Origin of the sequence: Faecalibacterium sp. BIOML-A4, from assembly GCF_009679665.1 — a bacterium.
Lineage (GTDB): Bacteria > Bacillota > Clostridia > Oscillospirales > Ruminococcaceae > Faecalibacterium > Faecalibacterium taiwanense.
This window is the reverse complement of sequence record NZ_WKZG01000014.1, coordinates 1-57,671: the sequence shown is the minus strand read 5'-3', so window position 1 is coordinate 57,671 and position 57,671 is coordinate 1. Positions and strand designations below refer to the sequence as shown.

Annotated in this window: 44 protein-coding genes, 1 tRNA gene and 1 pseudogene (1 of these 46 running past the window's edge); 32 read left to right on the top strand and 14 right to left on the bottom strand. The window is 57.2% G+C overall.

The window, feature by feature from the left end:
• The 17 genes from cls to GKG34_RS10250 all read left to right on the top strand — a co-directional run.
• Positions 1 to 1,089, top strand: partial view of a cardiolipin synthase gene (cls, locus tag GKG34_RS10330; protein WP_154256142.1) — the 3' portion only. The gene continues 453 nt to the left of window position 1, outside the view; only the last 1,089 of its 1,542 coding nucleotides appear in the window; the start codon falls outside the window, past its left edge; its stop codon occupies positions 1,087 to 1,089.
• A 326-nt stretch (positions 1,090 to 1,415) separates the two neighbouring features.
• Positions 1,416 to 2,450 (top strand): hypothetical protein, encoded by a 1,035-nt coding sequence (locus tag GKG34_RS10325; protein ID WP_154256141.1) that lies wholly within the window; start codon positions 1,416 to 1,418, stop codon positions 2,448 to 2,450.
• A gap of 231 nt (positions 2,451 to 2,681) precedes the next feature.
• Positions 2,682 to 3,503 (top strand): transporter substrate-binding domain-containing protein, encoded by an 822-nt coding sequence (locus tag GKG34_RS10320; protein WP_154256140.1) that lies wholly within the window; start codon positions 2,682 to 2,684, stop codon positions 3,501 to 3,503.
• Positions 3,504 to 3,673: 170 nt separating this feature from the next.
• Entirely contained in the window at positions 3,674 to 4,318 is a 645-nt protein-coding gene (locus GKG34_RS10315; protein WP_005938622.1) for an amino acid ABC transporter permease, read from the top strand.
• A 21-nt stretch (positions 4,319 to 4,339) separates the two neighbouring features.
• Positions 4,340 to 5,122, top strand: a complete 783-nt coding sequence (locus tag GKG34_RS10310; protein ID WP_005938624.1) for an amino acid ABC transporter ATP-binding protein — start codon at positions 4,340 to 4,342, stop codon at positions 5,120 to 5,122.
• Positions 5,123 to 5,314: 192 nt separating this feature from the next.
• Positions 5,315 to 6,688: an MATE family efflux transporter gene (locus tag GKG34_RS10305; RefSeq protein WP_154256139.1), complete on the top strand. Its 1,374-nt coding sequence runs from the start codon at positions 5,315 to 5,317 to the stop codon at positions 6,686 to 6,688.
• 501 nt (positions 6,689 to 7,189) lie between these two features.
• On the top strand, positions 7,190 to 9,412 hold the full coding sequence (locus GKG34_RS10300) for an ATP-dependent RecD-like DNA helicase (RefSeq protein ID WP_154256138.1): 2,223 nt from the start codon (positions 7,190 to 7,192) through the stop codon (positions 9,410 to 9,412).
• A gap of 353 nt (positions 9,413 to 9,765) precedes the next feature.
• Positions 9,766 to 10,791, top strand: a complete 1,026-nt coding sequence (locus tag GKG34_RS10295; RefSeq protein ID WP_005941460.1) for a rod shape-determining protein — start codon at positions 9,766 to 9,768, stop codon at positions 10,789 to 10,791.
• Positions 10,792 to 10,954: 163 nt separating this feature from the next.
• Positions 10,955 to 11,314: an OadG family transporter subunit gene (locus GKG34_RS10290; RefSeq protein WP_154256137.1), complete on the top strand. Its 360-nt coding sequence runs from the start codon at positions 10,955 to 10,957 to the stop codon at positions 11,312 to 11,314.
• 15 nt (positions 11,315 to 11,329) lie between these two features.
• Positions 11,330 to 12,538 carry a sodium ion-translocating decarboxylase subunit beta gene (locus tag GKG34_RS10285; RefSeq protein ID WP_154256136.1) on the top strand — a complete coding sequence of 403 codons (1,209 nt, stop codon included), beginning with the start codon at positions 11,330 to 11,332 and terminating at the stop codon, positions 12,536 to 12,538.
• A 403-nt stretch (positions 12,539 to 12,941) separates the two neighbouring features.
• Positions 12,942 to 15,620, top strand: coding sequence for a UvrD-helicase domain-containing protein (locus GKG34_RS10280; protein ID WP_120020185.1), 2,679 nt, complete (start codon positions 12,942 to 12,944; stop codon positions 15,618 to 15,620).
• 7 nt (positions 15,621 to 15,627) lie between these two features.
• Positions 15,628 to 16,407 carry an FAD-dependent thymidylate synthase gene (gene thyX / locus GKG34_RS10275; RefSeq protein WP_097775432.1) on the top strand — a complete coding sequence of 260 codons (780 nt, stop codon included), beginning with the start codon at positions 15,628 to 15,630 and terminating at the stop codon, positions 16,405 to 16,407.
• A complete protein-coding gene (locus GKG34_RS10270) occupies positions 16,404 to 17,075 on the top strand; it encodes a deoxynucleoside kinase (RefSeq protein WP_120020186.1) in 672 nt (223 codons plus the stop codon). The genes thyX and GKG34_RS10270 overlap by 4 nt, the downstream gene beginning before the upstream one ends.
• Positions 17,076 to 17,103: 28 nt before the next feature.
• Positions 17,104 to 17,919, top strand: a complete 816-nt coding sequence (locus GKG34_RS10265) for a hypothetical protein (RefSeq protein WP_097775434.1) — start codon at positions 17,104 to 17,106, stop codon at positions 17,917 to 17,919.
• Positions 17,920 to 17,937: 18 nt separating this feature from the next.
• Complete coding sequence (mltG, locus tag GKG34_RS10260; RefSeq protein WP_154256135.1) at positions 17,938 to 19,077, top strand: endolytic transglycosylase MltG; 1,140 nt, start codon at positions 17,938 to 17,940, stop codon at positions 19,075 to 19,077.
• Positions 19,078 to 19,091: 14 nt separating this feature from the next.
• On the top strand, positions 19,092 to 20,315 hold the full coding sequence (locus GKG34_RS10255; RefSeq protein ID WP_005941481.1) for a U32 family peptidase: 1,224 nt from the start codon (positions 19,092 to 19,094) through the stop codon (positions 20,313 to 20,315).
• Positions 20,316 to 20,325: 10 nt separating this feature from the next.
• A complete protein-coding gene (locus GKG34_RS10250; protein WP_154256134.1) occupies positions 20,326 to 22,041 on the top strand; it encodes a PASTA domain-containing protein in 1,716 nt (571 codons plus the stop codon).
• 76 nt (positions 22,042 to 22,117) lie between these two features.
• On the opposite strand, the gene GKG34_RS10245 is transcribed toward GKG34_RS10250, so the two are convergent.
• From GKG34_RS10245 to GKG34_RS10225, 5 genes are all read right to left on the bottom strand, one after another.
• On the bottom strand, positions 22,118 to 23,596 hold the full coding sequence (locus GKG34_RS10245; RefSeq protein WP_005941486.1) for a glutamate synthase subunit beta: 1,479 nt from the start codon (positions 23,594 to 23,596) through the stop codon (positions 22,118 to 22,120).
• A 13-nt stretch (positions 23,597 to 23,609) separates the two neighbouring features.
• A complete protein-coding gene (gene gltB, locus GKG34_RS10240; RefSeq protein WP_243139243.1) occupies positions 23,610 to 28,145 on the bottom strand; it encodes a glutamate synthase large subunit in 4,536 nt (1,511 codons plus the stop codon).
• 251 nt (positions 28,146 to 28,396) lie between these two features.
• Positions 28,397 to 29,977: a hydroxylamine reductase gene (gene hcp, locus GKG34_RS10235; RefSeq protein WP_173015245.1), complete on the bottom strand. Its 1,581-nt coding sequence runs from the start codon at positions 29,975 to 29,977 to the stop codon at positions 28,397 to 28,399.
• Positions 29,978 to 30,090: 113 nt separating this feature from the next.
• On the bottom strand, positions 30,091 to 31,443 hold the full coding sequence (gdhA, locus tag GKG34_RS10230; RefSeq protein WP_154256131.1) for an NADP-specific glutamate dehydrogenase: 1,353 nt from the start codon (positions 31,441 to 31,443) through the stop codon (positions 30,091 to 30,093).
• A 427-nt stretch (positions 31,444 to 31,870) separates the two neighbouring features.
• On the bottom strand, positions 31,871 to 32,704 hold the full coding sequence (locus GKG34_RS10225; RefSeq protein ID WP_044953699.1) for an Mrp/NBP35 family ATP-binding protein: 834 nt from the start codon (positions 32,702 to 32,704) through the stop codon (positions 31,871 to 31,873).
• A gap of 197 nt (positions 32,705 to 32,901) precedes the next feature.
• Between GKG34_RS10225 and GKG34_RS15900 the strand changes: the two genes are divergently transcribed.
• The 5 genes from GKG34_RS15900 (at position 32,902) to GKG34_RS10205 (ending at position 38,500) form a co-directional block, all read left to right on the top strand.
• A complete protein-coding gene (locus tag GKG34_RS15900; RefSeq protein WP_243139242.1) occupies positions 32,902 to 33,687 on the top strand; it encodes an oligosaccharide flippase family protein in 786 nt (261 codons plus the stop codon).
• Positions 33,624 to 34,469 (top strand): polysaccharide biosynthesis C-terminal domain-containing protein, encoded by an 846-nt coding sequence (locus GKG34_RS15895; RefSeq protein WP_243139241.1) that lies wholly within the window; start codon positions 33,624 to 33,626, stop codon positions 34,467 to 34,469. Before GKG34_RS15900 ends, GKG34_RS15895 begins: the two co-directional genes overlap by 64 nt.
• 159 nt (positions 34,470 to 34,628) lie before the next feature.
• Positions 34,629 to 36,524, top strand: a complete 1,896-nt coding sequence (locus tag GKG34_RS10215; RefSeq protein ID WP_097782240.1) for a nucleoside-diphosphate sugar epimerase/dehydratase — start codon at positions 34,629 to 34,631, stop codon at positions 36,522 to 36,524.
• A gap of 272 nt (positions 36,525 to 36,796) precedes the next feature.
• On the top strand, positions 36,797 to 38,083 hold the full coding sequence (locus GKG34_RS10210) for a diaminopimelate decarboxylase (RefSeq protein ID WP_154256130.1): 1,287 nt from the start codon (positions 36,797 to 36,799) through the stop codon (positions 38,081 to 38,083).
• Between the two features lie 12 nt (positions 38,084 to 38,095).
• Positions 38,096 to 38,500 (top strand): hypothetical protein, encoded by a 405-nt coding sequence (locus GKG34_RS10205; RefSeq protein WP_097775441.1) that lies wholly within the window; start codon positions 38,096 to 38,098, stop codon positions 38,498 to 38,500.
• 62 nt (positions 38,501 to 38,562) lie between these two features.
• Here GKG34_RS10205 and GKG34_RS10200 read toward each other — a convergent pair whose 3' ends face one another.
• The gene (locus GKG34_RS10200; protein ID WP_154256129.1) at positions 38,563 to 39,570 is read right to left on the bottom strand and encodes an RluA family pseudouridine synthase; all 1,008 of its coding nucleotides are present in this window, start codon (positions 39,568 to 39,570) and stop codon (positions 38,563 to 38,565) included.
• A 162-nt stretch (positions 39,571 to 39,732) separates the two neighbouring features.
• Here GKG34_RS10200 and radC point away from each other — a divergent pair, with 162 nt between their 5' ends.
• From radC to GKG34_RS10175, 5 genes are all read left to right on the top strand, one after another.
• Entirely contained in the window at positions 39,733 to 40,452 is a 720-nt protein-coding gene (gene radC / locus GKG34_RS10195) for a DNA repair protein RadC (protein WP_044953632.1), read from the top strand.
• A 111-nt stretch (positions 40,453 to 40,563) separates the two neighbouring features.
• Positions 40,564 to 42,621, top strand: coding sequence for an excinuclease ABC subunit UvrB (gene uvrB / locus GKG34_RS10190; protein WP_005941523.1), 2,058 nt, complete (start codon positions 40,564 to 40,566; stop codon positions 42,619 to 42,621).
• Entirely contained in the window at positions 42,608 to 45,469 is a 2,862-nt protein-coding gene (uvrA, locus tag GKG34_RS10185) for an excinuclease ABC subunit UvrA (protein ID WP_005941526.1), read from the top strand. The genes uvrB and uvrA overlap by 14 nt, the downstream gene beginning before the upstream one ends.
• Before the next feature lie 139 nt (positions 45,470 to 45,608).
• Positions 45,609 to 45,686: transfer RNA gene (locus tag GKG34_RS10180), tRNA-Pro, on the top strand.
• Positions 45,687 to 45,929: 243 nt separating this feature from the next.
• Complete coding sequence (locus GKG34_RS10175; protein WP_044953633.1) at positions 45,930 to 46,181, top strand: DUF6061 family protein; 252 nt, start codon at positions 45,930 to 45,932, stop codon at positions 46,179 to 46,181.
• 38 nt (positions 46,182 to 46,219) lie between these two features.
• Here GKG34_RS10175 and GKG34_RS10170 read toward each other — a convergent pair whose 3' ends face one another.
• Positions 46,220 to 46,687 carry a MerR family transcriptional regulator gene (locus tag GKG34_RS10170; RefSeq protein ID WP_005941532.1) on the bottom strand — a complete coding sequence of 156 codons (468 nt, stop codon included), beginning with the start codon at positions 46,685 to 46,687 and terminating at the stop codon, positions 46,220 to 46,222.
• 117 nt (positions 46,688 to 46,804) lie between these two features.
• Here GKG34_RS10170 and GKG34_RS10165 point away from each other — a divergent pair, with 117 nt between their 5' ends.
• Together GKG34_RS10165 and GKG34_RS10160 are read left to right on the top strand one after the other, a co-directional pair.
• Positions 46,805 to 47,344, top strand: coding sequence for a flavodoxin family protein (locus GKG34_RS10165; RefSeq protein ID WP_044953635.1), 540 nt, complete (start codon positions 46,805 to 46,807; stop codon positions 47,342 to 47,344).
• Between the two features lies 1 nt (position 47,345).
• Entirely contained in the window at positions 47,346 to 48,098 is a 753-nt protein-coding gene (locus GKG34_RS10160) for a carboxymuconolactone decarboxylase family protein (protein WP_044953637.1), read from the top strand.
• 244 nt (positions 48,099 to 48,342) lie between these two features.
• On the opposite strand, the gene GKG34_RS10150 is transcribed toward GKG34_RS10160, so the two are convergent.
• From GKG34_RS10150 to GKG34_RS10140, 4 genes are all read right to left on the bottom strand, one after another.
• Complete coding sequence (locus GKG34_RS10150; protein ID WP_243139240.1) at positions 48,343 to 48,498, bottom strand: hypothetical protein; 156 nt, start codon at positions 48,496 to 48,498, stop codon at positions 48,343 to 48,345.
• A gap of 116 nt (positions 48,499 to 48,614) precedes the next feature.
• Positions 48,615 to 48,743 carry a hypothetical protein gene (locus GKG34_RS16080; RefSeq protein ID WP_275541411.1) on the bottom strand — a complete coding sequence of 43 codons (129 nt, stop codon included), beginning with the start codon at positions 48,741 to 48,743 and terminating at the stop codon, positions 48,615 to 48,617.
• Positions 48,744 to 48,770: 27 nt separating this feature from the next.
• The gene (locus GKG34_RS10145) at positions 48,771 to 51,854 is read right to left on the bottom strand and encodes a glycoside hydrolase family 2 TIM barrel-domain containing protein (protein WP_154256128.1); all 3,084 of its coding nucleotides are present in this window, start codon (positions 51,852 to 51,854) and stop codon (positions 48,771 to 48,773) included.
• A 114-nt stretch (positions 51,855 to 51,968) separates the two neighbouring features.
• Entirely contained in the window at positions 51,969 to 53,339 is a 1,371-nt protein-coding gene (locus GKG34_RS10140; RefSeq protein ID WP_154256127.1) for a glycoside-pentoside-hexuronide (GPH):cation symporter, read from the bottom strand.
• A gap of 249 nt (positions 53,340 to 53,588) precedes the next feature.
• Between GKG34_RS10140 and GKG34_RS10135 the strand changes: the two genes are divergently transcribed.
• From GKG34_RS10135 to GKG34_RS10125, 3 genes are read left to right on the top strand one after another with little or no spacing between them, the layout of a single operon-like run.
• Positions 53,589 to 54,452, top strand: a complete 864-nt coding sequence (locus GKG34_RS10135; protein WP_005941554.1) for an AraC family transcriptional regulator — start codon at positions 53,589 to 53,591, stop codon at positions 54,450 to 54,452.
• Between the two features lie 33 nt (positions 54,453 to 54,485).
• Positions 54,486 to 54,641 carry a hypothetical protein gene (locus GKG34_RS10130; protein ID WP_154256126.1) on the top strand — a complete coding sequence of 52 codons (156 nt, stop codon included), beginning with the start codon at positions 54,486 to 54,488 and terminating at the stop codon, positions 54,639 to 54,641.
• Positions 54,642 to 54,664: 23 nt separating this feature from the next.
• The gene (locus GKG34_RS10125) at positions 54,665 to 54,913 is read left to right on the top strand and encodes a hypothetical protein (RefSeq protein WP_055192190.1); all 249 of its coding nucleotides are present in this window, start codon (positions 54,665 to 54,667) and stop codon (positions 54,911 to 54,913) included.
• A 139-nt stretch (positions 54,914 to 55,052) separates the two neighbouring features.
• Here the strand turns inward: GKG34_RS10125 and GKG34_RS10120 are convergent, their stop codons facing one another.
• The 3 genes and pseudogenes from GKG34_RS10120 to GKG34_RS10110 all read right to left on the bottom strand — a co-directional run bounded on the left by GKG34_RS10120 (position 55,053) and on the right by GKG34_RS10110 (position 57,560).
• Positions 55,053 to 55,961: a DUF4300 family protein gene (locus GKG34_RS10120; protein WP_243139239.1), complete on the bottom strand. Its 909-nt coding sequence runs from the start codon at positions 55,959 to 55,961 to the stop codon at positions 55,053 to 55,055.
• 347 nt (positions 55,962 to 56,308) lie between these two features.
• A pseudogene (locus GKG34_RS10115) lies at positions 56,309 to 56,584 on the bottom strand (hypothetical protein); the annotation flags it as partial.
• A 40-nt stretch (positions 56,585 to 56,624) separates the two neighbouring features.
• Positions 56,625 to 57,560 (bottom strand): hypothetical protein, encoded by a 936-nt coding sequence (locus tag GKG34_RS10110; RefSeq protein WP_154256125.1) that lies wholly within the window; start codon positions 57,558 to 57,560, stop codon positions 56,625 to 56,627.
• Between the last annotated feature and the right edge of the window lie 111 nt (positions 57,561 to 57,671).

The window sequence follows — 57,671 nt, the reverse complement described above, 5'->3', positions numbered from 1 at the left end:
CGCACGCAGTATTTTGCCTGCGGCGAAGCCATGTATCCGCAGCTGCTGGCCGATCTGGAAAAGGCTGAAAAGAGCATCTTTCTGGAATTTTTCATCGTGAGCCACGGCTGCATGTGGAACGGCATTGAAAAGATCCTGCGCCGCAAGGCTGCGCAGGGCGTGGATGTGCGCCTGATCTACGATGATTTTGGCAGTCTGCTGGGTCTGCCCGCCGATTTCATCGTGCGCATGGAGCGGGCGCACATCCGCTGCATCCCGTTCAACCCGGTGGTGCCGCTGCTCTCGCTGGTGATGAACCACCGCGACCACCGCAAGATCGTAGTCATTGACGGTACGGTGGCCTACACCGGCGGCGTGAATCTGGCAGATGAGTATATCAATGCGGAGCAGCGCTTTGGCTACTGGAAGGATGCAGCCCTGCGTGTGGAAGGCGATGCCGCGTGGAACTTTACGGTGATGTTCCTCAACTTCTGGAACGCCTTCCGCCCCAGCGAGACGGATTATGATGCATTTCGTCCCATGCCGCTGGTGACGCCGGTATCGGACGGCATCGTGCAGCCCTACGCGGACAGCCCGCTGGACGAGGAACCGATGGCTGAGACGGTGTACCTGAACATCCTTGCGCAGGCACAGCGGTATGTTTATATCTACACGCCCTACCTTGCCGTGGGCGAGGAAATGCTGGACGCACTGAAAAACGCGGCCAAGCGCGGGGTGGACATCCGGCTGGTGCTGCCGGGCATCCCGGACAAAAAGCTGGTGTTCCGGCTGAGCCGGTCGTACTATCTGCCGCTTTTGAGGGCAGGTGTACGCATTTACGAATATACGCCCGGCTTTCTGCATGCCAAGTGCTGGGTAAGCGACGATGTAACTGCCGTAGTGGGCAGCATCAATATGGACTACCGCAGCCTGTTCCTACACTTTGAGTGCGGTGTACTGCTGCAAAAGAACAGTCAGGTGGCAGTTCTGCGGGACGATGTACGGGCCACGCTGCCGCAGTGCCGCGAGATACAGGTGATGGAATGCCGCACCAGCCTGCCCGGCACGGTGCTGGACAGTGTGCTGCGGCTGCTGAGCCCCTTGATGTAAAGAAACTCCCTCAGTCACCTCCGGTGACAGCTCCCTCGGAGAGGGAGCCTCTGGCGAAGAAGAAAAGCTTTCTGCACTGCCAAAGCCTCCCTCCGGGAGACAGACTTCCCCCGGCCGGGACAGATTCTCCCCGCGCCGGGGAGAAATGTCACCACAGGTGACAAAGAGAGGAACAGATGTCACGTAAGTGACAAAAAGGGGAACAGGTGGATGCGAACGAAGTGAGCAGACGGAAGGAGTTCCGTTTTATAAAACGTTCCTTTTCCGGGTAAACTAGCCCAAAAGCCCCTTTACGATGGGGGCAGGAAAGGGAGCGTTTTATTATAATGAAAAAGATACCTCGCATGATCCTGGACTGCACGCTGGCGGCAGCTCTGGCCCTGACCGCCTGCAGCCGAAGCGATTCCGGTTCCTCCGGCAGCATGAGCACGAACATGGGCGGCAGTTCATCGCAGACGGGGCAGGCGGGCCAGAACGCCGCATACCGCACCGGCCTTGGCATCCTGACCGAAGCGTCTGATCAGGAACGCACGGGCAAGATCGATACCATCGCAGCTGCCGTTCTGCTGGATGCCGAGGGCAGGGTGGCAGATGTGATGCTGGACGAGGTGGAGATCTCGGTCACGGGGGACAGCACCGGCAAGGTGACGATGCCCACCGACGATCGCACCAAGCGCCAGAAGGGCGATGATTACCCGCTGGCGGCGGTGTCCTCGCTGAAAAAGGGCTGGGCAGAGCAGGCGGATGCCTTTGGCAATTATCTTACCGGCAAAACCCCGGATGAGGTGAAGAAGCTTGCCACCGACGATGACGGCAAGCCGAAGGATGCTGACCTGCTCTCCACCTGCACCATTGCGGTGGACGGCTATCGGGATGCTGTGGTGCGCGCCTGCGAGAATGCAAAGGCAGTCGGCTCGGCCCGCGGCGACCGCGCTGTGCTGGGCGTGTCAGTGCGCAATGACACCAAGGAACTGACCGCCGACGATGACCACGATGTGACCGCGCAGGTGGACATCACAGTGGCAGCCCTGACGCTGGATGCTGACGGCCGTGTGACCGGCGCAGTGGCGGATGTGGCAGAGCCTGCCCTTACCGTGGGCGCGGATGGTACGGTGTCGGCACCGGAGATGGTCAAAACCAAGGTGGAACTGGGCGACAGCTACGGGATGCGCGGGGCATCCAGTCTGGACAAGGAATGGTACGAGCACAGCGAGGGCTGGTGCGATTACCTGAAGGGCAAGACCCGTACTGAGATCGCAGGCATCCCGGACGATGGTTCGGATGCCGACCTTGCGGCACTGTGCACCATCTCGGTGACGGAGCTGCAGAAGGCTGCGCTGGCGGCGTTTGCGGAAGAGTAAAGCGGAGAAAAGAGGGAAGGCGCAAAGCTTTTCCTCTTTTCTTTGTGCAATCAGACCAAAGAATTGGCGCAAAAGAGCCTTGAAAAAGACGAACTGCACTAACTTTTGCATTTCCTCTTGCCAAATGGCTGCAAACGCGCTATTCTATAGTCACAGTTTAACACTTTAGCATGATAAAATGCTAAACCGAGAGGGAGCACATTTGGGAAACAAAAAAGGGAGGAACCTTTTATGAAACGTCTTGTCTCTGCTTTTCTGGCAGGTGCCATGGCACTGAGCCTTGCCGCCTGCGGCGGTGCCGCATCCACTTCCACCGTGGCATCTTCTGCCTCTGCCTCCGAGACCGCAGCCAGCGATCTGGACTACATCAAGGAAAAGGGCAAGATGGTCATTGGCTACACCGTCTATGAGCCGATGAACTACACCGATGCCGACGGCAACTTTACCGGTTTTGATACCGAGCTGGCAACTGCCGTGTGCGAAAAGCTGGGAGTCGAGCCGGAGTTCGTGGAGATCAACTGGGATACCAAGGTGGTGGAGCTGGATGCCAAGAGCATCGACTGCATCTGGAACGGTATGACCCTGACCGATGACATCATGGCCAACACCGCCACCACCAAGGCCTACGCCAAGAACGCACAGGTCGTGGTCGTGAAGGACGGCACCGACTACAGCTCCACTGCGGATCTGGTGGGCAAGACCGTGGTTGCCGAGGCTGGCTCTGCCGGTGAAGCCGCCATTGAGGGCGACGAGAACCTTGCACAGGCCGATTACGTCTCCAAGAGCGTGCAGACCGACTGCCTGATGGAAGTTGCCGCAGGCACTGCTGATGCCGCTGTGCTGGATCTGACTCTGGCCAACGCCATGATCGGTGAGGGCACCGACTATGCAAGCCTGAAGATCGTGGACGAGCTGAACGCTGAAGAGTACGGCGTGGCCTTCCGCAAGGGCAGCGATACCGCCGCAGCTGTGGATGCCGCCTTTGACGAGCTGAAGGCTGACGGAACCATGCAGGCTCTGGCCGACAAGTACGATCTGGCTCTGGCCGACTGAGTTCTATAAGAATGTAATTACTCCTTCCGTCATCGCTGCGCGATGCCACCTCCCTCGGTGAGGGAGGCTTTTTGTTGCCGATATGCGTGAGGCTCCCTCATTGAGGGAGCTGTCACCGAAGGTGATGGAAGGAGTTCAAAAAACGGATTGATGGGTGTGTTCTTGTGTCTGTGATTCTGAGTCGCCTTTCCGGCGCGTTTCTGCTCAACTGTGAGCTGTTCGCTCTGACCCTGCTGTTTGCGCTGCCGCTGGGTCTGGTGGTGGCTTTCGGCTCCATGAGCCGGTGCAAGCCGCTTTCCGGCGCGGTAAAGACCTTTGTGTGGGTCATCCGCGGCACGCCGCTGATGCTGCAGATCATCGTGATCTACCTTGGCCCCGGCCTGCTGGGCATGAATAACCCGTGGCCCTCCGGCTCCGGCGGACGCATGGTGGCGGCGGTGGTGGCTTTTGCCATCAATTACGCCTGCTACTTCTCCGAGATCTACCGCGGCGGCATCGAAGCCGTTCCCAAGGGCCAGACCGAGGCCGGTCAGGTGCTGGGCATGACCAAGACCCAGATCTTCTTCAAGGTGACGCTGCTGCAGGTGGTCAAGCGCATTCTGGCCCCCATGGGCAATGAGGTGATCACCCTCGTCAAGGATACCTCGCTGGCAAACACCATTGCCAACAAGGAGATCATCATGATGGCCAAGGAGTACAGTGCAAAGGGCTTGATCTGGCCGCTGTTCTCCACTGCCATCTTCTTCCTAGTGTTCGTGGGTGCACTCACCCTGCTGTTTGGCTGGGCCGAAAAGAAACTGGATTATTTCCGCTGATGAAAGGGAGGAAATTGGATCATGGCACTGCTTGAAGCCTCCGGCATCGGCAAAAACTTTGGCGATACCAAAGTACTCAAGGATATCTCACTCACGCTGGAACAGGGCGAAGCGCTGGCGATCATCGGCTCGTCCGGCTCCGGTAAGACCACCCTGCTGCGCTGCCTGAACTTTCTGGAACGGCCGGACACCGGCATCATCAAGGTGAACGGCGAGACCATGTGGGACGCTGCCGACCCCGCCACCCAGCGCGAGAGCGAGATCCGCAAAAAGCGGCTGCACTTTGGCCTGGTATTCCAGAACTTCAACCTCTTCCCGCAGTACACCGCCCTGCAGAACGTAATGCTGGCGGGTGAACTGCTGGCGAAGGAGCGCCCGGACTACAAGGCGAACAAAAAGGCCATCCATGCCGAGCTGGAACAGCAGGCACAGGAACTTCTGGCCCAGATGGGCCTTTCTGCCCGGGCAGGCCACTACCCGCACCAGCTTTCCGGCGGTCAGCAGCAGCGTGTGGCCATTGCCCGCGCACTGGCTCTGCACCCGGACATTCTCTGCTTCGACGAGCCGACCTCGGCCCTCGACCCGGAGCTGACCGGCGAGGTGCTGCGCGTCCTGCGCGACCTTGCCGACCGCAAGACCACCATGATCATCGTCACCCACGAGATGCACTTTGCCCGTGACGTGGCCGACCGCATCATGTTCATGGATGGCGGCGTGGTGGTGGAGGAAGGCCCTGCCAAGCAGCTCATTGAGCACCCGCAGGAGGAGCGCACCAAACAGTTCCTTGCGCATTACTCGGAATAAGCAAAATCACCAATTCTTGCGGCAAAAATTCGTAAATGTTGATGCAATGCAAATCTTGTAAATCCTGCGTCACTCCACTATAATATCATTCATGAATGTACACGACGTCCTGCCCCTTTCCGGCAGGGCGTTTTTCACGGCAAAAATCACGACATCAAGCCGGTTCCCAGTGTGGCAGGAGGATTTTATACTATGACAAAGGATATGACCCAAGGCAGTCCGCTCAAGCTGATCCTTGCGTTTGCGGTGCCGCTGATGCTGGGCAGCCTGTTCCAGCAGTTCTACAATCTGGCCGATACCATCATCGTGGGCCGCTTTGTGGGCGTGGAAGCGCTGGCCGCTGTGGGCAGCGTGGGCGGTTTGAACTATCTGGTGCTGGGCTTTGTGAACGGCATCGCCTGCGGCTTTTCCATCCCCATCTCGTGGACTTTCGGCGCAAAGGACTACAAGGAGATGCGCCGCTACACTGCCAACACCGTGTGGCTTTCCATCTTCTTTGCGGTGGTGCTGACCATTGTCACTGTGGCGCTGACCCGCTCGGTGCTGGTGTGGACGAACACCCCGGAAAACATCATCGACCTTGCGGATATCTATATCCGCACCATTTTTGCAGGCATCCCCTTCACTCTGCTTTATAATGTGACCAGCGCGCTGATGCGTGCACTGGGCGACAGCAAGCGCCCGCTGTATTTCCTGCTGGTGGCAAGCTTTTTGAACATCGGGCTGGATCTGGTGTGCATCATCGTGTTCCAGATGGGGGCATTCGGTGCGGCATTTGCCACTGTGGTCAGTCAGGCTGTGGCGGGTCTGGGCAGTCTTATTTACATCCTGCGCCACTACCCGGAGCTGCGCTGGAGCAAGGAAGAGGGCTGTTTCAGCCTGACCCACTGCGCAAAGCTGTGCAGCATGGGCATTCCCATGGGCCTGCAGTGCAGCATTACGGCCATTGGCAGCGTGGTGCTGCAGGGTGCGGTGAACGGTCTGGGCAGCGACATCGTGGCCGCGCAGACCGCCGGCGGCAAGGCGGCGCAGTTCCTGTGCGTGCCGCTGGAGAGTATCGGCACAGCGATGACCACCTATGCCAGCCAGAATATGGGCGCAAAGGACCTGAACCGTGTGGACCGGGGTGTGTACACCGCCCTCGGCATCGGCTGCGTATACAGCATTGCGTCCTTCCTCATCCTGCGCGTGACGGATAAGCTGCTCATCGGCCTGTTTTTGGACGCAGGCGAGACCGCCATCATGGCCAATGCCCAGAGCTTTATCTTCTGGAACAGCGTATTCTACATCCCGCTGGCGGTGCTCATTATCTACCGCTACACCATTCAGGGTCTGGGCTTCTCCGGCCTTGCCATGTTTGCCGGTGTGGCCGAGATGATCGCCCGCGCCATGGTGGGCTTCTGGTTCGTGCCGCTGTGGGGCTACTTTGCGGCCTGCATCGCAAGCCCGGTGGCATGGTTCTTTGCCTGCTTCTTCCTCATTCCGGCCTACTTTGTGGTGCGCAAACGCCTGCAGAAGGAAATGGACATCGAGAAGGAACACGATGCCCGCACCGCAAACGCTTAAAGAATGTTCGCAAGCTCTCCTGCAAAGGGGAGCTTTTTTGCTGTTCGGGCTGTAGAGTAGGCCGCGTGCTGGGAGCTTTCTCCGCGAACAGCCCGGAACCCACGGTTCCGCCCCTGTGCTTACGCACGGGGCCCCACTTCCCGGACATTCGCTGGAGAAACTCCCAGCCCACAGCCCTTGGTTTCAGGGAACTTTATCAGGTGCTACTGTAGGAGCGTTATCTGAGAAAGTGACTGATTTTTGACGAATAAACGTGCAAAAAGTCACTTTGTCAAGCTGATAAACTGACGACGGCGTGGCAAACAGAGTCACTTTGTCAGCAGGGGTCACTTTGTCAAATTGACAAACAGACGATTATAAACATAGATGCGTTATAATTTTGCCACTTTGTCACATATTTCTCCCCGGTAGGGCTGCACTGCAGTCTGCCCGGATGATTTACAAATCCCGCCAAAAGCGTTATACTACTTATGATTGTGTAATTTGGCAGGAGGTGAGCGCATGGCAGAGCAGCAGCTGGAACAGATCGAGGGCACCGTGGAGAACATCATCTACGAGAACACCGACAACGGCTATATGGTGTTCGAGGTGTCCGGCGGCGGTGTGGTCACAGTGGTGTGCGGCATTGTGGGTGAACTGCACGCGGGCGAAAGCGTGGTCTGCCGCGGCCGCTACGAGAACCACGCCACCTATGGCCGCCAGTTCCACGCGCAGGAGTGCGAGACCGACATGCCCAAGGATCTGGAAGCGGTGTACGCCTTCCTTGCCAGCCGGTCACTGCCGTACATCGGGGCCAAGACGGCGGATAAGATCATCGACCTGTTCGGTGCCCAGGCGCTTGAGGTGATCGCCAACGACCCGGCCCGGCTCACGCAGGTGCCAGGCATCTCGGCGGACAAGGCCGACCGCATCCAGCAGGAGTTCAAGCGGATGTTTGGGATGCGGGAGCTGATCGCCTATCTGGCGCAGTTCGAGATCAGCCCGCGCCGCGCGATGGAGGTGTTCCGCACCTTCGGCCCCGGGGCCATGCAGGCCATTGCGGCAAATCCCTATCTGCTCTGCGGCGAACCGCTGCAGCTGGATTTCCGCCACGCGGACAGCATTGCCCAGTATTACCACATGGAAGGCGACTGCGCCCAGCGGCTGGAAGCGGCCCTGCTGCGCACCCTGCGCCACAACGCGGGCAACGGCCACACCTGCCTGCCGCGCACCCAGCTGCTGGAAACGGCATCCAATTTTATCCATCAGCCGCCGGAAAAGCTGGCTGCTGCGCTGGACGAGTGCATCCGCACCGAAGAACTGCGGGTGAAGCTGTTTGACGGCACACCGTATATTTATCTGCCCGACCTGCTGGAAGCCGAGGAGGACATTGCTGCCCGGCTTGCCATGCTGACAAAACGGGGCAAGAATACCGCCCACGGGCTGGATAAAAACATTCAAATTCTGGAACTGACGCAGGGCTTTGCCTATGCGCCCCTGCAGAAGGAAGCCATCCGCAAAGCCATGACCGAGAACTGCCTTGTGCTCACCGGCGGCCCCGGCACCGGCAAGACCACCACCGTCAACGCCATTCTGCAGCTGCTGGAAGATCAGGCGGAACGGGTGGCCCTGTGTGCGCCCACCGGCCGCGCGGCTAAACGGCTGAGTGAGCTGACCGGCCGCAAGGCCAGCACCATCCACCGTCTTTTGGAGGTGGACTACACCGGCGGCGTGGTCAGCTTTATCCACAACGACAAGAACCTGCTCAAGTGCGATGTGGTCATTCTGGACGAAATGAGCATGGTGGATGTGAAGCTGTTTCAGGCCCTGATCGCAGCGCTGCGCTACAGCTGCCGCATTATCATGGTAGGTGATGCCGACCAGCTGCCCAGCGTCGGCCCCGGCAATATTCTGGGCGAGATCATCCGCTCCGGGCTGGTGCCCACCGTGTGCCTGAACGAGATCTTCCGGCAGGCAAAGCGCAGCCTGATCGTGGAGAACGCCCACCACATCATCTCAGGTGAACCGCTGCAGAAGGGCGGTAAGACCGACGACTTCTTCTTTTTGGAATCGGACGGCGATGCGGCCCAGCGGTTGGTGTGTGATCTGGTCACCACCCGCCTGCCGCGCAGCTACGGCTTCGATCCGATCCGGGACATTCAGGTGCTGTGCCCCACCAAGCTTGGTCCTACCGGCACACAGGCACTGAATGTGGAACTGCAGAACCTGCTGAACCCGGAACAGACGGGCAAGCCCCAGCTGCAAAGCGCCGCCCGGGTGTTCCGCGTGGGCGATAAGGTGATGCAGGTGCGCAATAATTACGAGATCATCTGGAACCGCATTGGCGGGGAGCAGGGCGTGGGTGCCTACAATGGCGACATCGGCATTGTGGAGAGCATCAACACGCGGGATCGCTCCATGGTGGTGCGCATGGATGACAAGCGGTTGGTCTACCCGGCAGAGAACCTGGGCGAGCTGGAGATCGCCTATGCCATCACGGTACACAAAAGTCAGGGCAGCGAGTTCCCGGCGGTGATCCTGCCGGTGGCGCAGGTGCCGCCGCGGCTGTGCTACCGCAACCTGTTCTACACCGGCGTTACCCGTGCACGGAAGCTGTGCATCGTGGCGGGCCGCAGGGACGTTGTGAACCGCATGATGGGCAACATCCGCCAGAACCTGCGCTACAGCGGCCTTGCCTATCTTTTGCAGGCAGAGCTGCCGCCGGAACAGACGGAAGCAGAATAACTCCTTCTGTCACCTTCGGTGACAGCTCCCTCGGAGAGGGAGCCTCTGGCGAAGAGGAAAAGCTTTCTGCACTGCCAAAGCCTCCCTCCGGGAGACAGACTTCCCCCGGCCGGGACAGATTCTCCCCGCGCCGGGGAGAAATGTCACCACAGGTGACAAAGAGAGGAACAGATGTCACGTAAGTGACAAAAAGGGGAACAGGTGGATGCGAACAAAGTGAGCAGACGGAAGGAGTTCAAAACCGGTATACTTTTTACGGCAACTATGCTATACTGTAAGCTGGTATGATTTCCGGCCTGCATCAATAGGCCGTTGTTTCGATAGAGGAACCAAAGAAAGGAAAAAGAGAACTTATGGCACAGAACGATATCGGTATCGATCTTGGTACCACTACCATTATCATTGCGCAGGAGGGCAAGGGCGTTGTGCTCAACCAGCCCAGCGTTGTGGCAATGGATACCCGCAAGAAGACCGTGCTGGAAGCAGGCGATAAGGCCCTTGCTATGGTGGGCCGCACCCCGAACTATATTTCTGCCATCTTCCCGCTGAAGGACGGTGTGATCAGTGACCATACCATGACCCGTGAGCTGATCTGCCGTTTTGTCAAGCAGGTGTACAGCTCCCACATGGTCAAGCCCCGCGTGGCCGTCTGTGTGCCCGCCGCCATTACCGGCATTGAAAGCGATGCCGTGGTGGAGGCTGTGGTGGCCGCTGGTGCCCGTCAGGTGTACCTGATCGACGAACCCATTGCCGCTGCCCTTGGCTCCGGCATCGACATCACCCAGCCGGAGGGCCGCATGATCATTGATATCGGCGGCGGCACCACCGATATTGCAGTGCTTTCTCTGGGCGGCAAGGTCAAGGCCACCAGCGTGCGCGTGGCCGGCAACCACTACGACGAAGAGATCCTCAAGTTCGTGCGCAACAAGTACAGCGTTGCCATTGGCCAGCGCACCGCCGAAGAGCTGAAAAAGAACGTGGCCTGCTGCCCCCAGAAGACTGATTTCCACGAGACCATGGAGATCAAGGGCCGCAGCCTGCTCACCGGCCTGCCGGTGCGTGTGAATGTTTCCACTGACGACCTGTACGACCCGGTCATGATGCTCAGCGAGCAGATCGGCACCGCAGCCCATCAGGTGCTGGAAAAGACCCCTCCGGAACTGGCAGGCGATATCTTCCGCAATGGTGTCATGCTGACCGGCGGCGGTGCACAGCTGCACGGCCTTACCGAGTACCTGAGCGAAGAGCTGAAGGTGGAGGTGACGGTTTCGCCCGATCCCGTCAACTGTGTGGCACTGGGCACTGCCATGAGCCTTGGCCTGAACGACAAGCTGGAAACCGGCTTTTTGGATGCAACGCCCCGCATTGGCCGCAGATGACCAAAGCTGCACCATTTATCCATGAATCTGAACAAAAGCGCCAAAAAGAAAAAATATCTATTTTTGTTGAAATAAATTGGAAAATAAGGTATAATGTACCCAAATTGATTTTCTGCTGACGATCTTGTATCGGACGCAGTATACAAGAAACAGGAGGAAAACCATGGATTTAGGTTTTGACGTGGTCGTTACCATTACCGGCATCGTACTGGTGTTCTTGATCCTTATCCTGCTGATGGCGATTATCACGCTGGAAGGCAAGATCTTCGATTCGATGAACGCAAAGAAGAAGGCTGCCAAGGAAGCCGCCAAGGCTCCCACTGTACAGCCCGCTGCACCCGTGCAGCAGGCCGCAGCTGCTCCCGCTCCTCAGGTGGAAGAGGGCATTCCCGGTGATGTGATCGCCGCCATTATGGCAGCAATCCATGCAATGGGCAACGGCAAGTACACCCTCAAGGCTGTGCGCCGCAGCAAGAACGGCTGGGGCAATGCGGGTGTAAACGACACCACCGCACCGTTTTAACAGAGGAGGAAGAGCATGACACAGTTTATTGATACTCTGGTCGGTATTTTCCAAAGCTCCGGCTTTGCGAAGTTTGGCGAGCCGGGCGGCTACCTGTACGCAGTTATGATCTGCGTGGGCTGCTTTTTGCTGTACCTGGCCATCGTCAAAGAGTTTGAGCCGCTGATCCTGCTGCCCATGGCATTCGGCATGATCCTGGCAAACCTGCCCGGCAGCGGCGTTATCCACATGCAATATTTCGTCGGTGACGGTCTGGAACACCCCATGTGGGTGGAGATCCTGAACAACGGCGGTCTGGCCGATATGCTCTACATGGGCGTTAAGCTGGGCATCTACCCGCCGCTGATCTTCCTGGGCATCGGCACCATGACCGACTTCGCACCCCTGATCTCCAACCCCAAGAGCCTGCTGCTGGGCGCTGCCGCTCAGTTCGGCATCTTCGGTACTTACATGGGCGCTCGTCTGCTGACCGCTACCGGTCTGGTGGACTTCACCCAGAAGCAGTCCGCTGCTATCGCCATCATCGGCGGTGCAGACGGTCCTACCGCTATCTTCGTTACCTCCCGTCTGGCTCCTGAGCTGCTTGGCTCCATCGCTGTGGCGGCCTACAGTTACATGGCGCTGGTGCCTGTTATCCAGCCGCCCATCATGAAGGCACTGACCACCAAGAAGGAACGTACCGTCGTGATGAAGCAGCTGCGCACCGTCTCCAAGACCGAGAGGGTCATCTTCCCCATCATGGTCACCATCATCGTTTCCCTGATCGTTCCGGATGCCGCCGTTCTGGTGGGTATGCTGATGCTGGGCAACCTGATGAAGGAGTGCGGCGTGGTGGATCGCATCCAGAAGACTGCCGGCAATGAGCTGATGAACATTATCACCATCTTCCTGGCACTGTCTGTTGGCTGCACCACCTCTGCAAACACCTTCCTGAACACCCGCACCCTGTTCATCATCGTGCTGGGCCTGATCGCATTCTCCTTCGGCACTGCCGCAGGTGTGCTGTTCGGCAAGCTGATGTATGTGCTGACCGGCGGTCAGGTGAACCCGCTGATCGGTTCCGCAGGCGTTTCCGCTGTGCCTATGGCCGCTCGCGTTTCCCAGAAGGTTGGCCAGAGCGAGAATCCCTCCAACTTCCTGCTGATGCACGCAATGGGCCCCAACGTGGCCGGTGTTATCGGCTCTGCCGTTGCTGCTGGTATCCTGATCAACATTTTCAGCTAAGCGCTTTCTGAAAAGCATTTTTTCCGCCCGTCGGTTCGCAAGAGCTGCCGGGCGGTTTTTGTTTTACGATTTGAAATGCCCGCCGCGTTTGCTTTGGGCATAAAATAAGGAAATTATATTATTTATTTCGTGTTTGTCGCAGCCTGCGGGCTGCTCCAAACACATTTTCACAAAAAGGCCGTAACGAAAAACGGCTGCTGTTTTATCAGATGCAATTTTTCTCTACGACCTCTTTCGTGAAAAAGTAACTCCGAAAAGCCCGCAGGCTTTTCGGAGTTATAAATTATAAAAATATTTTTTCCGCTGAAAATAGCCAGAGCGAACGCGGCGGCTATTCTCAATCGTTTTGAAATGTGGTATACTGTATTTTGATAGTATAAACATAAAAGGAACAGGGGAAACCATGGCAACAGATCTCACACAGGAATTCTGCGCTCTGCGCGATACCTATATCGAAAAACAGTTTGGCCGCCTGAACGATATGCAGCGGCAGGCAGTGTTCACCACCGATGGCCCGCTGCTCATCCTTGCTGGTGCAGGCAGCGGCAAGACCACCGTGCTGGTAAACCGCATTGCAAACCTCATCCGGTTCGGCTCGGCCCACGGCTCCAAACAGACACCGCGCCCGGCCACGGAGGACGATATCAAGGCTCTGCGCAACGCCATCATGACCGGCACTGCCGCCCCCAGCTGGCTGGACGGGATGCTGCGCCAGAACGCTGTGCGCAGCTGGAACGTGATGGCCATTACCTTTACCAACAAGGCAGCAGGGGAGCTGAAGGAACGTCTGCGCCGGATGCTGGGCGGCGAGGAGGGCGACGAAGTGTTCGCTTCCACCTTCCACTCGGCCTGTGTACGCATCCTGCGCCGCTGGGCGGAGGAGATCGGCTACCCGCGCAGCTTTACCATCTACGATACCGATGATTCCCAGCGCGTGATGAAGGCTGTCTACAAAGACCTGAATGTGGACGATAAGTTCCTGCCCATCAAGGCTGCGATCAACCAGATGAGCCGATGGAAGGATCAGCTTGTCAGCCCGGAACAGGCCCTTGCCAGCCCCGCAAAAGATACCAAAGGCGCGCTGACGGCCCGCATCTACGCGGCCTACGAAAAGCGCCTGAAGGAAGCCGGAGCATTCGACTTTGACGACCTGATCTACCAGACTGTGCAGCTGCTGGCCGAGCACAAGGATGTGCGGGATTTCTACCAGAACAAATACCGCTATCTGCTGGTGGACGAGTATCAGGACACCAGTGTGGCGCAGTTCCGTCTGGTGAGCCTCCTCACCGGCCCGGAAAAGAACATCTGCGTGGTGGGCGACGATGACCAGAGCATCTACCGCTTCCGCGGCGCTACCATTGAGAACATCCTTAATTTCGAGCGCATTTACCCGGGCACCAAGACCATCCGTCTGGAACAAAACTACCGCTCTACGTCCAATATCCTGAACGCTGCGAACTGTGTCATTCAGCACAACACCGAGCGCAAGGGCAAGACCCTGTGGACCAGCAATGGCGAGGGCGATAAGGTGCAGGTGTACACCGCCGAGAACGAGCAGGACGAGGCCAGCCACATCGCGGATGTGATCGGCCAGCACCTGAAAGAGGGCGGACATCTGGCCGACCACGCTATCCTCTACCGTATGAACGCCCAATCGGCCCCCATCGAAAGCTACTTTACCCGTGCAGGCATCCCCCACAAGATCGTGGGCGGCCAGCGCTTCAACGACCGCAAAGAGGTCAAGGATATTCATTCCTACATGTCCATCGTGGCGAACCCCCGCGATGATGTGCGCCTGCGCCGCATCATCAACGAGCCTGCCCGCAAGATCGGTGCCACCACCGTGGAGGTGATTGCCGATCTGGCCGCGCAGGAGGGCGTGAGCATGCTGGACATCATCGGCCATGCCGACCAATATGCAAAGCTCAGCCGCGCCGTAATGCCGCTGCTCAAGTTCTGGCAGATCTATCAGCGCCTGCAGGATTCTTTGGAGACCCGCACGCTGGACGAATTTGCAGCCGATGTGATCGAGCTGACCGGCTATAAGGCCATGCTGGAAGCCGATGCAGCCAAGGGCCACGAGGATGCGGCTGACCGCCTGCAGAACCTTGGTCAGCTGGTCAACAACGTCAAGAACTACTGCGACCAGCACGGTGAGGAAGCCACGCTGGAAGGCTATCTGGAAGATATCGCCCTCATCAGCGATATCGACAGCTATAACGAGAGCGCCGATCAGGTGGTACTCATGACCATCCACTCCGCCAAGGGTCTGGAATTTCCGTATGTGTTCCTGATTGGCATGGAGGAGGGCGTATTCCCCAGCGAGATGAGCAAGTATTCCGAGGCCGATCTGGAAGAGGAGCGCCGCCTTGCCTACGTGGGCATCACCCGCGCCAAGAAGGAGCTGTACATCTCCAACAGCGTTTCCCGGATGCTGTATGGCCGCACCCAGCGCAACGAGCCGAGCCGCTTTTTGCGGGAGATCGAGCCGGAGTATATCGAGGAGACCCGCAGCCCGGTACTGGAACAGCGCTCCCGCTTTGGCGGCTGGGGCGACAGCTATCGTGATACGGTGCCCGGTGGTGCATCCGGTTACTCCGGGCCATCTGGATGGGGCCGCAGCGCCAGTGGGTACGGTTCGGGCGGTTACGGAAGCGGCTATAGCAATCGCAGCGGCTACCTGAACCGCGAATACAACGCGGGCGAGGGCCGCGGCTTTGGCTCGGCCTATGCAAACCGGGGCCAGAGCCAGAGCGGATATGGTTCCGGCTATGGCCGCAGCGGCGCAGGTGCGGGATATGGTTCTGGTTACAGTTCTGCATATTCTGACGGAACAACGCAGAAAAAATCTGCAAAGCAAATCTCCTTTACAGGTACACCGGCAGCAAAAACCGCTGCAAAAGGCGCAAAACACTATGAGCCGGGCGATCTTGTGGAGCACAAGGTGTTCGGACGCGGTCAGGTAGTGGCTGTGAAGCCTGCCGCCGGAGATCAGATCGTGGAGATCAACTTTGAAAAGGTGGGCATCAAAAAGACCATGGCCAATTTTGCGCCCCTGACCAAAATCACTGCGGAGGAATAACACACTTATGATGACTGTTCGTTTGATCGCACATACCCCGGAACCGGAAAAGGTGGTGGCTGCAGCGGCAAAGCTCTGCTATTCCGATGCGCACATCACCGACCTGCTGGACGGCCTGACCGAGGAAAAGACCGCGAAGTTCCTGACCATGCTCAGCGATCTGGGCCATGCCAGCCCCATTGAACATGCCAGCTTCACCTTTGGCATCGAGGGGGTCAGCCGCACTTTGCTGGCGCAGATCACCCGCCACCGTATTGCATCCTTCAGTGTGCAGAGCCAGCGCTATGTGCGGCTGGACGATTTCCGCTATGTGGTACCGCCCGAGATCGAAGCCATCCCGGAAGCAAAGGAAGCTTTCCTTGCCAGCATGGAAGAGGACGCAAAGCGCTACCTCGACCTTGCCCACAAGCTGGAAGAAGGCCACACCGCCCGCCTGATGGCTGAAGGAATGCCGGAAAAGCAGGCCCGCGCCAAGGCCAGCAAGCAGGCCAACGAGGATGCCCGCTTTGTACTGCCCAACGCCTGCGAGACCAAGATGGTGGTCACCATGAATGCCCGCAGCCTGCAGAACTTTTTCCACCTGCGCTGCTGCAGCCGCGCCCAGTGGGAGATCCGGGAGCTGGCCGAAAAAATGTTTGAGCTGGTGTACCCGGTGGCACCGCATATCTTTGCAAAGTCCGGCCCGGCCTGTGTATCCGGCCCCTGCCCGGAAGGCAGGATGTGCTGCGGCAAAACCGCCGAGGTGCGTGCAAAATATGCATCCATCAAGGAGGCTGCAGGCGTATGAGCAAGGGAAAACTGATCGTACTGGAAGGGCTGGACGGCAGCGGCAAGGCCACGCAGGCAAAGCTGCTGGCAGCACATTTAAAGGGGCAGGGCTTTTCTGTGCGGGAGATCACCTTCCCGAATTATGAGAGCGACTCCAGCGCCCTTGTAAAAATGTATCTGGCCGGGCAGTTCGGCCAGCACCCGGACGATGTAAACGCCTATGCAGCCTCCAGCTTTTATGCGGTGGACCGCTACGCCAGCTACAAAAAGGACTGGGGCAGTTTTTACGAGAATGGCGGCATCATCATTGCCGACCGCTACACCACCTCCAACGCGGTGCACCAGTGCTCCAAGCTTCCGCCGGAGCAGTGGGAGAGTTTTCTCGGCTGGCTGTTTGATTTTGAATTCCATCTGCTGGGCCTGCCTGCGCCGGATGAGGTGATCTACTTACAGGTAGACCCCGCCGTGAGCCAGAAACTTATGACCCAGCGTTACCACGGCGACGAGAGCAGGAAGGATGTGCACGAGAAGGATACCGAGTATCTTGCCCGCAGCCGCTGCGCCGCCGAGTATTGTGCCGTGCACCTTGGCTGGGCCGTCGTGCATTGCACCAGCGGGGACAACATGCGCAGCATCGAAGACATTCAGGCCGAAGTGCAGGAGATCGTGTTGAAGCAGCTGACATAATTTTCGATAAGAGGGGGCATCCTGACAGATGTATCGTTTGATGCAGCCGGAAGATAAACCGGCAGTGCTGGCTTTATGGCAGAGCCAGCGCAATGAATCAGAAGAATTTGCCAAAAAGGCCATTGAGCAGTTTGCAGGCGAGCAGAACGTCTATGTGGCCGAGGAAAATGACGAGATCGCTGCGGTGGCGCTGGCTGTGCCGGTCACGCTGCAGGGCCGCAGCGGCACCTACCTGTACGGTCTGTGCGGCGAGGGCAGCCTGATCCTGGCGGGCCTTGTGGACTATCTGTGTGCCCAGCAGAAGCTGCGCGGCGCAGGCTTTACGGTGGCGGTGCCCACCAGCCCGGAGCAGGCCGCACTGCTGCAGGATAAGGGCTTTGCATGGGCCTTCGCCCTGCGCTGCCTGCCGCGCGAGGTGGAGCGCAACCTGTGGAGTCAGGCGGAGTTTGATTCCGTCACCGCCAAAAAGCTGTGTGAGCTGCGGGAGCGCTTCTGGCCCGATACCGTGCAGCTGACCCCGGAGCGCATGGCCGTGGTGCTGGGAGATCTGTACTCCTCCGGTGCCACCATCGTTTCCAGCGCCCACGGCTATGGTATTTATTTCCGCAAGGAGGATACGCTTTACTTTGTGGAGCTGCAGGCCGACAATGACCGCGCCGCCGAAGTACTGATGGAAGCCGCCCGCGAAAAGGAAGTCATTGTGGAAAAGGCGGTCATTACCGTGGGCGCATCCCAGCCGCTGTTCCTCGGCGAGGGCACCCGGCAGGACTACGGCATGATCCGCTTTGATGCCGAACCCTTTGATGTAGCCGAAAGCTACATGCGCCTGATGCTGGAAAACTAAGATAAAAGGAAGGTGCTTATGGCACACGAAAAAAACACCCGCAAAAAAGGCGGTGTAGGGAAGATCCTGCTGGTGCTGGTGGTACTGCTGGCGCTGGCCGTTGGCGGGGCGCTGCTGTTTGCGCACAACGAGATCAGCGGCAATGGCAGACCCGGCACGGAGGTAACGGTGAGCATCCCGCAGGGCAGCGGCGTTTCCGTCATTGCGCAAAAGCTCAAGGATGCGGGTGTGATCCGCTCGGCCTATCTGTTCCGCTGGTATGTGGGGCAAAAGGGTGCGGCATCAAAGCTGCAGTATGGCGATTTTACCCTGCAGAAGAGCGCCTGTTCTTACGATGCCATTATTGCGGTCCTGTCCACCTACGCCAAGGCCGAAACGGTGCGCGTGACCATCCCAGAGGGAACCACGGCCATTGCCATTGCCCAGAAGATGGAAGCCGCCGGGCTGTGCAGCGCCGAGGATTTCCTGAAGGAAGCCAACGAGGGCGATTTCAGCGAATACACCTTCTGGCAGTACGTGCCGGACGATGCCGACGCGCCGGACCGCTTTATGAAGTGCGAGGGCTATCTCTTCCCGGAGACCTACGAATTCTTAAAGGACGACACCGTGCACAACTATGTAGCCACCTTCTATGCCCAGTTCGATGCACAGATCACCGATGAGATGTATGCAGAACTTAAAAAGCAGGATATGACCCTGCCCCAGCTGATCACACTGGCATCCTTTGTGCAGGAGGAAGCAGGCAACAGTCAGGACTCGAACGTGGCACAGGTGTTCCGCAACCGTCTGGCTGCGGATTCGCCCTACCCGCGCCTGCAGAGCAACACCTCCAGCTATATCCAGAGCGACAGTGACAACAATTACCTCTGGAACTGGGTGGCACCCTACTATGGCGGCTGGGATCATATCCCGGAAAATATCGTGGCTGCGTATGATACCTACAGCTGCAAGGGCCTGCCTGCCGGGCCGATCTCGAACCCCGGCATTGCGGCCATCAGGGCAGCGCTGGCCCCCCAGCCCAATGAGGAGGCCAAGGATGCCTATTTCTTTGTGACCGACCTCAAGGGCAGCTATTATTATGCCCGCACCCTGAGCGAACACAGCGCAAACTGCCAGAAGGCAGCACAAGTGAACAAAACTGTGAATACGGAAAAATGAGAGGAATTTGAACTATGCTGCAAATCCCGGAACTGCTGGCCCCGGCAGGCGATCTGGAACGCCTGCGCTATGCCATCAACTACGGTGCCGATGCCGTTTACTGCGGCCTGCCTGAATTTGGAATGCGGTCTGCTCCGGCCAACTTTACGCCGGAACAGCTGGCCGAGGGTGTCATCTACGCTCACGCCCGCGGCCGCAAGGTCTACCTGACCATGAACACCCTGCCCACCAACGAGGAAGCCGACCGCCTGCCCGAGGCCATCAAGGAAGCAGCCAAGGCCGGTGTGGATGCCTTTATCGTGGCAGACCTTGGTGTGCTGGATGCCTGCAAGACCTTTGCACCGGACATCGATGTGCACATGTCCACCCAGACAGGCATCACCAACTGGGCTGCGGCCCGCGCCGCCTACAACATGGGCGCAAAGCGCGTGGTGCTGGCCCGTGAGATGACCCTGCAGGATATTGCGATCCTGCGCGATAAAACACCGCCGGAGCTGGAGATTGAAGCCTTTGTGCACGGTGCTATGTGCATGAGCGTTTCGGGCCGATGCCTGCTTTCCAACTACATGGCGGGCCGCGACGCGAACCGCGGCCAGTGCGCCCAGCCCTGCCGCTGGAAATACTATCTCAGCGAGGAGACCCGTCCGGGCCAGCTGTACGAGATCGGCGAGAACGAGAACGGCAGCTACATCCTCAACGCCAATGATATGTGCACCGCGCCTTTCCTTGATCTGATCTGCAAGGCCGGTGTGGACAGCCTGAAGATCGAGGGCCGTGCCAAGACCTTCTACTATGTGGCAAGCGTTACCGCCGCCTACCGCAGGGCGCTGGACGCTTATCTGGCCGACCCGCTCAACGACAACTTTGAGCTGCCTGCTGAAGTGTACGAGGAGCTTACCCGTACCAGCCACCGCCACTACTCGCCGGGCTTCTACTTTGGCCGCGAGCAGGCCAGACAGGCCACCGACAGCGCTACTTACATCCGCGAGTGGGAGTTTGTGGGCACGGTGGACGGCTGGGAGAACGGCGTTGCCTCCTGCCAGCAGCGCGGCAAGTGGAGCCTAGGCGACACTCTGGAAGCCCTCTGCCCGGATGGCCGCAGCATTCCGCTGAACCCTGAGTGGATCGAAAACGAAGCCGGTGAGCGGGTGGAGAGCACCCCGCATGCCATGGAAAAATACACCATTCCCACGCCGGAGCTGCCGCCCATGAGCCTGCTGCGGCGCAAAACGGTATAAGGAGACCACAATGGAAGCAACACGCCTGTGTCCATACTGCCTGCAGCCGCTGCCCGGAGCAGCACAAAGCTGCCCGCACTGCGGCAAAAGCTTTGCCGGGCGCAACCCCGGCGGCACCCTGCCGGTGGGCACCGTGCTGGCCGGGCGCTACACCGTAGGGGAAATGCTGAGCATCGACGGCGAGGGCATCCTCTACCGCGGCGCAGAGAATCTGGGCCGTTTCCGGGTGACCATCAAGGAATATCTGCCCATTACCCTCACGGCGGAGCGCACGGCAGAAAGCACCCTGCGGCCCAAGACCGGCAGTGAGGTGCTGTTCAAAACCACCCGCATGGATTTTGCGGACCTGTACCGCTCCATCCAGCGCATCACTCCGGCCAATGGTCTGGAAGCCGTGCTGGATGTGGTGGAAGCCAATAACAGCGTTTACGCCATTCTGGAAAATCTGGGCGGCACCCCGCTGGATCAGTGGCTGGAAAACCACCCCGGCACCATCCGCCCGGACGATGCCTGCACCATGCTGCAGCCGGTGTTTGAAGGCGTAGCCGCCATGCACAAGATCGGTCTGGTGCACCGCGGTATCTGCCCGGAGAACATCCGCGTGATGGAAAACAACCGCTGCCGTCTGGCAGGCTATGCCACGGTGGGCCTGCGCACGGCGGGCAGCGGCCTGCACGAACAGCTGTACGAAGGCTATTCCGCCCCGGAGCAGTATTCCACCGCAGAGTTCGAGGGCCGCTATACCGATGAATACAGCCTTGCGGCCGTGTTCTACCGCATGGTGTGCGGGCAGGCCCCGGTGCCTGCAGCGCAGCGCATAGTGGCAGACTCCAACCCACGCGCAAAATCGGTGAACGGCAGCCTGCCGCTGTACGTCTCGCAGGTGCTGCAGCTGGGCCTGCGCCTGCGGCCCATGGAGCGTATCCAGACCGTGCCGCAGCTGTATCAGGCCCTTTCTTCCAAGGAATACACCGCCGAGCTGACCCGCACCATGAAGCCGGAGACTCCGGTGCGCACAGCCCAGCCGGAGCCGGAACGCAAGGAGCATCTGCTCAGCTTAAAAGCGCTGCTGGCGGGCATCGTGATCCTGCTGTCCATTCTCATTCTGCTCACGCTGTGGAGCGTGCTGAGCCAGCACATCCACCAGCCTGCCGCGTCGGCTGCGGAGTCGGAACCGGCCAGCAGCGAGGTGATGGTGCCGCAGAACCTTGTGCCGAACTTTATTGGCATGGACTACACGCAGGTGCAGAACAACCGGGAATATACCAGCATGTATCTGTTCTACGTCACCGAGGAATACAGCGATACCGCCCCGGCGGGCCAGATCATCCAGCAGGAGCCGAGCGCGGACACTGTGCTCAAGGCAGGGGAGACCATACAGCTGGTGGTGAGCAAAGGCCCGCAGATGGCCGAGATGCCCAATATCATCGGCTTTACGCAGGATAGCGCGGTAAAGGAACTGGAAGCGCGGGGCCTTGTGGCCAGCTGCTTTATGGTGGTGAACGATGGCTCCTATGCATCCGGCTGCGTGGTGCGAACCAGCGAGGAGCCGGGCACCAAGGTGGAAGTGGGCACGGTGATCACCGTGTATATTGCGGCAGACCCCAGTGTGCAGATCACTGTCACACCGGAGGAACCCGCCGCTACCGAACCCACCACAACAGAGCCGACCCCTCCGGAAACAACAGATCCTACCCCCACGGAACCGGAATACAATACAGACTAAAAAACAAAAGCAGAAGCGGGAGCCTTGCAAAGGCCCCCGCTTCTGCTTGTTTAGGATAGGAAAGAGAATGGCTTAGTTAGAGGTTGGTGTAGCCCATCAGGTAGCGGTCTACCTCGGCGGCGCAGTCGCGGCCTTCGCGCAGGCCCCACACCACAAGGCTCTGGCCGCGGCGCATATCGCCGCAAACGAACACCTTTTCCACGTTGGTCTTGAAGCTGTGGTCTGCCACGTTGCCGCGGGCGGTCAGCTCCACACCAAATGCATCGGCCACGTAATTTTCGCAGCCGGTAAAGCCTGCGGCGATGAACGCCAGCTGGCAGTTGTAGGTAAATTCTTCACCGGTGGGCACCATGCTGGTACGGCCGGTCTCGGGATTTCGCTCCGGCTTCAGGTAGGAGATGATAGCACCGGTCAGATTGCCTGCATCATCCTTCAAAAATTCCTTCACGGTGGTCTGGTACACGCGCGGGTCCTTGCCAAACTTTGCAAGGCACTCGGTCTGGCCGTAGTCCACCTTCAGCACACGGGGCCACTCCGGCCACGGGTTGGAGGCTGCACGCTCCTTGGGCGGCTGCGGCATCATTTCCAGTGCCACCAGATCGGTGCAGCCCTGCCGCAGGGCCGTGCCCTGACAGTCGTTGCCGGTATCACCGCCGCCGATCACCAGAACATTCTTGCCCTTGGCATCGATGGCCTTGCCGTCCGCGAACTGGCTGTCCAGCAGACTTCTGGTCACGCTGGTCAGGTAGTCCACGGCAAAGTGCACGCCGTTTGCATCGCGGCCGGGCACATTCAGGTCGCGGGCCTTCTTGGCACCGCAGCACAGCACCACGGCATCGTAGCCGTTCAGCAGCTCTTCGGCGGCAACAGCCCCGCCCACATCCATGTTGGTGCGGAACTCCACGCCCTCAGCCTGCATGATCTTGATGCGGCGCTCGATGACGGATTTGTCCAGCTTCATGTTGGGGATGCCGTACATCAGCAGGCCGCCCACGCGGTCGGCACGCTCGAACACAGTCACGGCGTGGCCGCGCTTGTTCAGGTATTCGGCCACCGAAAGGCCGGAGGGGCCGCTGCCCACCACGGCTACGCTCTTGCCGGTGCGGGAGGGCGGCGGTGCGGCGTGCAGCCAGCCCTTGGCGTAAGCCGTTTCGATAATGGCGTGCTCGTTCTCGCGCACGGTCACGCTGCTGCCGGTCACATCGCCGCAGGTGCAGGCCGCTTCACACAGGGCAGGGCACACCCGGCTGGTGAACTCCGGAAAGCGGTTGGTGGCCATCAGCCGATGCATGGCCAGCTCCCACTTGCCATGATAAACAAGGTCGTTCCACTCCGGGATGAGGTTATTCAGCGGGCAGCCGGAGGCCATGCCGCCGATCATCATGCCGGCCTGACAGAAGGGAACACCGCAGTCCATGCAGCGTGCTGCCTGCGTCTGCTGCTCCTCGCGTGAGAGCCAGACGTGAAATTCGTTAAAGTTTTCAATGCGTTCCAGCGGCGGAACATCCGTGCTGGTCTTGCGCGTATAGTCGATAAATCCAGTTGTCTTACCCATAACGCTGCCCTCCTTACTTCTTCTTCTGCACCGTGTAGAATGCTTCGATCTGTGCCTGCTCGCCGTCCAGACCGCGCTCCTCAACGGATGCGATCACACGCAGCATACGGTCATAATCGTAGGGCAGAACTTTCTTGAACTTGGGCAGGAATTCGCTGAAGTTGTCAAGGATTTCTTTGCCGCGGGGAGAGCCGGTGGCCTCCACATGTTCGCGGATCAGCTCTTTCAGGGTGGCAACATCGTACTTGTGCTCCACAGGCTCCAGGCTGACGGTCTCCTTGTTCACGCGCTGGTAGAAGTCCCAGTTCTCGTCCAGCACGTAGGCGATGCCGCCGGTCATACCGGCTGCAAAGTTCTTGCCGGTCTGGCCCAGAACCACCACCGTGCCGCCGGTCATGTACTCGCAGCCGTGGTCGCCAACGCCCTCCACAACGGCGGTGGCACCGCTGTTGCGCACGGCGAAGCGCTCACCGGCCACGCCGGAAATGAACGCCTTGCCGCTGGTAGCACCGTACAGGGCCACGTTGCCGGTGATAATGTTCTCCTCGGGCTTGAACGTGATGCCCTTGGGCGGACGCACGACGATCTTGCCGCCGGACAGGCCTTTGCCCATGTAGTCGTTGCAGTCGCCCACAAGGTCCAGCGTCAGGCCGCCCGGGATGAAGGCACCAAAGCTCTGGCCGCCTGCACCCACACAGTGGGCGGTGTAAACATCATCCGGCAGGCTGTTGCCGTATTTGCGGGTGATCTCGCTGCCAAAGATGGCACCAAAGGCGCGGTCGGTGTTGGAGACATCCAGCGTCACGCTCTGGGCATTCTTGCTGCTGAGCTTGAACTTCTTCATCAGCACCTTCATATCGAGGGTGTTTTCCAGATGGAAGTCGTAGGTGTCCTCCTTCACGAAGTGAACATTGCTGTTCTCGATGGCAGGGTTGTGCAGGATGCAGTCGAGATCCATCTTGGAAGCGCGGCTGCCGGGTGCGGCAGGCTTGACCTTGAGCAGGTCGGTGCGGCCCACCAGTTCATCGATGGTGCGCACGCCCAGCTTTGCCATGTACTCGCGCAGCTCCTCGGCCACAAAGGTGAGGTAGTTGATGATGTATTCCGGCTTGCCCTTGAAGTTCTTGCGCAGCTCCGGGTTCTGGGTGCAGATGCCCATGGGGCAGGTATCCAGATTGCACACACGCATCATCACGCAGCCCTCGGCCATCAGCAGGGTAGTGCCGAAGCCGAACTCCTCTGCGCCCAGCATACAGCTGATGGCAACATCGCGGCCGGAGAGCAGCTTGGAGTCGCTCTCGATGCGCACGCGGGTGCGCAGGCCGTTCAGGATCAGGGTCTGATGGGTCTCGGCGATGCCCAGCTCCCACGGCAGGCCAGCGTGCTTGATGGAAGTACGCGGTGCTGCACCGGTGCCGCCGTCGTAGCCGGACACCAGAATGACCTGTGCGCCGCCCTTGGCAACACCGGCCGCAATGGTGCCAACGCCGGCCTCGCTCACCAGCTTGACATTGATGTTGGCGCTGCGGTTGGCGTTCTTCAGGTCGTAGATCAGCTCTGCAAGGTCCTCGATGGAGTAGATATCGTGGTGCGGCGGGGGAGAGATCAGGCCCACACCGGTGGTGCTGTGGCGGGTCTTTGCAATCCACGGATATACTTTGGCACCGGGCAGATTGCCGCCCTCACCGGGCTTTGCGCCCTGTGCCAGCTTGATCTGGATCTCTTCCGCAGAAACGAGGTATTTGCTCGTTACACCAAAGCGTGCGGAAGCCACCTGCTTGATCTTGGAATTGCTCTCGCTGTGGTAGCGCTCTTCGGGTTCGCCGCCCTCGCCGGTGTTGCTGCGGCCGCCCAGACGGTTCAGGGCAATGGCAATGGTCTCATGGGCTTCACTGCTCAGGGCACCGTAGCTCATGGCTGCGCCCTTGAACCGCTTGACGATGGAGCTTACCGGCTCCACCTCTTCCAGCGGGATGCCGCCGTCAGGAGCATAGTTGAAGTCCAGCAGGCTGCGCAGATGCACGCCGTCAGCACCCATATTGTCCACGGTGCTGGTGAACTGCTTGAAAGCCGAGTAGTCGTTCGTCCAGCAGGCTTTCTGGAACAGGTGGATGGTCTGGGGGTTGAACAGGTGTTCTTCCTTGCCGCTGCGGAATTTGTGTGCGCCGCTGTCGGCCAGCTCCATGTTGATGTCCAGACCCAGCGGGTCGAAGGCTGCGTTGTGCTGGGCTTCCACATCGGCCTGAATGTCCGAAAGGGTAATGCCGCCCACACGGCTCACCGTGCCGGTGAAGTATTTGTCGATGACATCCTTGGAGATGCCCACAGCCTCAAAGATCTGGCTGCTCTGGTAGCTCTGGATGGTGGAAATGCCCATCTTGGAGGCAATCTTCACAATGCCGCTGAGGATGGCGTTGTCGTAGTCCTCCACGGCTGCATAGTAATCTTTGTCCAGCAGGCCTTCGTCGATGAGCTGGCCGATGGTCTCATGTGCCAGATAGGGATTGATGGCGCAGGCACCGTAGCCCAGCAGAGCGGCAAAGTGGTGCACCTCGCGCGGCTCTGCACTTTCCAGGATCAGGGCCAGTGCGGTGCTCTTCTTGGTGCGGATCAGGTACTGCGAAACCGCGGAAACTGCCAGCAGGCTGGGAATGGTCACGTGGTATTCATCCACATCGCGGTCAGAAAGGATGATGATGTTTGCACCATCCTTGTAGGCGCGGTCGACCTCCAGAAATACACGGTCGATGGCCTTTTCCAGACTGGTATTCTTATAGTAGTTGATGGACACCGTGGCTACCTTGAAGCCGGGCACGTTCATGTATTTGATCTTGAGCAGGTCGGTGCTGGTCAGGATGGGGTTGTGCACCTTGAGCACCTTGCAGTTCTCGGGCTTGTCCTCCAGCAGGTTGCCGTGTGCGCCAATATACACGCTGGTGGAAGTGACCACCTTTTCGCGGATGGCATCGATGGGCGGGTTGGTGACCTGCGCAAAGCGCTGCTTGAAGTAATTGAACAGCGGCGGATGCTGGTTGCTCAGCACAGCAAGCGGGGTGTCGGTGCCCATAGCGCCGGAAGGCTCTGCGCCTGCCCGTGCCATGGAGAGGATCATGGTGTTCACATCCTCATACTTGTAGCCGAACACCTTCTGCAGGCGGGTGAGCTGATCGCCGGTGTAGCTTTCCACCTTCACGTTGGGAATTTTCAGTCTGGCCAGCTCCACAAGGTTGCGGTCGATCCACTCGCCGTAAGGCTCACGGCTGGCGTAGAACTCCTTGAGCTTTTCGTCGTCCACCACTTCGCCCTTCACGGTGTCCACCAGCAGCATTTTGCCGGGGCGCAGACGATCCTTGACCAAAATATTATCCGGCTCGCATTCCAGCACACCCACCTCGGAGGACAGGATCATGCGGCCGTCCTTGGTGATGTAATAGCGGCTGGGGCGCAGACCGTTGCGGTCCAGCACAGCGCCCATCACGTCGCCGTCCGAGAAGAGGATGGCAGCGGGGCCATCCCAAGGCTCCAGCATGGTGGCATAATACTGGTAGAAATCGCGCTTTTTCTGGCTGATGTTCTTGTTGTTCTCCCACGGCTCGGGAATGGTGATCATCACGGCCAGCGGCAGATCCATGCCGTTCATCACCATGAATTCCAGCGCGTTATCCAGCATGGCGGAGTCGGAGCCGGAAGTGTTGATGATGGGCAGGATCTTGTTCATGTCGTCCTGCATGATGGAGCTGGAGATGCTCTCTTCACGGGCCAGCATGGCATCCGTGTTGCCCTTGATGGTGTTGATCTCGCCGTTGTGCAGGATGAAGCGGTTGGGGTGTGCGCGCATCCAGCTGGGGTTGGTGTTGGTGGAGAAGCGGCTGTGCACCATGCCGATGGCAGACTCGTAATCGGGGTCCTGCAGGTCGGTATAGAACAGGCGCAGATCATGCACGAGGAACATGCCCTTGTAAACGATGGTGCGGCTGGACAGGCTGGGCACATAGGTGCCGTTGCTGGCCTGCTCGAACACGCGGCGCACAATGTACAGCTTGCGGTCAAAATCGATGCCCTTGCTCACCTTGGCGGGCTTTTTGATGAAGCACTGCCAGATAGCAGGCATACAGTCGCGGGCTTTCTGGCCCACGGCATCCGGGTTCACGGGAACCTTGCGCCATGCCAGAAATTCGAGGCCTTCCTTGCGGGTGACCACCTCGAACAGCTTCATGGCCTGCGCACGCAGGTGTTCGCTCTGGGGGAAGAAGAACATGCCCACACCGTACTCGCGCTCGTTGCCAAGGCTGATGTTCAGTTCTTCGGCCACCTTGGAGAAGAACTTGTGGCTGATCTGCAGCAAAATGCCCACACCGTCGCCGGTCTTGCCCTCGGCATCCTTGCCGGCACGGTGCTCCAGCCGTTCCACAATGGCCAGTGCATCGTCCACGGTCTGGTGGCTTTTGCGGCCCTTGATATCCACCACAGCGCCAATGCCGCAGGCATCGTGCTCAAACTGTGGATCGTACAGACCAAGGGTGTTTTTCTGCTCTGTAAAGTTTTCCATAGACTTTCCCATCCTTATCTAAAATCCTCACCGGTGCGGCACCCTCCGCATTCTGACAAAAAAGAAAAGCGCCCCGCAAGGGCAGACTTTACCCTTGCGGAACGCCTTTGTTCCGGTACTTATTATTATAGCGAGCCGTGAAGAATCTTCAAGTGACAGCTGCACCAAATATAACAACAGCTTTCCACTGCTTCTTGTGCGAAACGCCGCGTACGGCGGTCAGTTGTAGCTATAGTGAGAACAGTGCAGGCTCAATGTCTGCCCAGAATGGCCCGCAGGTCGGCTTCCGGGGTGGCAATGGGCTTGAGGCCGTACCGTTCCTGCAGGGTGCGCACCACCCCCGGCGAGAGGAACGGGGGCAGGGTAGGCCCCAGCCGGATGTTCCGGATGCCCAGCGCCAGCAGCGCGATGAGGATGCACACGGCCTTCTGCTCAAACCAGCACAACACCAGCGAGAGGGGCAGGTCGTTGACGCCGCAGCCAAAGGCGTCGGCCAGCGCCAATGCGATGCGGATGGCGCTGTAGGCGTCGTTGCACTGGCCCACGTCTAGGATGCGGGGCAGGCCGGTGCCCGGCACGGTGCCAAGGGGCAGGTCGTTCAGGCGGAACTTGCCGCAGGCCAGGGTCAGCAGGATGGTGTCGGGCGGGGTAAGGCGGGCAAACTCGGTGTAGTAGCGGCGGCTGGGCCGGGTACCGTCGCAGCCGCCCACCAGAAAGAAGTGCCGCAGCTTACCGTCCCGCACCGCCTGCACGATCTCGTCCGCGTGCTGCAGCACGGCGGTGCGGGCAAAACCGGTGGTCACCGTGGAGCCGCCGTTCAGGCCGGGCAGCAGGGTGTCCTGCGCGTAGCCGCCCAGCTCCAGCGCCTTTTCGATCACCGGGGAAAAGTCGCGCCCTTCGTCGATGTGGGGCACGCCGGGGTAAGCCACCACCGAGGTGGTGAACACCCGGTCGGCGTAGCTGGCGCGCAGGGGCATGATGCAGTTGGTGGTGAACAGGATGGGCGCGGGGATGTCCTCGAACTCCCGCTGCTGGTTCTGCCATGCGGTGCCAAAGTTGCCCTTGAGGTGGGGGTAGCGGCGCTTCAGCTCCGGGTAGCCGTGGGCGGGCAGCATCTCCGAGTGGGTGTAGACGTTGACGCCCCGGCCTGCGGTCTGTTCCAGCAGCTGCTGTGCGTCGTAGAGGTCGTGGCCGGAAATCACGATGAACGGCCCCTTTTCAATGGTCAGGGGCACCTGCACCGGTTCCGGATCGCCAAACGCGCCGGTGTTGGCCGCGTCCAGCAGCTCCATGCAGCGGTAGCTGGCTTCTCCTGTGGCCTGCACCAGCTGCCACAGGGCGTCGGTGGTCTGGCCGGGGTCGCCCACGGCCTGCAGGGCGGTACAGAAGAACCGGTCCAGCTCCGGGTCGATGCGGCCCAGCACCCGGGCGTGGTAGTTGTAGGCGGCCATGCCCCGCAGGCTGAACAGCACAAAGCATTTCAGGCTGCGCCGGTCGGCGTCCGGTTCCCGCCAGAGGGCCTGCATGTCGTAGTCCGAGCCGGTGCCGGGGCTGGCGTCGTGCACCCGGCGGGTCAGCGCGTCCACGTCGGCGGGGTCAAAGTTCACGTTGGTAATGGTGGTGAACAGCCCCTGCATCAGCAGCCGGGCCTGTTCCGGGGTCGGGCCGCGCCCCGCCGCGATGAGCTGCCCGGCAAACGCGATGAGCGCCCCGGTGAGCCGGTCCTGTGCGGCGGCTGTCTCGGCCGACTTGCCGCACACCCCCGCTGCGCCGGTGCAGGCGGTGCAGCCCGCCGCCTGCTCACACTGAAAACAAAACATCTGCTCGTCCATACAAAACTCCCTTTCTGCCATAAGATACTGCCAGTGTGGGCAGAGCGGGGCGGGGTTATACCAAAAAAGAGCCACACCCCTGCGGGCGCGGCTCTTAGACGACGCGGTATGACTTAGTAGGTGATGCCCTGTGCCATCATGGCGGTGGCGACCTTCAGGAAGCCGGCGCAGTTTGCACCGACCATCAGGTTGCCCTCGGAACCGGCAGCCACAGATGCATCGTAGGAAGCATGGAAGATGCCCTCCATAATGCCCTTCAGCTTGGCATCGACCTCTTCAAAGGTCCAGCTCAGACGCTCAGAGTTCTGGCTCATCTCCAGACCGGAGGTGGCCACGCCGCCTGCGTTGGAAGCCTTTGCAGGTCCGTACAGGATGCCGTTGGACAGGTAGACCTCGATGGCCTCCGGGGTGCTGGGCATGTTGGCACCCTCGCAGACCACGGTGCAGCCGCCCTTCACCAGAGCCTCAGCGGACTCCTTGTTGATCTCGTTCTGGGTTGCGCAGGGCAGGGCAATGTCGCAGGGGACAGTCCAGACCTTGGTGCAATCTGCAACATAGGTTACACCCTCGTGGGTCTCGGCGTACTCCTTGATGCGGCCGCGGCGGACTTCCTTCAGATCCTTGACGTAGGCCAGATCGATGCCGTTGGGGTCGTAGACGTAGCCGTTGGAGTCGGACATGGTCACGACCTTGGCACCCAGCTGGGTGGCCTTCTCGCAGGCGTAGATCGCAACATTGCCGGAACCGGAGATGACCACGGTCTTGCCCTCAAAGCTGTCGTTGCGCATGCACTTCAGAGCTTCAGCGGTGAAGTAGCACAGGCCGTAGCCGGTAGCCTCGGTACGGGCCAGAGAACCGCCGAAGGTCAGGCCCTTGCCGGTGAGCATACCGCCCTGGAAGCTGTTGGTCAGGCGCTTGTACTGGCCGAACATATAGCCGACCTCACGGCCGCCGACACCGATATCACCGGCGGGGCAGTCCACGAACTGGCCGATGTGGCGGTACAGCTCGGTCATGAAGCTCTGGCAGAAGCGCATCACTTCCATGTCGCTCTTGCCGTGGGGGTCGAAGTCAGAGCCGCCCTTGCCGCCGCCCATGGGCAGGGTGGTCAGGCTGTTTTTGAAGGTCTGCTCAAAGCCGAGGAACTTCAGGATGCCCTGATTGACAGAGGGATGGAAGCGCAGGCCGCCCTTGTAGGGGCCGATGGCGCTGTTGAACTGCACACGGTAGCCGCGGTTCACCTGAACCTTGCCCTGGTCATCGACCCAGGGCACACGGAAGGTGATGATGCGCTCAGGCTCGACCAGACGCTCGATCAGAGCGGCCTTCTCGTACTCAGGGTGCTTCTCCACAACGGGCTGGATGCTCTCCAGAACCTCGCGCACAGCCTGCAGGAACTCAGGCTCGTTGGCATTGCGCTTTTCCAGACCTTCGTAAACGCGCTTCAGGTATTCATTTGTCAGCATAGTAGAATACTCCTTTTCCCAATTACTCTATAAAATTTGAAAAAGACGAGACCACCCGGCCCGCCGCACAGCGGACGCGCTGCTAAAACGCTTTGGGACGATCCCGGATTTCCGTTCTTACACACCGGCCTGCTTATGGCTGCAGACCGCTTTATTATTATAAAGCATTTCTGTGGGTTTGACAATAGCGAGAAAGCAGAAAATGCTTCAAAAAAACAGATGAAAAGTTGAGACCGCTTCACAAAACGAAAAATAAAAGAAAAAAACGGCACAGAACCTTGTTTTTTAAAGCGTTGGCAGAACAAAAGAAATACGGAAAAGAACGTCTTTTCTCCATTTTGCTGCATTCTGCAGGCGCAGAAAGCCATATTTTCTGCAAACAAAAAGCCCTGCACCACGCAAACGGCACAGGGCAGAGAAACGATTTTTACTTCTTCAGCAGCTTTTCGCAGGCATCTGCGGCACCTTCCAGATACTCGCCGCCGTAGGTCTCGATCATACCGGCATCGGAAAGCGCAGCCAGCTGGGGATCGATGGGGCACTTGGCCAGCACGGGCAGGCCGTGCTTTGCAGCCACCTCATCCACATGGCTCTCACCGAACACATTGATGTGCTTGCCGCAGTCGGGGCAGACGATGTAGCTCATGTTCTCCACGATGCCCAGCATGGGCACCTTCATCATCTCAGCCATGTTCACGGCCTTGGCCACGATCATGCTCACCAGCTCCTGCGGGCTTGCCACCACAACAATGCCGTCCACCGGCAGGCTCTGGAACACGGTCAGGGGCACATCACCGGTTCCCGGAGGCATGTCCACGAACAGAAAGTCCACGTCCTTCCAAACCACATCGGTCCAGAACTGTTTGACGGCACCGGCGATCACCGGGCCGCGCCACACAACGGGGTCTTCCTCATTTTCCACCAGCAGGTTGATGCTCATGACATCGATGCCCATGCGGCTCTGGATGGGCCAGCAGCCCTTGTCGTCGGCCATGGCACGGCCATGGATGCCGAACAGCTTGGGAATGGACGGGCCGGTGATGTCGGCATCCAGAATGCCGCAGTGGTAGCCGCGGCGTGCCATGGCGCAGGCCAGCAGGGCGCTGGTCATGCTCTTGCCAACGCCGCCCTTGCCGGACACAACGCCAATGACTTTTTTGACGCTGCTGTTGGGGTTGGGGGCATCGTGCTTGGGTGCTGCATCGCGGGAAGAACATGCTGCTCCACAGCTGGAGCAGTCATGAGTACATTCTTCGCTCATTCTCTTTTTGCGCACGGCTGGCTCAGAGGCATTGGCCGTGTGCTTCCTCCTTAAACAGAATACGGCCATATAAAAGCCGCCCCTTTACTATACCATAAAAGCGCTCAGGAAACAACCCGCCGCGCCGCTCTGCTTTTGCATATCCTGTTCCGCCGCTTCATATGCTGGAACCGGAACATTCCGGCAGGAGGTGCGCCATGCGGCAGAGCTATTTGAAAAATGCGGCGCTGCTCACCGGTTCAGACGTGGTGCTGCGGCTGGCCGGCATGGGCCTGCGCATCTGGCTGGCAAACGAGCTGGGCGGCGAGGGGATGGGCCTTTACCAGCTGGTGCTGGCGGTGTATTCACTGTTCGTCACGCTGGCAACGGCGGGCGTCTCGGTGGCAGCTACCCGGCTCATGGCCGAAGAACTCAGCGGTCCGGACTCTGCCCGCGGTGCGGCCCGCGGCATGCTGCGCCGTTTGCTGGCGGCGGGACTTGTGCTGGGGCTGTTTGCCGCTTTGCTGCAGCTGGCGACAGCGGATCTTGCGGCCCGGTTGTGGCTTGGCGATGTCCGCGCCGTCGGTGCTTTGCGCGTTTCAGCGCTGGGAATGCCATGGATGGCGGTCTCGGCGGTGCTGCGCGGTTTTTTCATCGCCCGACGGCATGTAGCTCCCAATGTGTTCAGCCAGCTTACGGAGCAGACGGTGCGCATCGCGCTGGTGGCACTGGCGCTTACCCGCACCGAGGGCCTTGCGGTGGGCGTGCGCTGTATGCTGGTGCTGGGAGCTACCGCCGTCAGCGAAGCGGTGTCGGCGCTGTGCATGCTGGCCTTTTACCGGCGGGATGCCCGCAGTGCCTTTGCGGGGCAAAAAGCCGTCCGCCCGGCAGACCCTGCCCGCCGTCTGTGGGAGATCCTGTGGCCGGTGGAGGGCGGGTGTTGGCAAGCGCCCTGCACACGGCGGAGAATATGCTGGTGCCCGCCTGCCTTGCGGTCTATCTGATCAACGCGGGCGGGCGCACCGCCGCGCTGGAGCAGTACGGAGAACTGAAAGGCATGGCTCTGCCGCTGCTTACGTTCCCATTTGGCCTGCTGGGCAGTCTTTCGGTGCTGCTGATGCCGGAGATCACGCAGGCTCATATTCTGGGCCAAACCGAACGGCTCAACGCACTTTTGGACCGGATGCTGCGGCTTACCGGCTATTTTTCCGCGCTGGCAGGGGTGCTGTTCTGGGTGTGGGGACGGCCGCTGGCACAGCTTTTGTACCAAAGTGCGGATGCCGGGTTTTATCTGGAAACGCTGGCTCCTGCCATGCCGCTGATGTATCTGGAAAGCATGGTGGACGGTGCCATGAAAGGGGTAGGGGAGCAGAAGGCGGCCTTCCGCTACAGCGTGTGGGATTCCATCCTGCGCATTGGCGGGGTGGTGGCGCTGCTGCCGCGCTTTGGCATGAAGGGCTTTTTGGCAGTGATCCTGCTTTCCAGCCTGTACACCTGTGCGGCCAACACCGGGCATCTGCTGTTTTCCAGCGGCACGCAGCATGCATTCCGCCGCTGGCTGGGTGCACCGGCACTGGCAGCTGTGCTGGCCGCGGCGGCTGGCATGGCGCTGCGGAAGCTGCTTGCGGATGGGTTTGCGGCTCGGCTGCCTTTGCAGCTGGCCGCGTTGGGCATAGGCGGCTGCGCTACCACAGGAGTGTTCCTGCTGGCGGCATGGCCGCTGGGCCTTGGAGAGGAAGCAGCCGCGCTCTGGGCTGCGCACCGGCCCGGCAGACCGAAAAAATAGAGGGAGTTTGGCAGCGGATTCAAATTTTCTGGACATTCTGCAGTGTTCTGAGTATAATATAAAGATAGGGCTGTCCGGTGTACCGGATACTCTGTGAAACCGGAAGCTTTTCCGGCCAAAACTGCGGCTTTTGTGCCGTATGTAAAAGAGGACTTTTTTGTGAAAGATAAAAAGAACACACCGCAGGTGCTTGCGCGCCGGGCGCTGCTTGTGCTGCTGGATGCAGCCATTGTTGCATTCAGCTTTTATTTTGCGCTGCTGCTGCGTGCAGACGGAGCAGTGGAAGCTGCTTGGTGGCCGCATAACCGTGAGCTTCTGTACGAAAATCTGCCATGGATCGTGGCGGTGTACATTGCCAGCTTTCTGTTCAGCGGGCTGTACTCCGTACTGTGGAAGTATGCCGGTGAACGCGACCTGATGCGTCTGGCGGGAACGGTGGCTGTGCCTACCGTTGTCGTCTACTGTGTCAACCGTCTGTGCATCCACGGCGTGCTGTTCAACTCCGCCAACTGTATGGCGGCGGTGCTCATCTTCCTGCTGGTGGGCGGCAGCCGTCTGGCATGGCGGCTGTTCCTGAACCACCCGCTGGGCGAAAAGCTGCGCGGCGCTGCCAGCAAGGACCCCAACCGCCCGGTGATGATCGTAGGTGCAGGCGAAGCCGGTGCATGGGCCATCAACGTGTGCAAATCCAATAAGGAATATGGTCACGCGGTGGTGGCGGTGGACGATGATCCCACAAAACTCAACCAGACCATCCACGGGGTGCCGGTGAAGGGCACGCTGGAGGATATCCCGGACCTGTGCAAGCGCTACGGCATCCACAGCATCATCATCGCCATTCCTACCCTGAAGGGCAGCAAGCTGAACCATGTCATCGATCTGTGCGTCAGCACCCATTGTGCGGTGCAGCTGCTCAGTGACCCGCAGCTGGTGGGCAGCGGTACACCGCAGCAGGGAGCCTTCCGCGAGTTGAACCCGGCGGATTTCCTTTCCCGTGAGGAAGTGACGCTGGATACCGATCAGATCTCCGGCTACCTCACCGGCAAGACCGTTCTGGTCACGGGCGGCGGCGGCTCCATCGGCAGCGAACTGTGCCGTCAGGTGATGCGCTTCAAGCCCGGCAAGCTGCTTATTTTTGATATCTACGAGAACTGCGCCTATGAGCTTTTGATGGAGCTGCAGCAGAAGTACGGCCGGGATATCCCGGTAACGGTGCTCATTGGCTCCATCCGCGATAAAAAGCGTCTGGATGAGGTTTTTGAAACCTATCATCCCACTGTGGTGTTCCATGCGGCAGCACACAAGCATGTGCCGCTGATGGAGGTCAGCCCTGCAGAAGCGGTCAAGAACAATGTTCTGGGCACCAAAAATCTGCTGGTGAGCGCCAGCGAACACGACGTGGAGCGGTTCGTGCAGCTTTCCACTGATAAGGCTGTGAACCCCACCAGTGTGATGGGCTGTACCAAGCGCATCTGCGAAATGCTCATCCAGACCTTTGCGGGCAACACGGATATGAAGTGTGTGGCTGTGCGTTTTGGCAATGTGCTGGGCAGCCACGGCAGCGTCATTCCGCTGTTTGAGGCTCAGATCAAAAAAGGCGGGCCTGTCACCCTGACGGATCCCAACATTGAGCGCTACTTTATGACCATTCCGGAAGCGGCCCAGCTGGTGCTGCAGGCTGGTGCGCTGGCCGAAAGCGGCAATATCTATGTGCTGGACATGGGCGAGCCGGTCAAGATCATGGATCTTGCCAAGCAGCTCATCCGCTTTTACGGCTATGAGCCGGGCGTGAATATGGAGATCAAGATCGTGGGTCTGCGCCCGGGCGAGAAGCTCTACGAAGAGCTGATGATGGACGAGGAGCAGGATAAGATGCGCCGCACCCAGCACAATAAAATTTTTGTGGCTTCGCCGCGCAGCATCGATCTGGCCGAGTTCTACGGGCAGCTGCAGGAGCTTGCCGCTGCGGCAGAGCACAACGACGAGGGTGTGGTGCAGCAGCTGGCAAAGATGATCCCGACCTTCACCCCCACCCGCCAGAATCTGAAGCTGTAAACTCCCCCAGTCTGCTGCGCAGACAGCCCCCTCAAAGCGGGAGCCTGTCCGTGCGGCAAAGCCTCCCTCTTTGAGAAAGACTTCCCCCGGCCGGGACAGATTCTCCCCGCGCCGGGGAGAAATGTCACCACAGGTAACAAAGAGAAAAACAGATGTCGCGCCAGCGACAAAAAGGGGAATGGGTGGCATCGCATCAGCGATGACGAAAGGAGTTTCTACTGATGTCACTGCGGCGATCGGCCGCGTGCATATAAAATGAGAGGGATGTTACTATGGAAAAGAAACCGTTTCTGACCGAGGCGATGGCACAGGAGATCATTCAGGATGTGCCCACGCCGTTCCATGTCTACGATGAGAAGGGCATCCGTGAAAATGCCCGCCGCATCAACAAGGCATTCAGCTGGAACAAAGGCTTCAAGGAGTATTTTGCCGTCAAGGCTCTGCCAAACCCTGTCATCCTGCAGATCCTCAAGGAGGAGGGCTGCGGCGTGGACTGCTCGTCCCTGACTGAGCTGATGCTCAGCGAGGTGTGCGGTTTCTCCGGCAGTGAAATCATGTTCTCCTCCAACCAGACTCCCGTGGAGGATATGAAGAAGGCCTACGAGCTGGGCTCCTACATCAATCTGGACGATGCCACCATGGTGGAATTTCTGGAGCGTGTCGCCGGTGTGCCGGAGAACATCTTCTGCCGCTATAACCCGGGCGGCACCTTCAGTCTAGGCGAGAGCGAAGAGGGCTTTCAGGTCATGGACAAGCCCGGCGATGCCAAGTACGGCATGACCGAGGAGCAGATGATCGAAAGCTACAAGAAGCTGGCCGCCAAGGGTGCCAAGAACTTCGGCATCCACGCTTTCCTTGCTTCCAATACCATTTCCGATGAGTATTACCCGGAGCTGGCAGGTATCCTGTTCCAGCTGGCTGTCCGGGTGCAGAAGGCCACCGGTGTGCACATCGGTTATATCAACCTGTCCGGCGGTGTGGGCATCCCGTACCGCCCGGAGCAGACCGAGAACGATATCATGGCCATCGGCGAGGGTGTGCGCAAGAAGTTTGAGGAAATTCTGGTGCCCGCAGGCATGGGCGATGTGGCCATCTTTACTGAGATGGGCCGCTTTACCACCGGCCCCTACGGCGCACTGGTGGCAACTGCCATCCATGAAAAGCACATCTATAAGGAATACATCGGTCTGGATGCCTGCGCAGCCAACTTGATGCGCCCGGCCATGTACGGCGCTTACCACCACATCACCGTGCTGGGCAAGGAAAATGAGCCTTGCGACCATATGTACGATGTGGTGGGCGGTCTGTGCGAGAACAACGACAAGTTTGCCATTGACCGGATGCTGCCCAAGATCGACATTGGCGACATCGTTTATATCCACGACACCGGTGCACACGGCTCTGCCATGGGCTACAACTACAACGGCAAGCTGCGCAGCGCCGAAGTGCTGCTGTGCGAGGATGGCACCCACCGTTTGATCCGCCGTGCCGAGACGCCGCGCGATTACTTTGCAACGCTGGATTTCCTGCCCCTGATGAAGCCGCTGTTTGAAGATTAAGAGGTATCATAAATGTTTTTTGGCTTTCAGCTCACCCTTGGTCTGATGATGGTATTCTACGGCTATTCGGTCATGAAAAATCCCCGTGTCTGGGGAGATCAGGGCCGCCGTGCCGTCAAGGCGGAGCACTTTGAGGAATACTGCCGCCAGAATGGCCTGTTCTTTTTGAAGGCAGGCTGCGTGGTGGCGGTGATTGGTGCACTGGATGCACTCATCACGCTGGATGCCCTGCTGTACGCTCTGCTGTACCTCTTCGGTCTGGCTTTCGCCTTCTATCCGCTGGTCAAATGGTGCCGCGAAAATGAGGGCTTCAGCTGGCCATGGCCCCATGTCCAGAGCGAGAAAAAGCGCATCAAAGAGCTGCGCCGTGAACAGGAATCGCAGGAAAAGGCGGAGCAGGACTCCGACAAAAAGTAAAGAATAAAGAGAAAAACGGCTGCTGTACGGTAAAGTACAGCGGCCGCTTTTTTGTTTCCGCTTTATGCATGGTCGTTTTTCTCCGCTGCCTTGCTCTTATCCAGCGCATCGAACTGCTTTATGATCTGCGGGTCCTTCAGCTTGACGACCTTGCCGGAGAGATAATGCAGGGTGTTTTCCTCGGGAATATCAAGGAAAGTGACCCGCACAGCGCACAGGGCCTGCGTTTTGGTGCCGGTGCGCTCGTTCATCTTGCGGTTGCCGTACTTGATGTCGCCCAGAACCGGACGGCCCAGATAGGCCAGATGTGCACGGATCTGGTGGGTACGGCCGGTGACAAGGCCGATCTTGCACAGGGCGAACGGCCCGGCGGTGCGCAGTACGTCCACGTCCGTAATGATCTGCTTGCGGCGCTCGTCCTGCGACTGATGTGCATGGATGCTTACCTTGTTGTTCTTCTCGTCGTGCTCCCACCATGCGGTGAACCGCCCGGACTGCGGGATACCCACCGTGATGGTGTAGTACTCCTTTTTGAGTAGGTCAGTGCGGATGATCTCGTTCATGTCCCGCAGGGCGGTGTAGCTCTTGGCGGCGATCACAAGGCCCTCGGTGCCGCGGTCCAGCCGGTTGCAAATGCCGGGCTTGAACCGGTTCTCGCCGTGGGGGTCGTACTCGCCTTTTTCGGCCAGATACTGGGTAAAAGCGTCCACAAGGTTTGCATCGCCGGTGCGGTCGCTATGGCACAAAAGGTGGGTGGGTTTGTACAGCACAGCAATGTTTTCGTCCTCATAAATGACATTGACCTTGGGCTGATTCTGCTTTTTTTTCGGCGCGGCTTTCTGCACGGTTTTTGCGCTTTCCGGCGGGAAAAACTCGTCGTTGATGTACAGCTCGATCAGGTCGCCTGCCTGAATGCGGTACTCCGGCACGGCCTTTTTTCCGTTTACCTTCACGCGCTTATTGCGGAAGCTCTTGTACAAAAGGCTGGTGGGAAAATCGCGGGTCACGCTCTGCACAAAGCGGGAAAGACGAACGCCGTCGTCGTTGGCGGTTGCGGTATATTGTTTCATAAATGTTCCTCAATTTTCAAGAGATACCTTTATAGTAATACAGCCTTGGCTGCAAGTCAACGCGGAAACGCCCCGGATCAAAACTATTTTACCGCAAAGCCTTGAGTTCCGGGCGCAAAATGGGTACTATTATAAGGAATGAATCAGAAGGAGAGTACCGCAATGGCAGAACACAAACGGCATCAGGGACACCGCCAGCGGATGCGCGAACGGGTGCAGAACTACGGTCTGGACAGTCTGGCCGAGCACGAAGCGCTGGAATATGTGCTGTACCTCACCAACGCCCAGAAGGACACCAACGGCATCGCTCACGACCTGATCGACCGCTTTGGCGATTTTGCCGCTGTGCTGGAAGCCAGCGAGGAAGAGCTGTGCACTGTGGAGGGCGTAGGCCCGGCCACAGCCCGGATGCTGCATCTGCTGCCGGAGATCAGCCGCTACTATGGCCGCAGCCGTACCAGCACTACCCGCTGCATCAGAACTACGGAGCAGATGGGCAGCTATCTGATGGCGAAGTTTGCGTGGTCGGATTACGAGCGTGCAATGCTGGTCAGTCTGGACAGCCGTAAGCGGGTGCGCGCGGCGGTCTGGCTGCGGGAAGGCACCACCGACCGGGTAAGTCTGGACATCAAGGATGTGGTGTCTGCGGCCATCAAGGGCGGCACTGACACGGTGGTGCTCAGCCACAACCACCCCAACGGTGCGGCCTTGCCCTCCATGGAGGATCTGGAGGCCACAGGCAATATTGCCCGGGCATTGGGCCTTGTGAACATCCATCTGCTGGATCACTTCATCCTGACCGATACGGAGTATTTCTCCATGCGGGACGCAAACCGCCTGCCGATCTATGACTTTAAAACAGGTACGCTTTTCTGGCCTTGATCTGTGAAACAACAAAAAAGTGTTTACATTATAAAACTGGTGTGCTATAATCAAACCGTAAAATACAACTGATTGTGGTTCTTTGCGCGAGGGCCGGAGAGGAGAGGGAAGATGGCAGACGAAAAATTTGAACTGGTATCCTCTTACCAGCCCACCGGCGACCAGCCGCAGGCCATTGAAACACTGGTGAAAGGCGTGGAGCGGGGCGACCGCTGCCAGACCCTGCTGGGTGTTACCGGCAGCGGAAAGACCTTTACCATGGCCAATGTCATTGCAAAATGCAACCGGCCCACGCTGGTTCTGGCCCACAACAAAACGCTGGCGGCCCAGCTGTGCACCGAGTTCCGGTCGTTTTTCCCCAACAACGCGGTGGAGTATTTCGTCTCCTACTACGATTACTACCAGCCGGAAGCCTATATCCCCAGCACGGATACCTATATTGAAAAGGACAGCGCCATCAACGACGAGATCGACCGCCTGCGCCATTCGGCCACGGCGGCGCTTTCGGAGCGGCGGGATGTGATCATTGTAGCATCGGTTTCCTGCATCTACTCGCTGGGCGACCCCATCGACTACCGCAGCATGGTCATCAGCCTGCGCCCCGGCATGCAGATGGAGCGGGACGAGCTGTGCCAGAAGCTGGTCACTCTGCAATATGAGCGCAACGACGTGAATTTTGTGCGCAACAAGTTCCGTGTGCACGGCGATATCGTGGACATCTATCTTGCCTATATGAGCGAGCTTGCCATCCGGGTGGAATTTTTTGGGGACGAGATCGACCGCATCACGGAGTTCAACCCTCTCACCGGGGCCAAACAGAATGTAGTCAAGCATGTAGCCATCTTCCCGGCCAGCCACTATATCGTCAGCGCCGAGAAGAAGGCCGCAGCACTGGAAAAGATCCGCGCCGAGTGTGACGCACAGGTGAAGCAGTTCACCGCCGAGGGCAAGCTGATCGAGGCGCAGCGCATTGCCCAGCGCACCAATTACGACATGGAGATGCTTAACGAGGTGGGCATGTGCAAAGGCATCGAGAACTATTCGGCGGTGCTTTCGGGCCGTGCGCCGGGCAGTATGCCCACCACTCTGCTGGATTATTTCCCGGATGATTTTCTGCTGTTTGTGGACGAGAGCCATGTTACCCTGCCGCAGGTGCGCGCCATGTACGGCGGCGACTATGCCCGCAAAAAAACGCTGGTGGAGTATGGCTTCCGCCTGCCGTCCGCCTTCGATAACCGCCCGCTCAAGTTCGAGGAAGTGGAGTCCAAGCTGAACCAGATGATCTTCGTTTCGGCTACGCCCGGCGACTACGAGCGGCAGAACAGCACGCAGGTGGCGCAGCAGGTCATCCGGCCCACCGGCCTTTTGGACCCGCTCATTTCGGTGCGCCCGGTGGAAGGGCAGGTGGTGGATCTGTTGGGCGAGATCAATACCCGCATCCAGCGGCACGAGCGCGTTCTCGTGACCACGCTGACCAAGAAAATGGCCGAAGACCTGACCGACTACCTTACCGAACAGGGCATCAAGGTCAAGTATATGCACCACGAGGTGGATACCTTTGAGCGCATGGAGATCATCAAGGACCTGCGCCTTGGCTCCATTGATGTTGTGGTGGGCATCAACCTGCTGCGCGAGGGTCTTGACCTGCCCGAGGTGAGCCTTGTGGCCATTCTGGATGCCGACAAGGAGGGCTTTCTGCGCAGCGAGACCAGCCTGATCCAGACCATTGGCCGCGCGGCCCGCAATGCCGAGGGCCTTGTCATCATGTACGCGGATATCGTCACCGACAGCATGGACCGCGCCATCACCGAGACCGAGCGCCGCCGCGCCATCCAGATGGCCTACAATAAAGAACATGGCATCGTGCCAAAAACCATCGTCAAGGCCATTGCAGACAGCATTGAGATCAGCGATAAAGCGGAGAACGCTAAGCTGAACACCCGCCGCATGGGCAGGATGGAGCGGGAGGCCGCCATCGAGCGCCTGACCCGTGAGATGAAGGAAGCGGCGAAGCTGCTGGAGTTTGAACACGCGGCCTTCCTGCGTGACCAGATCGACCGACTGCGCCGGGGCGAGAACCCGACGGTGGACTCTGCGGCAGAAACGGAGCGCAAACAGAATCATTCACAGACACAACGAAAAGGGAGAAAATACCTTGGCAAACGATAAAATCGTCATCAAAGGTGCCCGCGAGCACAACCTGAAAAATGTTAACCTGACCCTCCCGAGGGAAAAGCTGATCGTCATGACCGGCCTTTCCGGTTCGGGCAAGTCGAGCCTTGCGTTCGACACCATCTATGCCGACGGCCAGCGCCGCTATGTGGAAAGCCTTTCCAGCTACGCACGCATGTTTTTGGGCCGCATGGACAAGCCCGATGTGGATGAGATCACCGGTCTGTCACCGGCAATTTCCATCGACCAGAAAACCACCAGCCACAACCCGCGTTCCACCGTGGGCACCGTGACGGAGATCTACGATTATCTGCGACTTCTGTACGCCCGCGTGGGCGTGCCCCACTGCCCGGTGTGCGGGCGGGTGATCAGCCAGCAGACCGTGGACGAAATGGTGGACGCGGTACTCAAACTGGACGAAGGTGCGAAGTTTCAGGTGCTGGCTCCTGTGGTGCGCCAGCGCAAAGGCACCCAGCAGAAAGAGCTGGATGCTGCCCGCCGCGGTGGCTATGCTCGTGTGAAGATCGACGGCAACCTGTATGATCTTGACGAAGAGATCAAGCTGGAAAAGAACATCAAGCATACGGTGGAAATCGTGGTGGACCGCCTTGCCATGCGCAAGGGCATCCGGGGCCGTCTGGCAGATTCGCTGGAAACCGCGCTGGCGCTTACCGGCGGCATCGCCGAAGTGGACGTGATCGGCGGCGATTGTATGACCTTCAGCCAGAACTTTGCCTGCCCGGAGCACGGCATTTCCATCAGCGACCTGTCACCCCGGCTCTTCTCCTTCAATAACCCGCTGGGAGCCTGCGAAAAGTGTACCGGCCTTGGCACTTTTATGCGAGTGGACGAGGAACGCATCCTGCCCAACCGGAACCTTTCCATCCGTGAGGGTGCCATCAAGGCCAGCGGCTGGTACTATGCCGAGGGGTCTGTATCCGAAATGTATTACCTTGGCCTTGGCAAAAAGTACGGCTTTACGCTGGATACGCCCATCAAAGAGATGAGCACCGAAGCTGTCAATGCGTTGCTGTACGGAACCAATGGCGAAAAAATTGAGATGCATCGCACGAATGAGTTCGGAAGCGGTGTGTATTATAATACCTTCGAGGGCATCGTGGAGAACCTTGAGCGCCGCTTCCGCGAGACCAACAGCGAGTGGATGAAGGAAGAAATCGGCAGCTTCATGTCCGGCGTGGAGTGCCCGGACTGCCACGGAAAGCGCCTGAAACCCGTGGTGCTGGCTGTGACCATCGGGGATAAGAACATCAGCGATTTCTGCGAAATGTCCATCCGGGACGAGCTGAAATTCATTGCCGAGAACGAACCGAACCTGACCGAAAAACAGAAGCAGATCGGCGGCCAGATCATGAAGGAGATCCGGAACCGCCTGCAGTTTTTGCAGAGCGTGGGTCTGGATTATCTCACGCTGGCCCGCTCAGCAGGCACTCTTTCCGGCGGCGAGAGCCAGCGCATCCGCCTGACCACTCAAATCGGCAGTGCGCTTTCCGGCGTGCTCTATGTGCTGGACGAGCCGTCCATCGGCTTGCATCAGCGCGATAACGACAAGCTCATTGCCACCCTGAAAAATCTCCGCGACCTCGGCAACACAGTCATTGTGGTGGAGCACGATGAAGATACCATGCGCAGCGCGGATTATATCGTGGATGTAGGCCCGGGCGCAGGCGTGCATGGCGGTGAGATCGTAGCCGCTGGCAGCGTGAAGGACATCTGCAAGGCAAAGCGCAGTATCACCGGCGATTATCTCTCCGGCCGCAAACGCATTGCCGTACCGCAGACCCGCCGCACCGGCAACGGCAATTACCTTACTGTACGGGGTGCACGGGAAAATAACCTGCGCAATATCGACGTGAAATTCCCGCTGGGAGAGTTTATTTGCGTTACCGGCATTTCCGGCTCCGGCAAGTCCAGCCTCATCAACGAAATTCTGTATAAGACGCTTGCCTGCGAGCTGAACGGTGCGCGTTCCCGCGCAGGCAAATGCGATGGGGTAGAAGGGCTGGAATTTGTGGATAAGGTCATCGGTATCGACCAGCAGCCCATTGGCCGTACGCCGCGCTCCAATCCGGCCACTTATACCGGTGTGTTCAATGATATCCGCACGGTATTCTCCCAGACACAGGATGCCAAAATGCGCGGTTACGGCCCGGGGCGTTTCAGTTTTAATGTCAAGGGCGGCCGCTGCGAAGCCTGTGAGGGCAACGGTATTCTGCAGATCGAGATGCACTTCCTGCCGGATGTGTACGTACCCTGCGAGGTATGCAAGGGGGCGCGTTACAACCGCGAAACGCTGGAAGTGAAGTATAAGGAAAAGACCATCTCCGATGTGCTGAACATGACCGTGGAGGAAGCAGTGGTATTCTTTTCCAACCAACCCAAGATCGCCCGCAAGCTGCAGACCCTGCTGGACGTGGGTCTTGGTTATGTAACACTGGGCCAGAGCGCCACCACCCTTTCCGGCGGCGAAGCACAGCGCGTGAAGCTGGCCAATGAGTTGGCCCGCCGCAGCACTGGCAAGACCGTGTATATTCTGGACGAGCCTACTACCGGCCTGCATATTGCAGATGTGCACCGCCTGATCGAGGTGCTGCAGAAGCTGGTAGATGCGGGCAACACGGTTATTGTCATCGAGCACAATCTGGATCTTATCAAGTGCGCCGACCATATCATTGACCTTGGCCCTGAAGGCGGTAGCGCAGGCGGCGAGATCGTGGCCGAAGGCACGCCCGAACAGGTGGCAGAGGTGCCAGGCAGCTTTACCGGTCAATATCTGAAACCGCTTTTGGAAAAAGACAAGCTCCTGCAAGCGAAAGAACAAAAATGAATAAAGCGCGTACTTTCGCAAAAATCAGACTTTTTACGAAAAAAGCAAAGAAAATTGTAAAAATCTGTTGACAAAACTGCTGTATCTGAGTATAATATCTCATGTCGCCACGCTTCGGTAGGGAAGCGGCGGTCGATATCCGGGTGTAGCGCAGTTTTGGTAGCGCGCTTGAATGGGGTTCAAGAGGCCGTGAGTTCGATTCTCGCCACTCGGACCAAACAAAAATAATCCGAACTTGTTTCCAATAGGGGATGGGTTCGGATTATTTGTTTTCTTCGGAAAATTAGCGTTTGCGAAGCAATGAAAGCCCCAGAGGGGCTTTTAAGCGACAGAACGGTCTGCGTTAGCAGATGGAGGGGCTTTGCTCCGACAAGTTCCATGCAGGTGTCCGTGGAAGATGAAATCCGAAATCATAGATTGACCGACATAAGCCACAACATGATTTCAGGAAGACATGAACATGAAGTACGATGAAAGAGCCTGCAAATTCAACATGGACACCGGGTGCGTGGAACTGCTGCTCCGGGATGGGAGAAAGATTTCCATCGACTGCACCGGGGTCGAGAATGCACTGGACGTGACCATGGCGCAGAGGTCGAAATTGGATTACCTCATCTACAATGATCCGCTGGGCTATGCGGACTTGATTCTGAACGGTGACCCGGAGGGATACTTGAAAAACGTAACCGGGAGCCATGGGTTAGAAGATTAAGAGAAATGCCGTTCCAAAAGCAACTGGAACGGCATTTCTTATTTTTCGCCATTCGGAATCTTCTGTCCCCGCAGCTCCTGTCGGATGGCACGGAACTGCTCCGGCACATCCGCATCGGTCATTGCACCGGGGACATCCACTGTCCCAGCGGCTTTGGCGGCTTCATAGAACCAGCATTTATACTCCACGGTCTCCAGCGTGTGCTGTAACTGCTGGATTTGCTGGGTGAGCACCTCGCGCTGATGCCGGAACATTTCCAGCCGGGTGTCAATGGTGTCGTCTCCCTGTATGGAAAGCTCAATATACTGCCGGATATCCTTGATGGACATTCCGGCTTTTTTCATGCAGCGGATGACCTGCAGCCACTCGAAGTCGTTTTCCCGGAACATCCGAATGCCGCCGGAGGAACGCTCCACAAAGGGAAGTAACCCTTCTTTGTCGTAGTAGCGCAGGGTGGAGGCAGGTACGCCCAGCTTTTGTGCCATTTCACCTACGGTATAGATCATCTGAAACCTCCGTTTTTTCAAAAATCCCTTGACTTAAAGTGCGCTTTAAGTTGTATGATAAAATCAAACTTTATCAACATCATAATGCGGATGCACTCCGCTGTCAAGGAGGTTCCTATGAGCAAGAAGGTATTGATTTTGTCTGGCAGTCCCCGGAAGGGCGGTAACTCTGATATTCTATGCGATGAATTTCTGCGTGGAGCACAGGATGCCGGGCACAAAGCAGAAAAGATCCGGGTCGCTGAGAAAAAGGCGGCTCCCTGTTCCGGCTGCTACTACTGCAGCACCCACGGCGGAGCCTGCGTCCACAAGGATGATATGGCAGACATCCTGCAAAAGATGATCGATGCCGATGTCATTGTGCTGGCAAGCCCGGTATACTTCTACTCCATCAGTGCCCAGTTGAAAGCGGTCATTGACCGCACTGTGGCACGGTGGCAGGAAGTTAAAGACAAAGAGTTCTACTATATTACCACTATGGCAGACGAGGAAAAATCCTCTGCAGATACTACGCTGGCCTGCTTCCGGGGCTATGCAGACTGTGTGGAAGGTGCCGTGGAAAAGGGAGTCCTTGTAGCATGCGGCGTTTACGAGCCGGGTGCGGTGCGAAACACCTCTGCAATGGCACAGGCTTACGAGATGGGGAGGAATGTGTAAAATGGCAGTGAAACAGACAGCAGGGCGGGATGCTCTGGGCGAATTTGCACCAAAATTTGCAGAACTTAACGATGAGGTACTATTCGGGCAGGTGTGGAGCCGAGAGGATAAACTCTCCCTCCGGGACCGCAGCCTTGTGACGGTGATAGCACTGATGGCGCAGGGACTGACGGACTCCTCGTTTCGGTATCACCTGACGGCAGCGAAAAACAACGGTATTACCCGGACTGAGATTGCAGAGATCCTGACCCATGCGGCGTTTTATGTGGGTTGGCCCAAGGCGTGGGCGGCTTTCCGTATGGCAAAGGAAGTCTGGGCAGAGGACGCTGCAGAGGATGCCAAGGCAAAGCACCAGAGTGAAATGGTGTTCCCCATCGGTGCATCCAACGACGGTTTTGCACAATATTTCAGCGGAAAAAGCTATCTGGCACCCTTGTCCACCGCACAGGTTGGCATTTACAACGTCACCTTTGAGCCGGGCTGCCGGAACAACTGGCACATCCATCATGCCGCAAAGGGTGGCGGGCAGATCCTTGTCTGCGTGGCAGGCCGGGGCTACTATCAGGAATGGGGCAAAGCGCCGCAGGAGCTGCATCCGGGCGATGTGGTGAACATTCCCCCGGAGGTCAAGCACTGGCACGGTGCTGCACCCGATTGCTGGTTCTCTCATCTGGCAGTGGAAGTACCCGGCGAAGGCACCTCTAACGAGTGGTGCGAGCCGGTGCCGGAAGAAACCTATAAGGAGTTGCGGTGATGCGTTTTGACGTACACCCAACCACGATGAAACAAAAATAGGGTGCGTCCACCCGGACGCACCCTGCCAAAAGCCACATGCGATAGCGATATGTACAACAGGGAGTTCCCCAGCGGGAACTTCCTGTTTTTCGTTGTTTGCATGATGAGCCTGTTCCGCCTGCCATAGGCAAGCTCGCGTTTGCGCAGCGCAGCGGAGCAATGAAAGCCCCAGTGGGGCTTTTAGGCGACCGAACGGTCTTGCGTTAGCAAGATGGAGGGGCCTCCGCCCCGACAAGTGACCGCTGGCCTTCCGCGCTGTTCCAGCAGACAAGGATGGCCGGGTAGAATGCCCGCGCCAGACGGTCAATGACTTCATCGGGATAAGGGGAAGTGTTTGTGGACTTTTTCTTTTTGTTCAAACGCACGCTCCTTTGATCCTCCCACCGCAGCAAAGTCGGGCGAGAAAATCAAAGTTCCAATTTTTATCAGGCGCAAGGGCGCGGAAGTTTTCCACCCTGCACTTGCGGCTGGTGGCTCATTGATGGCTTAAAGCAAAAAGCTCTAGGCTTAACCCCTCTTCTTTGCGGATCTTTCTAATCCGTTCTCCAACAAGGGATGCTAGTTCGGCTGGTTCAGATTCAGGCTGATCTTTCGCTTTTTTCACAGAGAACACCTCGTTTGCGGGCAATCATCAGATGCCACGGAACGTAAAGGTGAACTCCACAGGCTTGGTTACATCAGGAATATACTCCGGGTGGACATTGGCACCCCAGCTGTCATCACCGCCGACGCCCATCTGCTCGCCGATGGCACGAATCACCGTGTAATGGACCGGGGGCAGCTCGTAAGGATGCTTGGCACTCTCCATTTCATGGGGAGTGTAGGGCAGCGCAGAGAAGAACATGGGCTTTGCGGCATCCGCGGTAAACAGCAGCCCGCGACCCTTGCGGTCCACTACCTTTGCCCAGCGCACAGCGGTCTTTGCACCGCACTCCTGCGGCACAAGGTACTGCGCCATGTTGTCTGCGACCTTGTTCTGGTAAATGCCCAGCTTTGCACCATGCTGACGATCCCAGTAGGTCTCCGCAGGGCCGTTTCCGTACCACTCCACCGTGTCGTAGTCAGCGTCGATCTTGAACAGTACGCCGAACTCCGGCATTGCTGCAAGTCCTTCCACCGGGTCATAGTGTAGGGTGGTCTGGATGCGGCCATCACCGAACACACGGTACTGCAGGCTGCACTCTGCCGCGGGGCTGGTCTGGAGGTTATAGAGATAGGTTACGACCACGCTGTCGGCTTCCACCTCGCAGGTGGGGTTCTGGAGGATGGTGCCGCCATGAACAGACGGAATCTCCTTGCCGATGCCCTTGGCGGTAGCGTACAGGCTTGCCAGCTTCCACTGACCGCGAACGCCGCCCATGTTGTTGCCGCAGTCGTTGTCGGTGGGAGCGCGCCAGAAGTTGGGACGGGGAATCTCCTGAATCATCTCCTTGCCGGCGTAGCGGTAGGAAGTCAGGCCACCATTCAGATCGGAGAACAAAACATCGAAATTCTCGCCCCGGACACCGATGTTGTGCGTACCGTGCATAACGGTAAACGGCGTGACCTTCTTGCTGGGAATGGAACGAACCACAGCGATCACACCCTGTCCAAAGGCGACTTCATGACCTTTCTTTGCCCAGCTGGTGTCCTCCTTCAAACGGAAGCTGATGGTCACTGCATATTCACCGGGGAGCGCAGGAACCATAAACGGCAGCGGGAAGCTGGAACGCTCTTCGGGAGCAACATCAATATTGATCAGTTCCTGCTGCTGATACAGCTTTCCATCACGATGCAGCAGAGCAACGCAGTCGAAAGCATCCGTAGAGGTGAACAGGTTCTTATTCCAGACTTCGAAGCCAGAGTTGTCGATGGAAACGGCGATGTTCTGATAGCAGAACTTGACCTCCTGCATCTTGGGAGAAGGAGCACGGTCACCACCGTAGGCAATGCCGTTTCCGCTGAAATTATAGTCGGTAGGACGCTCACCGAAGTCGCCGCCGTAGGCTTGGAACCACTTGCCGTAGCGGTCTTTTTTCCAGATGGACTGGTCGATATAATCCCAGATGAAGCCGCCCTGATAGCCGCAGTTCTTCTGGTCGGCAAGTTCCGTGTACTTGTGCAAAGCACCGTTGGAGTTGCCCATAGCATGAGAATATTCGCACTCGATATAAGGCCGCTTATCGCCCTGTGCCAGATACTCTTGAATGTCCTTCACAGTGCTGTACATATGGCTCTCGATATCGGTGGTTTCGAGGAAGCGGGGATCATTGACCACACCTTCGTAATGCACCAGACGGGTGTCATCAAAGCGGCGGACCATCTCTGCCATCTGGAGCAGGGTCTCACCACCAAACGATTCGTTGCCCAGAGACCAGATCAGAACAGCAGGATGGTTTTTGTCACGCTGGTAAGTGGAATTCATGCGGTCAAACAAGACAGCTTTCCACTCCGGCTTATCATTGGGCAAAACGCCCTCGATGCCGCGAATGCCAGCCTGATGAATATCCCATGTGCCATGGGATTCCAGATTGTTCTCTGCGATCAGATACAGACCATACTCGTCGCACAGGTCGTACAGTGCATCCTGATTCTGGTAATGGCTGGTACGGATGGCATTGATGTTGTTCTGCTTCATGGTGATGATATCCCGAAGCAGTTCCTCATGGGTGTGTACGCCCACAGCACGACCCGTAATGGAGCTGAACTCATGACGGTTGGCACCCTTGAACACGATGCGCTTGCCGTTGAGCAGCATCCGATTGTTCTTCAACTCGAACTTGCGGAAACCGACTTTCTGCCCGGTCACCTCTACCAGATGGCCTGCATTGTCCAGCAGCTCGATTTCCAGTTCATACAGAGCCGGGTCCTCTGCACTCCACAGGTGGGGGTTCTCCACCGCATGGCTGAACAGAGCAGAACCGCCGTTCAGTGCGATTTTTTCGGAGAACACTTCCAGCTCACTGCAGCGCAGGGTCAGACGGGCCGCGCCCTTTCCCTCCACCTGCAATGCAACTTCCAGCGTGGAATGCGTAAAATCATCCCCGGCAAACAGCGTTTTGACGGATATATCTTCCAGATGCACGGTGGGGATGGCGTACAGCCACACGCTGCGGAAGATGCCGGAGAAGCGGAAGAAGTCCTGATCTTCGCACCAGCTGGAGGAAGTCCACTTGAACACCTGCACAGCAAGTTTGTTCACACCCAGCTGGAGATAGGGAGTCAGATCGAATGCGTGTGCGGAGAAGCTGTCCTCGGTGTAACCCACATAAGACCCGTTCAGCCAAAGAGCCATGCCGCTTTCCACACCCTCGAACTCGATGTGGACGGGCTTGCCCTGCATGGATTCCGGCAGCTCGAAGTATTTTACATAGCTTGCCACCGGATTGAACCGCTGCGGGATCTCACCCGGCTGTACTTCTTCACGGCCATCCCACGGATACTGAATATTCGCGTACTGGGGAATGTCGTAGCCCTCCATCTGGATGTGTGCCGGAACATGAATGTCATCCCAGCCGCTGCAATCGTAATCTGTCTTTTCAAAGCCGGGGATGGCACTGGTGTAGTTTTTTGCGTAGGCGAATTTCCAGATACCGTCCAGCTTCAGCGCCAAAGAAGAGGAGCCTGTCCGATATTCTTCGCGGGAAGCGTAAGTACGGAAACTTGCATGAGCATTCAGCACGTTTTCCTTGAAAAAGGTGGGGTCTTTTACTTTTGCAAAATCAAATGCAGCCATAGTATTTCCTCATTTACCTTTTATAATTTTATAATATTTCTCCAGCCTCCCCGGAGGAATCGCTGGATTCCTCCGGGGAACAGCAGATGAAGGAGAAATGATAATGGCTTGTTATCAGACTGCTGCACGCAGTTTTTCATTTGCTTCTTCAACTTTCAGATGAGACAGAATGAAGGTGATGATGGCATCCAGAGCAAACGGAATCACCAGATACATGATCTTCAGCATATTGATGCAGGAATCCGGCTGAACGGTCAGAGCGCTGTCAAAATGGCTTGCTGCCAGCAGCCAGCCGGTGATGGCAGTACCCAGACCGCCGCCCAGCTTCACACCGAGAGAAGTGCAGGAGTACATCGTGCCATCCACGCGCTTATGCTTCGTCAGCCAAGTATATTCAGAGCAAGCAGCAATCACAGCGTTCATATCGCCCTGCCAAGGACCCTGACCAAGAGCTGCGATTGCAGTAAAGAGCAGCATCAAGGTCACATTGCCGCTGCCCATGTAACCAGCTACAGCAACCAGTGCACGAGAAATCGTTGCCAGAGTATAGCTCATTACATTCAGCTTATACATTCCATTCCACTTTGCAACCAAGGTCGGGGTGAACACCAGTGCGATGATCAGAGGAATGTTGATTGCCCAAGAGAATACACCGAACAGATTCTGGTTGCCAAGGATGTAGGTTGCATAGTAGGTGCCCATGCTGATCATGGCACCGTAGATCTGCTGCAAAATGTAGGTGACGCAAATCATCATATAATATTTGTTACCAGCAAGCAGCTTTGCAGCCTGAACCAGATTGTACTTTTCGTCCTGCTCGATTTCCTTTTTGTCGGTGGTATCCACCAATTCGCCTTCCGGCAGTTCCTTCACGGAGAAAACGGAGAGGGTGTTGACAAGCAGACCGATGATGGCGTAGGTGATTGCAACAGTGCGCCAACCGGCAGCACCACCGCCCAATGCCGTAACAGCACCCAGCGTGATGGACTGGATGAGCAGGCTGGTGGCAAAGGCGAACATGAAACGCCAAGAACCCATCTCGACCTGTTCGGCACTGTTCTTCGTGACGAGAGCAGTCAGTGCAGAGTAAGCAATGTTGTTGGCAGTGTAGAATACAGCGTTCAGCAGAGTATATGCGATCAGGAACCATGCGTACTGTGCAAACTGTCCCAGATTGGTCGGGATGGCGAAAATTGCCACCAGCGTAATGGCACAGCCAATGTAGCCGTACAGCATCCAAGGACGGGCTTTGCCCATCTTAGAATGCGTTTTGTCAATCAAAGAACCAAAGAAAATGTCCGTCACACCGTCCAGCAGTTTGGAAACTGCAATCAGAGTGCCGACAATACCGGGGTTCAGGCCAACGGTGTTGGTCAGATAGATCATGACGAAGGAGGACAGGAATGCATACACCACGTTGCCTGCAATATCGCCTGAACCATAGCCGACTTTATTATACCACTTTAGATAACGCTTCTCAGTCATTGTGCTTTCTCCCATCTTGCTTGTTTTGTGTGGGCGCGACCAATCTGCTGCGCACTTCAGACTGGAATTCTCATTACGCAAGTTGCCCAAATCTCTTGCGTTCCGTCTGAAAATATTATAGAATCTAATGGAACGAAAAGATATAGACAAGATGGAACAGAATATGCACAAAATCAAAGAGTTTGTAATTTTTTGATAGAACATTTCCCAAATCACTGTAAAATCTCTGAAGATGAGGAGGATGCAGGAATGTATTTCAACTCAGGATATTTGAACAACTCCCGTTTGGATTTCAAAGACTACTCAAAGCCGCTGGTCGTAGGCAGCTGCGGCACTTATCGCTTGAAAAAACGCCCTAAGCTACCTACTTTTTGGGCAAAGGGTCGCAGAGACTATCAAATCCTCTATGTGGCATCTGGTAAAGCACACTTCTGGTTCGATGGTGTTGAGGAAGTGGTGACTTCTGGACACATGGTGCTTTATCAGCCGAAAGAAATCCAGAAGTATGTCTACTATGTAGAAGACCACCCGGAGGTGTTCTGGATTCACTTTACAGGATACGATGTCAAAAACATCCTGAACTATCACGGAATACCCTTGGACAAGCACGTTTTTTACAGCGGCACACTGCCGGATTACAAAATGCTGTTCCGAAAGATCATCCGGGAACTGCAACAATGCGAATATGGCTATGAAGACTATATTGCTTCTCTCTTCAACATCATTCTGCTTTTAGTAAGCAGGCAACAGCAGGAAAGCGAGAAAACAACTACAAGCATCCCCGAAGAAATCGAAGCCGCCGTTGCCTACTTTAACGAGAATTATAATACAAAGGTCAGTGTGGACGATTACGCAGAATCGCTGCATATCAGTACGAACTGGTTTATCCGTAATTTTAAGCTGTACATGAAAATAAGCCCTGCACAATACATCCTGTCCCTTCGGATGGTAAATGCACAAAGCTTATTGGAGAACACCGAATACAATATTGGAGAAATTGCAGAGATCGTAGGGTATGATAACCCACTCTATTTTAGCCGGGTATTCAAGAAAGAGTATGGTGTCAGTCCGGCACAGTACCGAAAGAATCTGGAAGAATCTACTGAAAAATGAGAAAGATTCCTTATAAATAAGGAGAGTAGAACCATGCCGATAAAAAATGCGATCCACAGCCAACAAGTCTACGACCCAACGGATGATTCCATCATGGCAGAGCAGGAACTTTGCATGGAACGGCTATTGGAACAGCTCCCGAATGGATACAGCGACCATTATGTGCCGGATGGCTTTGTGCGAGATTAGAGTGTATACAAGGAGGTCTCTTTATGTTAGAGCATTTTTTCAAATCGCTAGTTGCAACAGTTTCTGACCCTTACCAATGCAATCGCATCACGGATGCGTTGGCAGCAGCTGGAATTAAATTCTATTGTAAATCCAAAGATGTCAATCGGCATAACACATTTGACCAAGCGAGAATTGGAACCCTCGGCATAAAACCGAGGTATGTCACAGAGGTGTTTGTGGACAAAGAAAATGCTGATATGGCTCTGCACATTATACATACCCTGTCATAAGCACGGAGTTCCCCTGCGAACAAAATATTCTGATATAAAAAGGACGCTGCCGCCTCTGGGTGAGAGGTTGCAGCGTCCTTTTGGCATCAGAGGGCGAAAGGTCTGTTAGATCGAACGGCTTCCAACGAATAATATACTTTCAGCTTGCGTTTTCCTGTTCGTCAAGAATGCGCCAGCCGTCCATCAAGTCTGAATTTTCCATAATAAAGGTGTGGGCGGTATCCTGTCCCCACGAGTTGTCGTATTTCAGCATCAGATAATCGCTCAACTCGGTCCGATTTTTGAACTTCAACAAGCGATACGGCTCCTGAAAAGCGACCTTTTCGACGAAATATACTGCATCCGATGTGGAAAGCATAACGCCGACATGACCGATCATAAGAGAATTGTCCGTTTCAGAGAACTGATCGTGCAGGACCACGGAGACGAGACGGATCTTATCATCGTCCACGAAGGAGAGACCGCGTTTCTTCCATTCCTGCTGAATCGTTTTCAAATGGGTAGGAATATCGGTCGTATTGGTGGTTTTAACCGGGGCGAACAGCGCATCAAACTTTTGCCGTTCGTCGCCGCAAAGGGATTCTGGGTCAGAATCCAGTGTTTCATAGTCCATAAACAGGGTGTCCTCGGCTGAGTCAAGGTCTGCCTTGCCCGTGACAGTGATAAAATCACCGAACAGCCCACAAGCGGTAATCCGACAGTTCCAGCCGGGGAAGGTGTCATATTTTTCCGTCCATGCGTCCTGCATGGAGTAAGGATCGTATTTCAGATCCGAAGGCTTGGCATTTTCAAACCCTGTGGTGAGCCATGCCGGGTCTACAGCATTGTTGAACTTTTGCACATGATCAAAGAAGGTCTGTATCCGTAGGTCGGATACGCCGGCATCCTGCAAAAGCTTGGAAAGAAGAGCTTGTGTATCCGAATCTGCCAAATTGGAGTATTCAATTTGCTGAAGGACGGGCTGAGAAGTTTTTTGAGTGCAGCCTCCTGCCAGAAGCGCACCGCAAAAAAGTGCAGCGGTGCAGACAAGAAAAGTTCGACGTTTCAAAAATGGTCACCTCGTTGTGTTTTTCGGAAAATTTCTTTGAGTGCCGGAGTCTCCACCATAGGCGAAGATAGCAACGCCGTTGGTCTCGTAACGAATGGTATCACAGATAAACAAAGAAAATCAATGACTTCTGTCGTATTTGACCATATATAATGTTGATGTATCCATATCCCATACGGCTAACGCCCATTTGGGGAAAGACAATGCGGCAGTTTTCTGAACGATTTTCTTCATGTCGGACACAACAGGAGTATACCCAAGTTGAAATAAGAATTTTCCGTTTTTTCCGAATGAAAGGTTCAAATCGCTTTCCAGATAGACGGAGGATACCAACTTGCGAAGCGCGGCACGGCGATTTCGGCCAACCTCGTTTCCGCCGCCTTGATGGAATCGCCCATGGCATGATAGCGTTCTGTCGCCGTCGTTGCTCGTTCCCACAGTTCGTCGGCACTGCTGATCTTCTGCTCCTTGCCCTTCGCCGCCGTGTGCTTGCCACGCTTCACCTCGTAGCCCTGCTGTATCAGCTTTTGAAGAAAAACTTCAAAGTCCTTCGGCTGCTCTGCAAGGATGGTGTCGATGATTCCGCACAGGCGGTCACGGTTGCTTTCTCTCGGCGGGTAAACGATCGAGTTGCGCCGAGCACACAAAGTAATCTCTCCAACCCTACAGCTCAGTTTCCACCGCAAGCTGCTCCTGCTTTTCTTTTTCGTCAGCGATTTGGACATCAACATCTTCGCGCATCTTTTTCAGAAGTGCAAGGACTCGCTTGATTTGATCCTTGGTGTTTTCCACCCTGCTCTGTGCCTGATTGATGTGATCCAGAACCGCCCAGTCTGCAAAGAGACCGTCAAAGAAGAAATCTGCAAATTTCAGAAAGCTGTCCACCGTAACCTGAAGGTCTGCGGTGATCTCAACGTCGGCAAGCTCAGTTTTGAACCGCCGCAGTTCCACTTGGAGCTGTTCGATTTGTTCCTGTGCATCGTCCAGTTCCTCATACTTGGCAAGATCGGCCATCAAACCGCCGCCCATTACGTCCCATGTGCTCCAGCCCTCGGCATTGTCGAGGGTTTCCAGAACTTCATTGACCGTATGCAGGGCGGTCTTTCCGGCGTTGATAGCTTCCAGCAGCTCCCGTTTTTGGACTTTCAGCGCGGCAATACGGCTTTCGCTTTCCGCAACCTGCTGTGCGGCAGGGTGGGCAGATGCTTTGATGCTTTTGATTTTTTCGGAAAGAGCAGCTTGATACTGCCTTTCGCAATCGGACAGCCGTGCCAGTCTATTTTGAATCTGATCCAAGTCGGCATCAACGGAAGAAAGGTCATGGAGAGCAGCATCGTACTTAACACGGGCTGCATAGGCTTCCTGCCGTTCCTTGTCCAGCTTCTCATCCATCTTTCCGATGACCTGATAGAAAAATGCGGCAAGGCTGTGTCCCTCCAGACGGTCCACATCAGCCTGCTCTGCCAGCTTGGATTTTTCCAGCTTTTTCAGGCAATCAGCAAGCGTATCTCTCTGGGCGGTCAGTTCTTTCTGTTTTGCTTCGCAGCTTTTCTTTTCAGCGACCTGCTGCCAAAGCTCTTTCAACGTAGAATCACTCATATGGAATGTCCTTTCCCGGCATTACGTTTCTTCGTTCAGAAGCTGGTTCAAAAAATGCTGCCGATTATTTACAAATGTTTTGGTGATAACGTAGCTGTCCGTATCTTCATA

Excerpts from the sequence above, each read along its gene's own strand:
- GKG34_RS10320 (WP_154256140.1), top strand. The coding sequence starts at position 2,682 with ATGAAACGTCTTGTCTCTGCTTTTCTGGCAGGTGCCATGGCACTGAGC.
- GKG34_RS10305 (WP_154256139.1), top strand. The coding sequence starts at position 5,315 with ATGACAAAGGATATGACCCAAGGCAGTCCGCTCAAGCTGATCCTTGCG.
- GKG34_RS10290 (WP_154256137.1), top strand. The coding sequence starts at position 10,955 with ATGGATTTAGGTTTTGACGTGGTCGTTACCATTACCGGCATCGTACTG.
- GKG34_RS10160 (WP_044953637.1), top strand. The coding sequence starts at position 47,346 with ATGGCAGTGAAACAGACAGCAGGGCGGGATGCTCTGGGCGAATTTGCA.
- GKG34_RS10205 (WP_097775441.1), top strand. The coding sequence starts at position 38,096 with ATGTTTTTTGGCTTTCAGCTCACCCTTGGTCTGATGATGGTATTCTAC.
- GKG34_RS10280 (WP_120020185.1), top strand. The coding sequence starts at position 12,942 with ATGGCAACAGATCTCACACAGGAATTCTGCGCTCTGCGCGATACCTAT.
- GKG34_RS10255 (WP_005941481.1), top strand. The coding sequence starts at position 19,092 with ATGCTGCAAATCCCGGAACTGCTGGCCCCGGCAGGCGATCTGGAACGC.
- GKG34_RS10140 (WP_154256127.1), bottom strand. The coding sequence starts at position 53,339 with ATGACTGAGAAGCGTTATCTAAAGTGGTATAATAAAGTCGGCTATGGT.
- GKG34_RS10175 (WP_044953633.1), top strand. The coding sequence starts at position 45,930 with ATGAAGTACGATGAAAGAGCCTGCAAATTCAACATGGACACCGGGTGC.
- GKG34_RS10130 (WP_154256126.1), top strand. The coding sequence starts at position 54,486 with ATGCCGATAAAAAATGCGATCCACAGCCAACAAGTCTACGACCCAACG.
- radC (WP_044953632.1), top strand. The coding sequence starts at position 39,733 with ATGGCAGAACACAAACGGCATCAGGGACACCGCCAGCGGATGCGCGAA.
- GKG34_RS10165 (WP_044953635.1), top strand. The coding sequence starts at position 46,805 with ATGAGCAAGAAGGTATTGATTTTGTCTGGCAGTCCCCGGAAGGGCGGT.
- GKG34_RS10145 (WP_154256128.1), bottom strand. The coding sequence starts at position 51,854 with ATGGCTGCATTTGATTTTGCAAAAGTAAAAGACCCCACCTTTTTCAAG.
- GKG34_RS10170 (WP_005941532.1), bottom strand. The coding sequence starts at position 46,687 with ATGATCTATACCGTAGGTGAAATGGCACAAAAGCTGGGCGTACCTGCC.
- GKG34_RS10135 (WP_005941554.1), top strand. The coding sequence starts at position 53,589 with ATGTATTTCAACTCAGGATATTTGAACAACTCCCGTTTGGATTTCAAA.
- gltB (WP_243139243.1), bottom strand. The coding sequence starts at position 28,145 with ATGGAAAACTTTACAGAGCAGAAAAACACCCTTGGTCTGTACGATCCA.
- GKG34_RS10270 (WP_120020186.1), top strand. The coding sequence starts at position 16,404 with ATGAGCAAGGGAAAACTGATCGTACTGGAAGGGCTGGACGGCAGCGGC.
- thyX (WP_097775432.1), top strand. The coding sequence starts at position 15,628 with ATGATGACTGTTCGTTTGATCGCACATACCCCGGAACCGGAAAAGGTG.
- GKG34_RS10225 (WP_044953699.1), bottom strand. The coding sequence starts at position 32,704 with ATGAGCGAAGAATGTACTCATGACTGCTCCAGCTGTGGAGCAGCATGT.
- GKG34_RS10295 (WP_005941460.1), top strand. The coding sequence starts at position 9,766 with ATGGCACAGAACGATATCGGTATCGATCTTGGTACCACTACCATTATC.
- GKG34_RS10200 (WP_154256129.1), bottom strand. The coding sequence starts at position 39,570 with ATGAAACAATATACCGCAACCGCCAACGACGACGGCGTTCGTCTTTCC.
- mltG (WP_154256135.1), top strand. The coding sequence starts at position 17,938 with ATGGCACACGAAAAAAACACCCGCAAAAAAGGCGGTGTAGGGAAGATC.
- GKG34_RS10125 (WP_055192190.1), top strand. The coding sequence starts at position 54,665 with ATGTTAGAGCATTTTTTCAAATCGCTAGTTGCAACAGTTTCTGACCCT.
- GKG34_RS10250 (WP_154256134.1), top strand. The coding sequence starts at position 20,326 with ATGGAAGCAACACGCCTGTGTCCATACTGCCTGCAGCCGCTGCCCGGA.
- uvrB (WP_005941523.1), top strand. The coding sequence starts at position 40,564 with ATGGCAGACGAAAAATTTGAACTGGTATCCTCTTACCAGCCCACCGGC.
- GKG34_RS15900 (WP_243139242.1), top strand. The coding sequence starts at position 32,902 with ATGCGGCAGAGCTATTTGAAAAATGCGGCGCTGCTCACCGGTTCAGAC.
- GKG34_RS10110 (WP_154256125.1), bottom strand. The coding sequence starts at position 57,560 with ATGAGTGATTCTACGTTGAAAGAGCTTTGGCAGCAGGTCGCTGAAAAG.
- GKG34_RS10285 (WP_154256136.1), top strand. The coding sequence starts at position 11,330 with ATGACACAGTTTATTGATACTCTGGTCGGTATTTTCCAAAGCTCCGGC.
- hcp (WP_173015245.1), bottom strand. The coding sequence starts at position 29,977 with ATGGACGAGCAGATGTTTTGTTTTCAGTGTGAGCAGGCGGCGGGCTGC.
- GKG34_RS10325 (WP_154256141.1), top strand. The coding sequence starts at position 1,416 with ATGAAAAAGATACCTCGCATGATCCTGGACTGCACGCTGGCGGCAGCT.
- GKG34_RS10300 (WP_154256138.1), top strand. The coding sequence starts at position 7,190 with ATGGCAGAGCAGCAGCTGGAACAGATCGAGGGCACCGTGGAGAACATC.
- GKG34_RS10310 (WP_005938624.1), top strand. The coding sequence starts at position 4,340 with ATGGCACTGCTTGAAGCCTCCGGCATCGGCAAAAACTTTGGCGATACC.
- GKG34_RS10210 (WP_154256130.1), top strand. The coding sequence starts at position 36,797 with ATGGAAAAGAAACCGTTTCTGACCGAGGCGATGGCACAGGAGATCATT.
- gdhA (WP_154256131.1), bottom strand. The coding sequence starts at position 31,443 with ATGCTGACAAATGAATACCTGAAGCGCGTTTACGAAGGTCTGGAAAAG.
- GKG34_RS10245 (WP_005941486.1), bottom strand. The coding sequence starts at position 23,596 with ATGGGTAAGACAACTGGATTTATCGACTATACGCGCAAGACCAGCACG.
- GKG34_RS10265 (WP_097775434.1), top strand. The coding sequence starts at position 17,104 with ATGTATCGTTTGATGCAGCCGGAAGATAAACCGGCAGTGCTGGCTTTA.